Origin of the sequence: Micromonospora sp. DT68 (genome assembly GCF_049847245.1) — a bacterium.
Lineage (GTDB): Bacteria > Actinomycetota > Actinomycetes > Mycobacteriales > Micromonosporaceae > Micromonospora > Micromonospora profundi.
On sequence record NZ_JBNCNZ010000002.1, the window covers coordinates 569,465 to 627,135 of the forward strand.

Consider the following 57,671-nt stretch of genomic DNA (forward strand, 5'->3'; position numbering starts at 1 on the left):
CGGCGGCAGAGGTGGCCTGCGGCGTGTCACCCGCGACCACCACCGCGAGCCGGCCGGTGAAGCCCGGCCCGAAGCCCTCGGTGGTCAGGTCGCTGGCCACCCGTTCGGGCGAACCGACTGCCGCCGTCGACGCGTCCGGCAGGGCCAGCCGCATGTCCGGCGTGGGCAGCGCGAGCAGCCCCAGGCCGAGCAGGCTGAGCAGGATGACGGGTACGCGGAACCGGGTGACGAGCCGCGCCCAGCGGAAGCCGAACGTGGACCGGTCCTCGGTCGTCGCCTCCGGCCGGTCGTCGAGGTCCGCGCCATCGGCCGGCGCAGCCGCCCCGGCGGCACCGGCGCGCAGCCGGCGGGGGAGTACCCGGCGGCCGGCGAAGCCGAGCAGCGCGGGTTGGAGGGTGATCGCGACGAGCACCGCGACGGTGACGGTGCCGGCTGCGGCGAGACCCATCACGGTGAGGAATGGGATGTTCACCACGGCCAGCCCGGCCAGGGCGATGACAACTGTGGCGCCCGCGAAAACCACGGCGGAGCCGGCGGTGCCCACGGCCCGGCCGACCGCCTCCTCCGGGGAGAGGCCGTCGATCAGGTTCTGCCGGTACCGGGAGGTGATGAACAGCGAGTAGTCGATGCCGACCGCGAGGCCGAGCATCAGCGCCAGGATCGGCGCGGTGCTGGTCAGCTCGATGACACCGCTCAGCGCGAACAGGCCGGCCATGCCGACGCCCACGCCGATCAGGGCGTTGAGCAGGGTCATCCCGGCGGCGACGAGCGAGCCGAACGTGACGATCAGAACGATCGCGGCCACCAGTACGCCGAGCGCCTCGGTGGAGCCGACCTCCGGCTCACCACCAAGCACCTCGCCGCCCGGTGCGACCTGCCAACCCTGCGCCTCGGCGGCGGCACCGACCTCCTCGTACGCGGTGCGCTGCTCGTCGGTCACCCCGTCGAAGCCGTCCGCGAACTGGACCTGGACCAACGCGTACCGGCCGTCGGGCGAGACCGCGCCGACCTGGAGCGGGTCGACCGCGCCGACCACGCCGGGCAGCGCGGAGGCCTCCTGAACCAGCTGCTGCAGTACGGCCTGGCCCTCCGGGCGGGCCAGTTGGCCGTCTGCCGGCGCCTTGACGGCGATGGTGCCGGTGACGCCGCTGGCCACCGGGAACTGCTCGGCGAGCAGGTCGAGGGCACGCTGGCTCTCGGTGCTGGGCATTGTGAAGTTGCTCGCCGTCGGGCCGCGCAGGGTCGCCGCGGCCAGACCGGCGACGACGAGTACGACGAGCCAGAGCGCGACGACGAGCCGTCGCCGGCGAAGCGCGCCCCGGCCGAGCCGGTAGAGCAGGGTGGCCATCAGGAGTCCTTGTCCTCGGTCGTTGATAGGTGTTGCAGGGTTGCCTCGACGGGTGTGATGGCCCGCCGTACGAGGGTGAGCAGGGCGACGCGAAGTTCGTCGTCGGGTACGTCGGCGAACTCGGCGCACGCCTCGGGGATGCCGGCCAGCAGCACGAATGCGGTGATCTGGGCGGCTGGCCGGTCGGAGTGCCCGGCCATGGCGTCGCGCAGGCGCTCGGAGATCTGCTGGATGTGGGCGAAGGCCGGCTGGCAGAGCAGTTCGGCGAATTCGCCGCGCAGGAGCGCGATCTCCCGCCGGAACCGGACGGCGAGGTCGACGAAGCCGACGGCGGCGGCCTCCTGGCTGTCCGTTCCGGTGCCGTCGGTGAGCTGGTCGTCAAGGTCTCGCAGCATCGCGATGGCCGGTGCCATCAGCTCGGCGAGGAGAGCTTCCTTGTTCGCGAAGTGGTAGAGCACCGTGGCCTTGGAGCAGCCGACCTCGCGGGCGATGTCCTGCAGGGAGGTGCCGCGGTATCCGGTTACGGCGAACTGCCGTGCCGCCGCGGCGAGGATCTCACCGTGCGTCGCGGAAACTGCTCTGGCCATCGCTGGTCCACCTCCGCGAACCAGCATGCCTGACCGATCGGTCAGACCCTGACCGATCGGTCAGAAATCCCTCGTGGTGTTCCCCACACCCGGCCCTGGTTTAACCGGCGTGCTCCCTGTCGTACCTGGTCCGCGCCTCGGCGATGGCCCGACGGTGCCGCTCGGCCCAGTTGGTCAGGGCGACCAGGGACTCGTACAGCTCCAGCGCCATCGGGGTGGCCGTGTATTCGACCTTGGGCGGCACTGTCGGATAGACCCGGCGGTGCAGCAGGCCGTCGCGTTCCAGGTTACGCAGCGTCAGCGTGAGCATCCGGCGGCTGATGCCCTCGATGTGCCGCTCCAGCTCGGTGAAGCGCACCGGCCCGTTGGAGGCGACAACCAGGATGCTGATGCTCCATTTGCCGCCGACCCGGTCCAGCACCTCGCGGACGGTGCACGCCTTGGCCTGCCCGGCGGTGAACGGCACGTCCCCGGCCGCGCAGGTCAGCTCCGCGTCGACCAGTGCGGACACATCGCTGTTCCTCTGGGACATCACAGTGCCTCCTTCCGCTCCGACTCATGGTCACAGACGATGACGTCGGTAACAAAGCATGCACCAAGGAGGAGTTTCATGGACCGGGTCGTTCCGCCCCGCTGGCCGGCGCTGCTCGTGCTCTGCGCCGGCAGCCTGATGATCATTCTGGACGGAAGCGTGGTGGCGGTCGCGCTGCCCGCCATCCAGCGCGACCTGGGCTTCACCGCCCCCGGCCTGGCCTGGGTGGTGAACGCCTACCTGGTCGCCTTCGGCGGATTGCTGCTGCTCGCCGGCCGCCTAGGCGACCTGCTGGGCCGGCGGCGCGTCTTCCTGGCCGGCGTAGCGCTGTTCACACTGGCCTCGCTGGGCTGTGCCGCGGCCACCGGGCCGGGCCAGCTCGTCGCCGCGCGTTTCGGTCAGGGCGTCGGCGGCGCTCTGGCGATGGCGGTAAGCCTCGGCATGATCGTCCGGCTCTATCCCGAGCCTGCCGAGCGGGCTCGCGCCATCGCGGTCTTCAGCTTCACCGGCGCAGCCGGCGCGTCGATCGGGACGGTGGCCGGCGGGTTGCTCACCGAGCTGGCCGGCTGGCGGTCGATCTTCCTGGTCAACCTGCCGATCGGAGTGCTCATCCTGGTCGCCGCCGTCCGCACCCTCCCCGCCGAACGGGGGATCGGCCTGCGGGCCGGCCTCGACGTACCCGGGGCGCTGCTCGCCACCTCCGGCCTGATGGCCGCCGTGCTGGGCATCGTGGGCACCGCCGAGCACGGCTGGACCAGCAGCCGGACCCTCGGCGCGGCGGCGCTCGCGGCGCTGCTGCTCGGTGGGTTCGCCGTCCGCCAGCGCACGGCGTCGACCCCGCTGCTGCCGGGCCGGGTGCTGCGCGTACCAGGTCTGGTCGCCGCGAACAGCGTGCAGTTCCTCATGGTCGCCGCGTACTTCGGTTTCCAGTTCCTGCTCGCAGTGGAGCTGCAACTGGTCCTCGGGCTGGACGCGGCGGCCACCGGCTGGGCCTTCCTGCCCACCCCTGTGGTGATCGCCGTGATCTCGCTCGGCCTGGCCGGCCGGCTGATCGCCCGCTGGGGCGCCCGGAGCGTGCTGGTGACCGGGCTCGGCCTGGCGGCCGTCGGCTTCCTGCTGCTCGCCAGGCTTCCCGCCGACGGCGGCTACCTCACCGACGTACTCCCCGCGATGGTGATCTTCGGGGTTGCCGGCGGTCTGACCCTGCCGGCCGTCACCACCCTTGCCATGGCCGGGGCGACCGACGCGGACGCCGGGCTCGCGTCGGGGCTGGCAAACACCACCCAGCAGGTCGGCGGCGCGGTCGGCCTGGCCGCGTTGAGCACGCTGGCCGCCGTGCGCGCCGACGGTCTGCGGGCCGCAGGCTGGGACGAGGTGGACGCGCTGGCCGGCGGCTATCGGGCCGCGTTCGCAGTGGCCGCCGCCCTGGTGGTGACCGTGCTGCTGCTCGCGCTTGCCACTCTGCCCCGCGCGGGTCGCCGCAATCTTCCTCCGTCGAAGCGCCGCGTCCGGTTGACCGACAGCTCCCCGGCCGGGAGGGTGATCGGGTGACCGAGGCTGACGAGACCCGCGACGGCGTGGCCCTGACCAACCTGGACCAGCCGCTGTCCGACCGCGCCGACGCGACCAAGCGGGACCTTGTCGACTATCTCGACGCGGTCCGGGAGCGGATCCTGGCACAGCTACGGGACCGGCCGCTGTCGGTGATCAGGGTCCGACCGGGGCAGCCCCCCTTCATGCAGAAGAACCTGCCGAAGTACACCCCGGACTGGGTCCGCCGCGTGCCGGTCTGGGCCGAGGCCTCGCACCGGGAGATCTCGTACGCCCTCTGCGACGACCGGCGGACACTGCTCTGGTTCGCCAACCAACGGGCCGTCGAATACCACCCGACGCTCGCCACCGCGGCCGACCTGCACCGCCCCACGCACCTGGTGCTCGACCTCGACCCACCCGAGGGCGACGGGTTCGCGGCGGCGGTAGGTGCGGCACTGCTGGTCCGTCAGGCGCTCGCCGACGCCGGGATGGCCGGAGCGGTAAAGACCAGCGGCGCCAAGGGTGTGCACGTCTTCGTTCCGGTGGCCGGTGAGCCCACGGCGGAGGAGTTGGCCGCCGCCACGCGTGCGCTCGCCGTCCGCGCCGAACGGCTGGACCCGGCGCTTGCCACCACGGCGTACATCAAGGAGGACCGGGGCGGCAAGGTCTTCGTGGACGCCACCCGGTCCGGCGGTGCGACTGTCGTCGCCGCGTACAGCCCTCGACTGCGTCCCGGGATGCCCGTGTCGTTCCCTGTCGACTGGGCCGACCTGACCGATGTGACCCCGGCGGACTTCACCATCCGGACCGTGCCGCCGCTTGTCGCCGAGACCGACCCCTGGGCCACCCTGATGCCGGCGCCGCAGTCGCTGCCCGCCGACCTGGTGGCCGAGGGACGGACCATCCCGGTGGCCCGGGTGCAGGCCATGCACGAGGGCAAGCGCCGGGCCCGAGCCCGCCGCGAAACCACCTGACGGTACGCCCCGGAGCGGCTCGCACCGGCCCGCTGCCGCCCCGACCGGCGGGAACCCGCCCGTTCGGTGATCCAGATTTGTCGGTGGCGTGTGGCACGATTTTCCAGGTGAGCAGCAGACCTGCCGCCGCGCGCCTCGACGATCTGGCGCGGCTGCGCCGTGTGCGTGACCGGATCGACCGGGAATACGCGCAGCCGCTGGATGTCGAGGCGCTCGCCCGGGGTGTGCACATGTCAGCCGGGCATCTCAGTCGGGAGTTCCGGCTCGCCTACGGCGAATCTCCGTACAGCTATCTCATGACCCGCCGCATCGAGCGCGCGATGGCCCTGCTGCGGCGCGGTGACCTCAGCGTCACCGACGTCTGCTTCGCGGTCGGCTGCTCGTCGCTCGGCACCTTCAGCACCCGCTTCACCGAGCTTGTCGGTGTGCCACCGAGCACCTACCGCCGGCAGGCGGCAGGAGCGACGGAGGGCATGCCGTCCTGCACCGCCAAACAGGTGACCAGACCGGTCAGAAATCGAGAAGCGCAGGTCACGCGACCGGGCCTACCGTGACCGCCACGGGTCGAAGCGGCGTGGGTGGCCCTGGCGTCACTCCGGGCGCGACCCGACAGGCGCCGGCCAGCCGGGGCACGCCCGCCGGACAGATGGAGAGACGATGAGCAAGCACGCCGCCGACAGCCACGACCTGATCCGGGTGCAGGGCGCGCGCGTCAACAACCTCAAGGACGTCACCGTCGAGCTGCCGAAGCGGCGTTTGACGGTGTTCACCGGCGTCTCCGGTTCGGGCAAGAGTTCGCTCGTGTTCGGCACCATCGCCGCCGAGTCGCAGCGCATGATCAACGAGACGTACAGCGCCTTCGTGCAGGGGTTCATGCCGACGCTGGCCCGACCCGAGGTCGACGTGCTGGACGGGCTGACGACGGCGATCATCGTCGACCAGGAGCGGATGGGCGCCAACGCCCGATCGACCGTCGGCACCGCCACGGACGCCAACGCGATGCTGCGCATCCTCTTCAGCAGGCTCGGGCAGCCGCACATCGGTTCGCCGAACGCGTTCTCCTTCAACGTTCCGTCGGTCCGGGCGAGCGGCGCGATCACCGTCGAGCGCGGCGCCGGCAAGTCCAAGACCGAGAAGGCGACATTCAACCGGCTGGGCGGCATGTGCCCGCGTTGCGAGGGCATGGGCTCCGTCACGGACTTCGACCTGTCCGCGCTCTACGACGCCAGCAAGTCGCTTAACGAGGGCGCGATCACCATCCCCGGCTACAGCATGGAGGGCTGGTACGGCCGCATCTACCGTGGTTGTGGCTACTTCGACCCGGACAAGCCGATCGGCAAGTACAACAAGAAGGAGTTGCAGGACCTGCTCCACAAGGAGCCGACCAAGATCAAGATCGAGGGCATCAACCTGACGTACGTCGGTCTGATCCCGCAGATCCAGAAGTCGTTCCTTTCCAAGGACATCGACACGCTGCAACCGCACATCCGTGCCTTCGTCGAGCGGGCGGTGACGTTCACTACCTGCCCCGAGTGCGAGGGCACCCGGCTCAGTGCGGAGGCACGGTCCTCGAAGATCAACGGCAAGAACATCGCCGACGTCTGCGCCATGCAGATCAGCGACCTGGCCGGCTGGGTCCGGGGCATCAGCGACTCCTCGGTTGCCCCGCTGCTCGCCGGGCTGCAACACCTGGTGGACTCGTTCGAGGAGATCGGGCTGGGCTACCTGTCCCTGGACCGGCCGTCGGGCACCCTCTCCGGCGGCGAGGCGCAGCGCACCAAGATGATCCGCCACCTCGGGTCGTCGCTCACCGACGTCACCTACGTCTTCGACGAGCCGACCATCGGGCTGCACCCGCACGACATCGCGCGGATGAACAACCTGCTGCTGCGGCTGCGCGACAAGGGCAACACAGTGCTTGTCGTCGAGCACAAGCCGGAGGCCATCGCCATCGCCGACCACGTGGTCGACCTGGGCCCCGGCGCCGGCACGGCAGGTGGCGAGGTGGTGTTCGAGGGCACCGTGGCCGGGCTGCGGGCCAGCGACACCCTCACGGGCCGGCACCTCGACTACCGGGCCGGCGTGAAGCCGTCCGTACGGACGCCGTCGGGTCTGCTGGAGATCCGGGGCGCGAGCACCCACAACCTGCGCGACGTCGACGTCGACATCCCGTTGGGTGTGCTGGTGGTGGTGACCGGGGTGGCCGGGTCGGGCAAGAGTTCGCTGATCCACGGCTCGGTGTCCAGCCGGGAGGGCGTGGTGTCTGTCGACCAGAGCGCGATCCGTGGGTCGCGGCGGAGCAATCCGGCGACGTACACCGGGTTGCTGGAGCCGATCCGGAAGGCGTTCGCGAAGGCGAACGGTGTGAAGCCGGCGCTGTTCAGTGCCAACTCCGAGGGCGCGTGCCCCGGCTGCAACGGCGCCGGGGTCATCTACACCGACCTGGGAATGATGGCCGGTGTGGCGGCCACCTGCGAGGAGTGCGAGGGCCGGCGGTTCCAGGCTTCGGTCCTGGAATACCGCTTCGGTGGCCGCAACATCAGCGAGGTGCTGGCCATGTCGGTGACCGAGGCGGAGCGGTTCTTCGCCGACGGCGAGGCGCGTACGCCAGCCGCGCACGCCATCCTCGACCGGCTCGCCGACGTCGGCCTCGGTTACCTCAGCCTCGGCCAGCCGCTCACCACCCTGTCCGGCGGCGAGCGGCAGCGGCTCAAGCTGGCCACACGGATGGCCGAGAAGGGCGGCGTCTACGTCCTCGACGAGCCGACCACCGGCCTGCATCTCGCCGACGTCGAGCAGTTGCTCGGCCTGTTGGACCGGCTCGTCGACTCCGGCAAGTCGGTGATCGTCGTCGAGCACCACCAGGCGGTCATGGCGCACGCCGACTGGATCATCGACCTGGGTCCGGGTGCCGGTCACGACGGCGGGCAGGTCGTCTTCGAGGGCACCCCGGCGGATCTCGTCGCCGCCCGCTCTACGCTCACCGGCGAGCACCTCGCGGTGTACGTCGGCGGTTGAGCCGGCGCTGAGGTCAGCTCCCGGCTCTGCCCGGTCGGCTGATGGGGGCGGAGAGCATGCCGGTGATGGCGTCGACGAGGAAGTCACCGACCTGCGGCCACCGGGGGTCTTCGCCGTCGCGTTCGGCGCGTGCCTCGACCTCTGCGGCCGCGGTGCTGACGATGCGGGCGATCAGGCGCGCGCGGCCGGCGACGATGTCCGGGTCGAGGTGTCGCAGCCGCGCGGCCAGTGACGCGCGCAGTTGCATAGCCTGTGGCGTGATGTCCTGGGCTTCCCGCATGATCGGCGCAGTAGCGGGGTTGTGGAGGACGTGGTCGAGGAACCGGGCTCGCCAGCTCGGTCGCGGCAGGTGGTCGAGCACCCGCATGCTCGGCTCCACGAGGCCGCGTATGTCGCCGAGGACGGAGTCCTCGGGTGGGGGCATCTTCTCGCGTTGTTGCGCCACGTCGTGCACGTGGCGGGCCATGAGTGCCTTGAGTAGGCCGTCGCGTCCGCCGAAGTAGTAGCGCACCGCCGAGTGGTTGGTGTTGCCGGCCGCCTCTGCCACTCTCCGGTCGGAGATCTCCGCGACGCCCGACTCGGCGAAGAGCCGTTCGGCCGCGTCGAGCAGGGCGGTGCGTGCCGCCACTGACCGCCTCATGACCGGCTCCCTCGCTGTTCTCACCCCGGATGTGACTCAGGTCAACCTAGCCGGATTCCCGCATCCGACCTGCGCCGCCTACAGTTCGTAAGTCACCTGGCTTATAAACTGATCTGGAGAGTGCATGGACACCGAAGCCGTGATCGAGGCTGCCGACGTGATCGACGGCCGCCCGCCCGGCCCGGACCGCAAGGAACAGATCATCCGAATGGTCGCCCTGTTCGTGATGCCGTTCCTCATGGTCACGATGATGTTCGCGACCTACATGGCGACAATGCACTCGCCGCACCCCCGGGACATGCCGGTGGCGGTCGTCGGCAGCGGCGCCGCCGCGCAGGCGATCGTCGACGGCCTCAACGCCGCGCCCGGAAACACCACCGACGCCACGCTGGTGCCCACCCGGGACGACGCTGTCGACCTGCTGCGCGACCAGGAAGCCGCCGCCGCGCTGGTCCTGCCCGCTCCGGGCGGTGACAGCGCGACAATCCTCACCGCATCGGCGGCCGGGGCATCGCAGGGCGCCACCGTCCAGCAGTTGCTCGCGCCGGTCGCCGTGGCGAACAACTGGCAGGCCACCACCGAGGACGTCGCGCCGCTGCCCGACGGTGACCGGGCCGGCATCGCGGTCCTGTTCGCCGCCATGGGCATGATGCTTGCCGGCTACGTGCCGCTGAGCATCATGGTGATGGGCGTTCCCCACCTGCTGCGGCTGCGACGGTTCCTGCCCGTGCTGGCCGGCTGGTCCGCGCTCACCAGCTCGATAATCTGGCTCATCCTCGGCCCCGTCGTGGGCGCCGTCGAGGGCCACTACCTCACCTTCCTCGGCGTCGGCATGCTCGCCACAGCAGCCGTCGGCATGGCCCAGCTACTGCTCTCCAAGGTGGTCGGCCCTCTCGCGGTGCTGCCCGGCATGCTGCTCTGGGTCGTGTTCGGCATGCCCGCGTCGAACCTGGCGTTGTCGGTGCACAACATGCCCGGGTTCTTCCAGTTCCTGCACGGAGTGCTCCCGCTCCCGGCGGCCGGCGAGGCGCTGCGCTCGGTCCTGTACTTCGACGGCAACGGCCTCGGCACCCACCTGGTCGTCCTGACCGTGTGGATCGTGGCTGCCCTCGCGCTCTGCCTGCTCAAGGAGCGCAGCGCGAGCGGGAACGTCATCCCCGGCGTCCCGCCGATCCCCGACCCCGACGCGAAGGCCCCCGCCCTCGCCGGCGGGCCGCCGCGCTCCAAGCGATTCCGGTACGTCGCCGCGGCCGGCTTCCCACTGGCCATCCTCGTGGTCGTCGTGGGTGCCATGGGCTTCTCCATGCACAAACCGCAGCCGCACGACATCCCGGTCGTCGTGGTCGCCGCCACCCCCGAGCTGGCCCAGCAGACCGCCGACGGCCTGAACACGCAGCTCACCGGCATCCTCGACGTCACAGTTGCCGACAGCGCCGAGCAGGCCACCGAGCAGATCAAGGCCCGTGACGTGGTTGCCGCCTTCGTCCTGCCGTCGGCACCGGACGCTCCGGCGACGCTCTACTCGGCGTCCGCCGCCAACCCCAGCCAGCAGTCCACGATCCGCGCGATCTTCCAGCCGATCGCCGCAGCCCAGGAGCTTCCGCTCACGCTCACCGACGTGCAGCCCCTGAGCGACACCGACACCGGCGGCAGCAACAGCATGTACGTCGGCATGTCGTGGATCATGGCCGGCTTCCTGTTCCTGGCTGTCCTGCGCGGCGGCGCACCGCACGTGCGCCGCCTGCCCCAGTTCCTGCCGTTGCTGGCCGGCTGGGCGGTCGGCATGTCCGTCTGGCTGTGGTTCCTCTTCGACGTCCTCATCGGCGCGATCAGTGGCAACGCCCTCGAGCTCATCGGCTACGGGGCGCTGACCATCTTCTCGGTCTCCCTGGCCACCGGAGTCCTCACGCGCACCGTCGGCCTGGCCGGGATCATCCCGATGATGGTGGTGCTGATGATGGCCGGCCTGCCCGCATCCGGCGGGGGCATGTCGGTGTACCTCGTCCCCGAGGTGTTCCGCCCTCTCCAGGACGTACTGCCGCTGCCGGCGGCTGTCGACATCGCCCGATCACTGCGGTACTTCGACGGTGTCGGCGTCGGGCAGAACCTGCTCGTCATCGCCATCTGGGGTGCGGTCGGGCTGGTCCTGAACCTGCTGATCGACAAGTGGCTCAACCGCCGCTCGGATGTCGACGACCCGGGTGTTGGTTCGGCGCCGGAGGCAACCTCGAAGCTGGTGCCGGCCGAGGCGCACTGAGCGACGGCTGTCCACCGCCGACCCTCCGGGCCGGCGGTGGACATTTCGATCTGGCCAGGCCACGGGAGACGGCGGGCCGCCTAGCATTGTCGGATGGCTATCTTCTCCGGAAAGGACGACTGGCGGCCGCCGAGACAACCCGATTGCGCCTGCCCTGAGCATCTGGAGGACGTGCTCACGCTGGTCGTCCCAAGCCGTGACTGGGAAGAGGCCCCGACCGTCGAGCAACTGCTCGCGACCGGATCGCTCGGTGTGCGGCCGATGGACCCGACAGAGCGGTTCATGGTCCACTTCGACGAGGGGCAGAACGAGTCTCGGCTCGGCCCGCTCCACTGGCTGATGTGGGCCGGCGATGAGATCTACGGCTGCTATGACGATGACGCCGCGCTGCCCCTCGACCGGTCGATCGCCGCTCAGCCCGGTGTCGACCTGGTCGAGTGGTACGACCGGGAAGAGTTCTGGATCGGAGCACCCGGTCTGTGCGGGAGCGGGTTGCTCGCTGCGATCGCGCGGGCACTCCAGGACCCTGAGGTACGCCGTCGGGATCGACCCGTGGATGCGCGAGGCCTCTGACCGGATTCCCTGGTCAGAGGCCTTATCTGCTGTTCGTGAATGGTGCCCCCGGCAGGATTCGAACCTGCGCCCCCGCCTCCGGAGGGCGGTGCTCTATCCCCTGAGCTACGGGGGCTCAGCGACTGGAGAAGACTAGCAAACCTCCTCCGCGTACGCCGAACCGGTATCGGGCGACAGGGTCGTGTCGCCCGATACCTCGTGGCTCAGGCCGCGATGGCCCGCCCACAACTGGGCAGCGGGTGCAGGACGATCCGCCGGGGCAGTCGGCGCGGCCACTCGTTGCGCGGCCAGGACCCGTCGACGATCAGGTGCACTGTGCGCTGCTCCTCGCCGCTGAGCCGCAGCACGAAGTCGCGGGGGAGCGGCGGGTCGACAGTCGGCGTAGTGATCATGAAGCGTACGCGGCCCCGAGACGAGACCGCGGAGATCACGTCGGCCGCCGGCATGGTGCCGCGCAGTCGTACGCGGCCGATCCAGTAGACCTCCGCCAGGTGTTCCTGGGCGGCGCGGGTGATCGCCGGGTACTGGGTGCGTACCCAGCGCTCGACCGCGCTGACGCAGAGCCCGCAGGCCCGCTCGCGCGGTTCCCGCGGACCCAACCCCCAGGCCCGCAGGTACGCCCCGACGGCGCCCGCGTCCAGCGGCAGGTCGAAACGGCGCTGGATGAGCGTGGTGAGGCTCTGCCTCGTCCACAGCTCTTCGTCCAGGCCGAACTCGTCCGGGTGGACGCCCCGCAGCACGTCGATCAGTTCGAGTTCCTGTTCGCGGCTGAGCATTCCCGGCTCGCCCTGCCGCTGTCCGCGACGGACGGCTGCCACCGCCCCGTCACCACCGATGGTGTGGCGTCGGCACCAACTGGTGACCGAACGCCGCGCGTCTCTGAGTGCAACCCCCACGTCTTGGGCAACGAGCCCGAATCGCAACTGGTCACGATATGTGGGGAGAAAACTCTCTAAGCAACGTAATCGCCTGTGCCGCTCAAAGCTCCCATACCGGACGTAAGCGGACAAGGCGCTACGAAGGGGCCCGCGTCCTCGCCGGTGTGCGGCGGTGACGCGGGCCCGATGTGCCCGTGTGGCGGATCAGCCGTTGGCCTGCGCCTGGAGTTGCCGGAGGTTGTTCAGCTCGGTCTGCTGGGTGGACTTCATGGTCCGTGCAACCCGCAGCACCTCGTCGTTGCCGGTCTCGCCGAGCACCGCGTCGATCATGTGGATCCCGCCCAGGTGATGGTTGATCATCAGGGTCAGGAACTGCCTGTCGACCTCGATGCCCTGGGCGTCGCGCAGCGCAGCCATCTGCTGCGGTGTGGCCATTCCTGGCATCAGCCCGTCCTTGACGGTCGCCCCGTCGGACATCCAGGCCATCGGCCGCTCCGTCCCGGTCGGGCTCAGGCCCCACTCCCGCAGCCAGGTCTGCATGGCGCCGATCTCGCCCTGTTGCCCGGTGGCGATGTCCACTGCCATCTGGCGGACGGCGGGCATCGTCGCCGACCGGTACGCGGTGAGGCTCATCTCCACCGCCTGGGTGTGGTGCGTCGTCATGTCCCGTGCGAAGCCCGCCTCGACCGAGGCGTCGCCGGGCCGGGTGAGCTGCGGGGTCAGCAGGCCACCGGCGTACCCGAGCAGCAGGCCCGCCACCAGCATGATAGCGAGCACTCCGACGCCGTAGCGGCGGGCCGACGCCCGGCCGGCGTCATCCGGAGACGCCGGTGCCTCGTCGTGCCCGCTGTCGGTGGTGGTGGGCGCAGTCATTCGCCGTCCTTACTGGGTGGGCATCTGGGCCTGGAGGTCACGCGGCGTGGTGCCGGTGGCCGTCACACCCTGGTTGCACAGTGCGGTCGGACCCTCGATGGAGGCGTTCACCCGCAGGGTCTTGATGAACTCGTCGATCCGCCCGTCGTCGGCGTTGTCGACCTTGAGCTGGTAGCCCCACGCCTGAAGGGAGATCGGCTTGTCCAGACCCTCGAACGGGCTCATCATCATCTTCTCGACGCCGCGAACCTTGCCGGCGAGCTTGTCGACCTGGTCCTGCGACAGGCCCGGCTGGTAGGTGATCCAGACAGCGCCGTGCTCCAGGCTGTGCACCGCGTGCTCGCTGGCGATCGGGGCGTCGTAGACGTCACCCATGCAGTTCTGCCAGGCGGCGTTGTGCACGCCACCGGTGGGCGGCAGGTACTTGTAGGTCAGCGGGCCGGACTTGTGGGCCTCGTACTTCAGGCTTTCCGGGTCCGACTTGCGGTAGTTGACGATGCCGTCGATGGCGTTCGCCCGCTTGTCCCACGGCTTGGCGCCCTGGAAGGTGGCCCAGGAGGCGACGCCGATGATGGCGACCGCGAGCACGCCCACGGCGACGAAGAGCGCGATCGGGCCCCAGGCCCGGCCCTGGCTCACCTTGACCGGCGTGATCGGCTTGCGGGGGCCCTTGCCGCCTGCCCGTGGGCTGCCGACCGGCTTACCCGCCGGCTTGCCGGAGCCGGCCTTGGAACCGGACGTCGGCCGGCCTGCGGCCGGCTTCTTGCCGGTGCTGACCACGGTCGGGCGGCGCTCAGGGCCACCCGGGGTGCTGATGCTCATCGTGCCTCGTCAGGTCGGTCGGTCAGGGGAGATGGCGGGCCAGATGACGCGCAGGGTTGCCGCCGAGTGCCCGAGTCTACCCCCGATAACATGGGCGGGTGACTCCTGCAGAACTCGCCTCGGTCGTCCTCGCCGCCGCCCACACCGTCTTCGCCGAGCGTGGCCTCGACCACGCCGCGCTGCCGGAGCGCACGGTGGTGGAGCGACCGCGCAACCCCGAGCACGGCGACTACGCCTCGACGCTCGCTCTGCAGCTGAGCAAGAAGGTGGGCGTTCCGCCGCGCGAGCTGGCCGCCGCCCTGGCCGACCAGCTGGGTCGGGCATCCGGCATCAAATCGGTGGAGATCGCCGGGCCGGGCTTTCTGAACATCCGGCTGGACGCCGCCGCCGCCGGCCAGCTCGCCCGGCTGATCGTCGAGGCCGGCGAGGAGTACGGCCGCAGCGACCGGCTCGCCGGCGAGAAGATCAATCTGGAGTTCGTGTCGGCCAACCCGACCGGCCCGGTGCACATCGGCGGCGTCCGCTGGGCGGCCGTCGGTGACGCGCTGAGCCGGCTGCTGCGCGCCACGGGCGCCGAGGTGGGCACTGAGTACTACTTCAACGACGCCGGCTCCCAGATCGACAGGTTCGCCCGTTCGCTGCTCGCCGCCGCCAAGGGCGAGCCGGCGCCGGAGGACGGCTACGGCGGGGCGTACATCGCCGAGATCGCGACCGAGGTGCAGGCCCGGCGGCCCGACCTGCTGACACTCGACGAACCCGCCGCCCAGGAGGTGTTCCGGGTCGAGGGCGTCGCGCTGATGTTCGACGAGATCCGCTCCTCGCTGCGCGACTTCGGGGTGGAGTTCGACACCTACTTCAACGAGAAGGACCTGCACGACCGGGGTGAGCTGGATCTCGCCCTGGTGCGGCTGCGCGAGCAGGGCCGGGTCTACGAGTCCGAGGGCGCCACCTGGCTGCGGACCACCGACTTCGGTGACGACAAGGACCGGGTGCTGCGCAAGTCCAACGGCGAGTGGACGTACTTCGCCGCGGACTGCGCCTACTACCTGGACAAGCGGGAGCGCGGCTTCGAGCGGGTCGTGATCATGTTGGGCGCCGACCACCACGGCTACGTGGGGCGGATGAAGGCGATGGCCGCCTGCTTCGGCGACGACCCCGAGCGCAACCTGGAAATCCTCATCGGGCAGCTTGTCAACCTGCTGCGCGACGGCGCCCCGCTGCGGATGAGCAAGCGGGCCGGCACCGTGATCACCCTGGAGGACCTGGTCGACGCCATCGGCGTGGACGCCTCCCGGTACGCCCTGGCCCGCTACTCCAGCGACTCGCCGATCGACATCGACATCGAGCTGTGGACGCGGGCGAGCCGCGACAACCCGGTCTACTACGTGCAGTACGTGGCGGCCCGGACGGCGAGCGTGGCCCGGCACGCCGCCGAGGTCGGCCTCACCCGTGGCGACGGCGCGGAGTTCCGCCCCGACCTGCTCGGCCACGAGAAGGAAAACGAGCTGCTCAAGGCGCTCGCCGAGTTTCCCGCAGTGATCGCCTCCGCCGCCGAGCTGCGCGAGCCGCACCGGGTCGCCCGCTACCTGGAGGAGCGCGTCGCGCAGGCGTACCACAGGTTCTACGACGAGCCGGCCTGCCGGATCCTGCCGCGCGGCGACGAACTCGTCACCGACGCCCAGCGGGCCCGGCTCTGGCTCAACGACGCCACCCGCACCGTGATCGCCAACGGGCTGCGCCTGCTCGGCGTCTCCGCACCCGAGAGGATGTGACATGAGGGCTCACGAGGCCGGTGCGCTGCACGGCGACATCGGCAGCCGGGGACCGGCTTGGCTGCGTACCCCGGAGGACGTCAACGCCCTGGTCCCGGCGCTGTGGCCGCGCAGCGTGACGCGCGCCGCCGACGGCGCGGTCGCCGTCGGCGGCCTGAGCGTCCGCGACATCGCGGCCGAGTTCGGCACCCCGGTGTACGTCCTGGACGAGGCCGACCTGCGCTCGCGCTGCCGGGACTTCCGGGCCGCCTTTCCGGACGAGGACATCTACTACGCAGGCAAGGCGTTCCTCTGCCGCGCGGTGGTGCGGATGATCGCCGAGGAAGGGCTGTTCCTCGACGTCTGCACCGGCGGTGAGCTGGCCACTGCCCTGTCGGCGGGGATGCCGCCGGAGCGGATCGGCTTCCACGGCAACAACAAGTCGGTGGCCGAGCTGAGCCGGGCGCTGGACGCCGGGGTGGGACGGATCATCCTCGACTCGTTCACCGAGATCGACAGGCTCACCGCGCTGGCCCGCGAGCGGGGCGTCCGGCCCGGGGTGTTGATCCGGGTCACGGTGGGTGTCGAGGCGCACACCCACGAGTTCATCGCCACCGCACACGAGGACCAGAAGTTCGGCTTCTCCCTCGCCGGTGGCACCGCCGCCGCTGCCGCGTTCAAGGTCCTCGACGAGGGCGTGCTGGAGCTGCGCGGTCTGCACTCGCACATCGGGTCGCAGATCTTCGACGCGAGCGGCTTCGAGGTGTCCGCCCGCCGGGTCCTCGCCCTTCAGGCGCAGATCCGGGACGCGCGTGGGGTGGAGCTGCCCGAGCTGGACCTGGGCGGTGGTTTCGGCATCGCGTACACCACCCAGGACGACCCGGCCACTCCACAGGACCTGGCCAAGCGGCTGCGCAAGATCGTCGACTCGGAGTGCGCCGCGGAGAACCTGGCTGCGCCCCGGCTGTCGATCGAGCCCGGCCGGGCCATCGTCGGGCCGGCAATGTTCACCCTCTACGAGGTCGGCACGGTCAAGGACCTCGACGGCATCCGGACGTACGTGAGCGTCGACGGCGGGATGAGCGACAACATCCGCACGGCGCTCTACGACGCGTCCTACTCGGCGACGCTGGCCTCCCGGGCATCGACGGCGCAGCCTCTGCTCGCCCGCGTGGTGGGAAAGCATTGTGAGTCCGGGGACATCGTGGTGAAGGATGAATTCCTGCCCGCCGACGTGCAGCCCGGAGATCTTGTCGCAGTGCCCGGCACCGGCGCCTACTGCCGGAGCATGGCCAGCAACTACAACCATGTCCCCAGGCCAGCGGTCGTCGCGGTGCGGGACGGCCAGGCACGCCTGATCGTCCGGCGGGAAACGGAAGAGGACCTGCTCGCATTGGATGTTGGATGACGTCACCTGTGCGTTTGGCGCTGCTCGGCTGCGGAACTGTCGGCCAGGAGGTGGTCCGGCTGCTGCACGAGCAGTCGGCCGACCTGACCGCCCGGATCGGCGCTCCACTGGAGATCGCCGGCATCGCCGTGCGCCGACTCGGTCGTGACCGCGGTGACCTTCCGGTCGACGACTCCCTCTTCACCACCGACGCGCTCGGCCTGGTCAAGCGCGACGACGTGGACGTGGTGGTCGAGGTGGTCGGCGGCATCGAGCCGGCCCGGACCTGGCTGGTCGAGGCGCTGCGCGCGGGCAAGAGCGTGGTCACCGCCAACAAGGCACTGCTCGCCGAGGACGGCGTGGCCCTGCACGACGCGGCCGCCGAGGGCGGCGGCGACCTCTACTACGAGGCGTCAGTGGCCGGGGCCATCCCGTTGCTGCGCCCGCTGCGGGAGTCGCTGCACGGCGACCGGATCAACCGGGTCACCGGCATCGTCAACGGCACCACGAACTTCATCCTCTCCGCGATGGACGCCACCGGCGCCGGCTTCGCCGAGGCGCTCGACGAGGCCACCGAGCTGGGATACGCGGAGGCCGACCCGACCGCCGACGTGGAGGGCTTCGACGCTGCGGCCAAGGCGGCGATCCTGGCCTCGCTGGCGTTCCACACGCGGGTCAGCGCCGCCGACGTGCACCGCGAGGGCATCACCGAGGTGACAGCCGCCGACATGGCCAGCGCCAAGGCGATGGGCTGCACCATCAAGCTGCTCTGCATCGCGGCCCGGGGCGTCGACACGGCCGGCCGTGAGACGGTGAGCGTCCGGGTGCACCCGGCGATGATCCCGCGCACCCACCCGCTGGCAAGCGTCGGTGACGCCTTCAACGCGGTCTTCGTCGAGGCCGACGCGGCCGGGCAGTTGATGTTCTACGGCCGGGGCGCGGGTGGCGCGCCGACCGCCAGCGCCGTGCTCGGCGACGTGGTGGCGGTGTCCCGCAACCGGCTCGCCGGGGTCCGCGCGGCAAGCGAGAGCTCGTACGCCGCCCTGCCCGTCCGGCCGATGGGCGAGGCGTTGACCCGCTACCACGTCAGCCTGGACGTGTCCGACCGCCCGGGTGTGCTGGCCGCGGTGGCCGGTGTGTTCGCCCGCCACGACGTGTCGATCGCGACGGTCCGGCAGGGTTCCGCTGGCGGGGCGCCCGGTCGGGACGGCGATGCCGAGTTGGTGATCGTCACGCACGTCGCGCCGGACGCCGCGCTCGCCGCGACAGTGGGTGAGCTGCGTGGCCTGGACATCGTCCGATCCGTAACCAGCGTGTTGCGGGTCGAGGGCGGGGCGTGAATCGTTGAATCGGCGGCGGGCCGACCGGCTCGTCCCGCCAGGTGGGTTACCCGGGGTGTGCCACCGGGCGCGCAGAGCCGCTGGTCCAGGGTGACCTGGTGCGCGGTGGCGCGAGGGTAGAGGCGAGGAGAGCGACATGTGGCGGGGTCTGATCGAGGCGTACCGGGATCGGCTGCCGGTCACCGCGGCCACGCCCGTCGTCACGTTGCACGAGGGGAACACCCCGCTGCTTCCGGCGCCGGTGCTCTCAGCCCGCCTCGGCTGTGACGTCTACCTCAAGGTGGAGGGCGCCAACCCGACCGGCTCCTTCAAGGACCGGGGGATGACCGTCGCGGTGTCCAAGGCGGTCGAGGCCGGCAACAAGGCGATCATCTGCGCCTCCACCGGCAACACCAGCGCGTCGGCCGCCGCGTACGCGGCACGGGCCGGTCTGACCTGCGCGGTGCTGGTGCCGCAGGGCAAGATCGCGCTGGGCAAGCTGGCCCAGGCGCTCGTGCACGGGGCGAAGCTGCTCCAGGTGAGCGGCAACTTCGACGACTGCCTGGCGCTCGCCGCCAAGCTGGCCCAGGACCACCCGGTCGCGCTCGTCAACTCGGTCAACATCGACCGGTTGCAGGGCCAGAAGACCGCCGCCTTCGAGATCGTCGAGGCGCTCGGCGACGCGCCCGACATCCACTGCCTGCCGGTCGGCAACGCCGGCAACATCTCCGCCTACTGGATGGGTTACTCCGAGGATTACGCCGCAGGCACCACGACCCGCGCACCCAAGATGTACGGGTTCCAGGCCTCCGGGGCGGCGCCGATCGTGACCGGCCAGGTCGTGCCGGAGCCGTCGACGATCGCCACCGCGATCCGGATCGGCAACCCGGCGAGCTGGACCAAGGCCCTCGACGCGCGGGACGCCTCCGGTGGTCTGATCGCGGCGGTGACCGACCGGGAGATCCTCTCCGCGTACCGGCTGCTGGCCCGCGAGGTCGGGGTCTTCGTCGAGTTGGGCAGCGCGGCAAGCGTGGCGGGTCTGCTCCAGCAGGCCGCTGCGGGCGCGGTGCCGGCGGGTTCGACGGTCGTCTGCACGGTGACCGGACACGGCCTGAAGGACCCGGAGTGGGCGATCTCCACCGCTCCGGCGCCGCTCACCATCGCCAACGATCCGCTGGCTGCGGCCCGCGCTCTCGACCTGGCCTGAGGCGGTCGCCGCCGGGCCGGGCGGAGGGCGGTGGGCTACTGCCGTACGGCCGCGCTGAGAGCGTGGGGGCGGCGGGGGCCGGACTGATCGGGTCCGGCACACTTCCGGGTATCCCCGCCCGCAATCTCGTTCAGGAGTGAGCCAGGCCGATGTCGCTGCTCGCCAGATTCAGCCTCGCCAACCGTGGGCTCGTCGCCCTCATCGCGGTGGTGATCACGGCGTTCGGAGCGTTCGCCGTGCCGTCGTTGAAGCAGCAACTGCTGCCATCACTGGAGTTTCCCGGCGCGTTCATCGTGGCCGCCTACCCCGGCGCCGGTCCCGAGATCGTCGAGTCCCAGGTGACCGAGCCGATCGAGAGGGCGCTCCAGGGCATCCCCGGCCTCGACAAGATCAGCTCCACCTCCCGGGAGGGGTCGGCGACCGTCCAGGTCCAGTACGTGTTCGGCACCGACCTGGACGACGCGGTAAACAAGATGCAGGCCGCGCTGAGCCGGATCGACGCCCAGCTGCCGGAGAACGTCGACCCGCAGGTCATCGCGGGCGGCACCGACGACCTGCCGGCGGTGGTGCTGGCCGCGTCCGGAACCGGCGACGAGCGGGCCCTCGCCGAGAAGTTGCGCGCGACCGTGGTGCCGGAGCTGGAGAGCATCGAGGGGGTGCGTGCGGTCGAGGTGACCGGGGCCCGCGACGACGTCGTGGTGATCACCCCGGACCAGGCCAAGCTGGCCGCGGCGAAGCTCCCGCCGACCGCGATCGGGTCCGCGCTCAAGACCAACGGTGTGTCGGTGCCCGCCGGTGCGGTCGCCGCGGACGGCCTGACCCTGCCGGTGCAGGTCGGTACGCCGGTCGCCACCCTTGACGACCTGCGCGGCATCGTTGTCGCGCCCGGCGCGACCCCGGTCCGTCTCGGTGACGTGGCGACCGTCGAGCAGACGCTCGCTCCGGCCACGGCGCTCACCCGGACCAACGGCAAGGAAAGCCTCGGCATCATGGTCACCGCCGCGCCAGACGGCAACGCGGTGGAGATCTCGCACGAGATCCGGGACCGGCTGGCCGACCTCAAGGCCGCCTCCGGCGCGGAGTTGACGGTTGTCTTCGACCAGGCGCCGTTCGTCGAGAAGTCGATCGAGTCGTTGACCACCGAAGGTCTGCTGGGCCTGGTGATGGCGGTCATCGTCATCCTGGTCTTCCTGCTGTCGGTGCGTTCCACAGTGGTCACAGCGGTCTCCATTCCGCTGTCCGTGCTTGTGGCGCTGCTCGCCCTGTGGATCGGCGACTACTCGCTCAACCTGCTCACCCTCGGCGCGTTGACAATCGCGGTCGGCCGGGTGGTGGACGACTCGATCGTGGTGCTGGAGAACATCAAACGGCACCTGGAGTACGGCGAGGAGAAGCAGGCCGCGATCATCACCGGTGTCCGTGAGGTGGCCGGCGCGGTGACCGCGTCCACCCTCACGACGGTGGCGGTGTTCGCGCCGATCGCGCTTGTCGGCGGGTTCGTCGGGCAGCTCTTCGCCCCGTTCGCGATCACCGTGACCGTGGCGCTGCTCGCCTCGCTGCTGGTCTCGCTGACAGTGATCCCGGTGCTTGCGTACTGGTTCCTCAAGCCGTCCGGCGGCACCGTCGACGACGAGGCGGTGCGACGCGAGGCGGAGGAGAAGGAGCTTCGCAACCCGTTGCAGCGGGCGTACCTGCCGGTCATCGGGTTCGCGACCCGCAAGCGGTCGACCCGTTGGATCACCGTCGGGCTCGGCCTGCTGGTGCTCTTCGGCACGTTCGGGCTGGCGCAGAAGCTGGAAACCAACTTCCTGGACGACTCGGGGCAGGACACGCTGAGCTTCCGCCAGGAGTTGCCCGCCGGCAGTGGGCTGGCGGCCACCGACGAGGCGGCCAAGCGGGTCGAGGCGGTGCTCGGGCGGCTCGACGGGGTCGAGACGTACCAGGTGACGGCGGGTGGCGGCGACAACCCGTTCGCGGGCGGCGGCGGCAACAACGTCGCGACGTGGTCGCTGACGCTCGACGGCGACATCGACGCCAAGGAGATGCGCGGGCGGCTGCGCGCGGAGTTCGACAAGCTCGGCATCGACAAGGAGGAGATCACCTTCGCCGGCGGGCAGGACGCCTCGACCAGCCAACTGGAGGTGGTCGTCCAGGGCAGCGACAGGGAGGTGCTGGCCCGCGCCGCCGAGGCCGCCCGGACGGCGATGGCCGGGGTGCCGGACGTCGAGGACGTGTCCACAAGCCTCGCCGAGCAGGTGCCGCGCGTCAACGTGACCGTCGACCGGGTCGCCGCCGGCCGGGTCGGGCTCACCGAGGCCGCTGTGGGTCAGCTCGTGGCGCAGGCGTTCCGTGGCGCCCCGCTGGGTCAAGTGGCGCTCGACGGCCGCCAGCAGGACGTCGTGCTGCGGTTGAGCGCGACGGCGCCGGTGTCGGTGGAGGAGCTGCGTGCCCTTCCGGTCGGGCCGGTGAAGCTCGACGACATCGCTGACATCACGCAGGCCGAGGGCCCGCAGCAGGTCACCCGGATCGACGGTGAGCGCAGCGTCTCGGTGACCGGCACGGCGACCGGCTCGAACCTGGGCGCGACCAGCCAGGAGTTGCAGAAGCGGCTGGACGCCATCGACGTACCGGGGGCGACCTTCACCATCGGCGGGGTCAGCGCCGACCAGGCGGACGCCTTCGGCGACCTGGGCCTGGCGGTGCTGGCCGCCATCGCGATCGTGTTCCTGATCATGGTGGCCACTTTCCGTAGCCTCACCCAGGCGCTGATCCTGCTGATCTCGATCCCGTTCGCGGCGACCGGCGCGATCGGCCTGCTGCTCATCACCGGGACGCCGATGGGAGTGCCGGCGTTGATCGGCGTGCTGATGCTCGTCGGCATCGTGGTGACGAACGCGATCGTGCTGCTCGACCTCATCAACCAGTACCGGGCGCAGGGCATGGGCGTCCAGGAGGCGGTGGTCGAGGGCGGCCGGCGCCGACTGCGCCCGATCCTGATGACCGCCATCGCGACGATCTTCGCGCTGTTGCCGATGGCGCTCGGGTTGACCGGCGAGGGCGGCTTCATCTCCCAGCCGCTCGCGGTGGTGGTGATCGGCGGCCTGCTCAGCTCGACGTTGTTGACGCTGATCCTGGTGCCGACGCTGTACACGATGGTGGAGCACACGAAGGGCGCGTTGCGGGACCGGCGTCGCCGTGGGCGTTCCGCTGACGAGGCGGTGGACCGGCCTTCGGATCCGGAGACCGCCGAACAGGACAGCCCGAACCAGGTGGCGGTGCCGGCCGGCGCAGCGGCGTCCAGGTCTGCCTCGGGCACCGGGTCGACGGCCCCCGGGGAGGGCTCGCAACCGCCTGCTGGGCGGCCCTCGGGCGCGCTTGTGGACGGCACCGACCAGTTCGAGGTGCTACGGCTGCCCCGTAGTCGCACCTCGCCGCTGCCCCCGTCGGAGCCGACGGAGTAATCGAACCGGCAGCTTCGGCGCGCCCCCGGCAGGTCTCCACCTGCCGGGGGCGCGCGCTTTCGTGGACACCCCGATGGTGCGACCAAACCGGCACTTTGCGTCACATAATGCATACTCCTGGTAAGGCGCGGAGGTGTGCACGGAGCGGGGCGGCGGATGAGCGAGGGCGCGCGGGGATGGTCCCGACGCGAGCTGCTGCGCCGGGGCACGCTCCTGGCCGGCGGGGCAGTCGCCGGAGCGGGAGCGACCGAGGCGTGGCGGCGCACCCAACGGCTGCCGCTCGGTGGTGGCCCGGCCAGCGCCACGGTCGGCAACAGGAACCAGGACGTCGGCAGCGGAGCGCTGACGGCCGTCTGGTCGGTGACGACCGACAGGCAACTGGTGGCGCTCACCTTCGACGACGGGCCCGCCCCACAGTGGACGCCGATGGTGCTGGACACCCTGGCCCGGCGCCAGGTTCCCGCCACGTTCTTCCTGGTCGGCGCGAATGTCAGGAAACACGCCGGGGTCGTACGCGACCGGCTCGCCGAACACGAGGTGGGTAACCACAGTTGGGCGCACCACGACCTCGCCCAGCGGGACGCCGCCGAGGCGTACGACGACCTGAGCCGTAGCCATGACGCCATCGCGGACGTGACCGGAAAGCCGCCCCGACTGATCCGCCCGCCGTACGGGCACCTGGGCGGGGCGGTGCTGCACGCGGCGGCCCGACTGAACTGTCGGCTCGTGCTCTGGTCACTGCAGATGGTGGAGGGGCAGTATCCCAACGACCCGGTCGGACACGCCCGACGGATCACGCGTGACGTCCGGCCGGGAACGATCCTGCTCGGGCACGACGTGGGGCGGCGGAGCCGCCTGGTCGCGCTGAACGGTCTACCGGACATGATCAGCGGATTGCGGGATCGGGGCTACACCTTCGTGACAGTCTCGACGCTCCTGCGAGCCGGAGTAAGCCCCGCATCGACCGGGTAGGGTCCCGCTCCGTGGCGTCCACCTTCTCGGTCATCACCGGCAATCGCAGCTTCCGCAACCTCTTCCTCGCCGAACTCGTGGTCTTCGGCGCCGACTGGTTCGTCATGGTCCCGCTGCTTGTGCTGCTGCCCCACCTGACCGGAAGCGGAGTCTGGGGCGCCCTGGTTCTGGCGGTGGACACCGGCATCGTGGCGTTGCTGCTGCCGTACACCGGCACGGTGGCCGACCGGTTCGACAGGCGGAAGGTCATGATCGCGGCAAACGTGGCCGCGCTGGTGGGCGTACTGCTGCTGCTCGGCGTGCGAAGCGCAGGCACGGCGTGGCTGGCGCTGGTGGCCATCGGCGTGGTCGCGGTCGCCAAGGCCTTCTACTCGCCGGCCGCCCAGGCCGCGCTGCCCAACGTGCTCCGGCCGCACGAACTGGCCGCGGGCAACGCGGTGGCGGGCTCGGCCTGGGGCACCATGACTGTGGTCGGCGCCTCGCTTGGTGGCGTGCTCAGCTCGGCCGCCGGCCCGTACGTCTGCTTCTGGGTGGCCGGGGTGGGCCTGGCGATCGCCGCGGGCCTGGCCACCCGGATCCGCCGTCCGTTGCAGGCGGAGCGCGATCCGGAGCTGCCGGTCCAGCGGACCTGGCCGGCGGTCCGCGAGGCGCTCGGCTACATCGGGCACCGGCCCCGCGTGCTGGCGCTTGTCACGGTCAAGTCGGCGGTCGGCCTGGGCAACGGGGTGCTTACCGTGTTTCCGCTGCTCGCCGGCGTGTACGGCGTCGGTCCGCTCGGCGCCGGCCTGCTCTTCGCGGTACGCGGTGCCGGTGCGCTGGTGGGGCCGATCCTGATGCGTCGGGTGCTTACCAACAGGTCCTGGCTGCTGCCCGGGCTCGCAGTGTCCATGTCGCTGTACGGCCTGTCCTACCTGGGTACGTCGGTGGTCCGCTGGTTTCCCCTGGTGCTGCTGCTCGTCTTCCTGGCGCACTTCGCGGGCGGCAGCAACTGGGTGATGTCCAACTTCGCCCTTCAGGGCGAGGTGCCGGACCGGTTGCGCGGGCGTGTCTTCGCCACCGACATGATGCTCGCGACGCTCGCCATCTCGGTGAGCCAACTGGCGGTGGCCCTCGTGGTGGACGTCGTGGACGAACGGGTCGTGCTGGCCGGCTGTGGTCTTGTCACAGTCGTCTACGCGATCGGCTGGCGGATAGCCACCCGCAGGCTCTCGCTGACCGACCCGGTCGCCGCGCCGGTTCCGAACCCGACAGGCTGACCCGCGGTCCCATGCTGCGGGCACCGCGTCGGATCGTCGGTGCCGACCCCTAGCATGGGCGCGTGCCGACGAACTTCACCGCTGGGCCGGTCCGGGTCCGGGTCCCCGCCACCAGTGCCAACCTGGGCCCCGGCTTCGACGCGCTGGGTCTCGCCCTCGGGCTCTACGACGACCTGGCTGCCGAGGTCGCGCCCGCTGGCGTGCGGGTGACGGTGACCGGTCAGGGCGCTGGCGAGTTGCCCACCGACGACCGGCACCTGGTGGTGCGGGCCATGCGCGCGACCTTCGACGTGCTCGGCGGGCAACCCGACGGGCTGACTGTGGAGTGCGTCAACCGGATCCCGCAGGCGCGCGGGCTGGGCTCGTCGTCCGCCGCGATCGTCGCCGGGGTGCTCCTGGCCCGTGCTCTGGTCACCGACGGGGAGGACCGGCTGGACGAGCCTGGTGTGCTCAGGCTGGCCGCCGAGATCGAGGGCCATCCCGACAACGTCGCGCCGTGCCTGCTCGGCGGATTCACGCTCGCCTGGTCCGAGCCGACCGGTGCCCGATCGGTGTCGCTGGCGGTCGCCGACGAGGTGCGGCCAACCGTTTTTGTGCCGTCCGAGCGTGGCCTCACAGCGGCCGCGCGGGCCGCCCTGCCGGCCACCGTGCCGCACGCCGACGCCGCGTTCACCGCGGGGAGGGCGGCGCTTCTGGTCCACGCGCTGACCGCAGATCCGTCGCTGCTGCTGCCGGCCACCGCCGACCGACTGCACCAGGATTACCGCGCGGCCGGGATGCCTGCGACATCTGCGCTGGTCAACGAGTTGCGCGCGGCGGGTGTGGCGGCTGTGGTCAGTGGGGCGGGGCCGACCGTGCTGGCGCTGAGCGAGCCGCCAGCGGATTTCCCGCTGGGAACAGACTGGGAGTTCTGGAAGTTACCGATAGACGTCAGCGGTGCCCGGGTCGCCCGGGGTAGACTTGGACACGCCGAGCGGGACCCTGTTGCCGCAGGTCGGAAGAGTTGATTACGCTCTAGACCTAGCACAGCCGCGAAGCACGCGATCTCCTGCGGGTCGGCGCACCCCGAAGCTTTCGGCGGTCAGCCCGTCACCCCTGCTCAAGGCCCACGCCGCACCGCAGTTTCCACAGGTCGCCGCAGACGGCGAGACCTGCTCACCGATGTTGGTGAGTCGGGAAACCACCGGCTGCTGTGTCACAGACTCCCGCGACGCGTCCTTGCGAGGCGGGTGCACCGAGGCCGCCCGGCCACCTGAGTTTCGACTCCGGGCAGTCCCGGCCTATCGAGGGAAGGAATCCATTGAGCGACACCACCGACGTGACGTCGGATGTTTCCAACGTCGCTGGCGATGCCACCGCCGCCGCCCCCGCCCGTCGTCGGCGTAGCGGCACCGGTCTGTCGGCGATGCTGCTGCCAGAGCTGCAGAGCTTGGCTGCGTCGCTCGGCATTTCCGGCACGGCTCGCATGCGTAAAGGTGAGCTGATCGCCGCGATCTCCGAGCGGCAGGGCGGCAATGCTGCCGGGACCCCTCGACCGCGGGCTGAGGTCGCGGCTGCGGCCGCTCCGGCCCGTGAGGAGGTGCGCGAGACCGTGGATCGCCCGGCGGCCGAGGGTCGCAGCACCGACCAGGCGCCGGCCGAGCCGGCCACCGAGACCGCGAGCCGGGGTCGTACCCGGCGGAGCCGTACCGCCCCGGCTGAGGGCCGCACCACGGGGGCGCGCAGCACCGAGCCGCGCGCCGCTGAGCCCAGCGCCGAGGCGCAGGCCGCAGAACCTCGTGCCACCGAGGTACGCAGCACCGAGGGGCGTGCCGCTGAGGCGCGTACCGATGAGGTGGAGACCGGCGAGCGGGCCGATCGCGGCGAGAACCGGCGGGACCGCACCGAGCGCCCGGAGCGTGCCGAGCGGGGCGACCGCAACGAGCGGAGCGAGCGTTCCGACCGGGGCGAGCGTGCTGACCGGGGCGAGCGTGCCGAGCGGGGCGACCGCAACGATCGAGGCGAGCGTTCCGACCGGGGCGAGCGTGCCGAGCGCAACGACCGGCCGGAGCGTGCCGACCGCGGCGACCGCAACGACCGTGGTCAGCGGGTCGAGCGGGACAACGACGATGACGACGGTGAGGGCGGCGGCCGGCGTGGCCGGCGCAGCCGTTTCCGGGACCGCCGTCGCGGTCGCGGCGACCGCGCCGAGACCGGTGGCGACACCGGCGGCCGCGAGCCGCAGGTCGGCGAGGACGACGTCCTCGTCCCCGTGGCCGGCATCATCGACGTGCTCGACAACTACGCCTTCGTGCGGACGACCGGCTACCTCGCCGGCCCGAACGACGTGTACGTCTCGATGTCCCAGATCAAGAAGTACGGCCTGCGCCGCGGTGACGCGATCACCGGCGCGGTGCGTGCCAACCGCGAGGGTGGCAACAGCGGTGACCAGCGGCGGGACAAGTACAACCCGCTGATGCGGCTGGACACGATCAACGGGATGGAGCCGGAGGAGGCGCGGCGCCGGCCGGAGTTCTACAAGCTCACGCCGCTCTACCCGCAGGAGCGCCTGCGGCTGGAGACCGAGCCGCACATCCTCACCACCCGTGTCATCGACCTGGTCATGCCGATCGGCAAGGGCCAGCGGGCGCTCATCCAGTCGCCGCCGAAGGCGGGTAAGACGATGGTGCTCCAGGCGATCGCCAACGCGATCACCCGGAACAACCCGGAGTGCCACCTGATGGTGGTGCTTGTGGACGAGCGGCCCGAAGAGGTCACCGACATGCAGCGGTCGATCAAGGGCGAGGTCATCGCGGCCACGTTCGACCGTCCGCCGCAGGACCACACCACTGTCGCCGAGCTGGCGATCGAGCGGGCGAAGCGCCTTGTCGAGCTGGGGCACGACGTCGTCGTGCTGCTCGACTCGGTGACCCGGCTCGGCCGGTCGTACAACCTGGCGGCGCCGGCCAGCGGTCGGATCATGTCGGGTGGTATCGACTCCACAGCTCTCTACCCGCCGAAGCGGTTCCTCGGTGCGGCTCGCAACATCGAGAACGGTGGCTCGCTGACCATCATCGCCACGGCCCTGGTGGAGACCGGTTCCATGGCGGACACGGTCATCTTCGAGGAGTTCAAGGGCACCGGTAACGCGGAGCTGAAGCTGGACCGGAAGATCGCTGACAAGCGGACCTTCCCGGCCATCGACATCAACCCGTCCGGTACCCGTAAGGAAGAGGTCCTGCTGGCGCCGGAGGAGTTGGTCATCCTCCACAAGCTCCGCAAGGTCCTGCACTCGCTGGACTCGCAGGCGGCGATGGACCTGCTGCTCGACAAGCTCAAGCACACCCGCACCAACATCGAGTTCCTGATGCAGATCGCGAAGTCGACGCCGGGGGAGTGACCCTCCCCGGGTGAGGCACGACGAAGGGGCACGGCCACACGGCCGTGCCCCTTCGTCGTGTCCGCCCGCTGCCGCTGCTCTGCTTCAGGCGGTGCTCCGGCCCAGCGCTGCCTGCCCGGTTGCCCCTGCTGCGCCTCGCCGCCCCCTCCCTGGTGGTCTCCCTTTGCTCTGCTTCAACCAACGCAACACTCTGGGGCGATTTCTGTTGCGTCAGTTGAAGCAGAGCAAAGGGGGGCAGGGGAGGGGTGGTCGTCCCCGTGCCCACGCCGCCGGACGGCGTCAGCGGGGGCAGCCAGGAGGCGGAATTTTCCTTCGGTTCAGCCAGCAGGTCTTGAAACTTCTATTCATTGGCGGGTTGACTGTCGTCCATGCGTACCCGCAGACGATCCGCCCGCCGCACCGGCGTCCTGCTGCTGACGCCGCTGCTCGTCCTGGCCGCGCCGCTGCCGGCCGCCGCCGCACCCGTAGCGCCACCTGCCGCGCCCGCGACCCGGTCCGTCGCAGCCGCGTCCACCGGGCTGGCCGCGCCCACTGTCGCGGAAGACGCCCCGGCGGCGTCGTCCCGGCCGGCCGGCTCGGTCAGCCTGGCCGCCGACCCGGAGGGCGCGACCGCGGCGACCTCTCCCAGGGCCGCTGGCGGCGTGGAGCCGGCCGGTGGCCTGGAGACCACGAAGGCCACCCGGCCGGTCGCGCCGGGCGTGCAACTGACGTCCTTCGACAGGTACGACGCCGACGGCTGGCTGCGCGCCGACGCGCTCACCACCGACCTCTCCGGCGGCGCCACCGTCGACTACGTCAACTCCGGGGCGGTCAGCCGGGCCGAGCCGCTGCGCAAGGCGGTTGACGATTCCCGTGCGGTCGCTGCGGTCAACGGCGACTTCTTCGACATCAACAACTCCGGTGCCGCCCAGGGCGTCGGTGTCCGCGACGGTGAGCTGATCCAGTCGGCGGTCAGCGGTCACGGCAACGCGGTGGCGGTCACCACGAGCGGGCTCGGCTGGGTGATCGAGGTGAACTTCGACGGCAGCGCCACGCTGCCCAGCGGGCCGGTGCCGCTCACCCAGTTCAACAACCTGATCCAGACCGGCGGCATCGGGGCGTTCACCGAGTTGTGGGGGACGTACTCCCGGCAGCGTGCCGTGGAGGGCGCGGCCCGCGTGGTCGAGGTCACCGTGGCCGGCGGTCGGGTGGCCACAGTGGCCGGCGTCGCCGGCAGCGGCCCGATCGCCGCAGGCAGCGTCGTGCTGCTCGGCCGCGACGCGGGCGCGGACGCCCTCGCGGCGCTCCGACCCGGCGACCCGGTGACGGTGGCCTGGCGGCCGAAGCCGTCCGACGGCAGTACCCTGCACGCGGCTGTCGGTGGCGGCAACGTCCTGGTCCGCGACGGTGTCGTGCAGAGCATCGCCGACCCGACGCTCGCTCCGCGCACCGCAGTCGGGTTCAGCGCCGACGGTCGGAAAATGATCATGATGACGGTGGACGGGCGCCAGGTCGACAGCCGCGGCGTGACGCAGACCGAGATGGGCCGGATGATGGCGGAGCTGGGCGCCCACCATGCGCTCAACCTCGACGGCGGCGGGTCCTCGACGCTGCTGGCCCGCGAGCCGGGCGCGTCGACAGTCCAGGTGGAGAACGGCCCCTCCGACGGCAGCGAACGGGCCGTGCCCAACGGCCTGGCCATCTACGCCCCGAAGGGCAGCGGCCGGCTCACCGGCTTCTGGGTCGAGACGGCAAGCGACCCCACCGTCGCCCCAGGCGTCTCGCCGGTGCGCGGTGGCCGACCCGACCGGGTCTTCCCCGGGCTGACCCGCACCCTCACCGCGGCCGGCTACGACGAGACGTACGGTCCGGCGGCCGGTGCGCCGGCATGGCGGGTGACGCCTGCGGTACGCGGCCGGGTCGACCGCCACGGCGTGTTCCACGCGGGCGCACCGGGGGCCGGCACGGTCACCGCCGCACGTGGCCGGGCCACCGGCACGCTGGACCTCACAGTGCTCGGCCCGCTGGCCCGGATCGGCGCCACAGTGCCGAGGGTGGGTCTGACCGGGCAGGACGGCAATGCCCTGGTCGGAGTGGTCGGGTACGACGCCGAAGGCAACACCGCGCCGATCGAGCCGGCCGATGTGACGCTCGACTACGACCGGAACCTGCTGCGGATCACCCCGACCGGCGACGGCAACCTGAGCGTCAGCGCGCTGCGGGACACCGGGTCCGCCCTGGTGACCGTCCACGTCGGACGCAAGAGCACGGTCCTGCCGGTCACTGTCGGGCTGACCGACGTACCGGTCGCCGGCTTCGACAACGCGGCGTCCTGGCGGTTCAGCCAGGCCCGGGCCAGCGGGGCGGTCGCACCCGCGCCGGGGCACACCGGCACCGGCCTGCGCATGTCGTACGACTTCAGCCAGTCGACGGGCACGCGCGCCGCGTACGCCGACCCGCCCGCCTGGATCGATGTGCCCGGCCAGCCGCAGGCGTTCGGCATGTGGATCCACGGCAACGGCACCGGGGAGTGGCCCAGCCTGCACCTGCACGACGCCCAGGACACCCAGCACGTGCTGCGCGGTCCGCTGATCACCTGGACCGGCTGGCGGTACGTGGAGTTCGCGGTGCCGGCCGGCGTGCAGTACCCGGTGCGGGTGCGCCGCTTCTACGTGGCCGAGACGAACGCCGCCGCGCAGTACACCAGCGAGGTGATCATCGACGACCTGGTGGCGAAGGTGCCGCCGACTGTCGACGTGCCGGAGGCATCCCCGCGTACCGATCGGGTGGTGGTGCGCGACGGCACGGTGGACGACGCGCCGTGGCGGTTCGCGGTGCTCTCCGACGCCCAGTTCGTCGCCGCAGCCCCGGACAGCAACCTTGTCGCCCAGGCCCGGCGGACGCTGCGCGAGGTGCGCGCGGCCCGGCCGGACTTCCTCCTGATCAACGGCGATTTCGTGGACACCGCCTACCCGGCGGACTTCGCGCTGGCGCGACGGATCCTCGACGAGGAGTTGGGCGACGCGCTGCCCTGGTACTACGTGCCCGGCAACCACGAGATCATGGGTGCCCCGATCAGCAACTTCGAGGCGGCGTTCGGCGCCACGTCACGGGTGTTCGACCACAACGGCACCCGGTTCGTCACGTTGAACTCGTCCACCGGGACGCTGCGCGGCGGCGGCTTCGACCAGGTGCGGATGCTGCGCGAGGCTCTCGACGCGGCGGCCACCGACCGGCGGGTCGGCTCGGTCGTCGTGCTGCACCACCACCCGGCACGCGATCCCAGCCCCGCCCAGGCCAGCCAACTCGGTGACCGCAAGGAGGCGGCGCTGCTGGAGCAGTGGCTCGCCGACTTCCAGCACCGCACCGGCAAGGGCGCGTTGTTCGTCGGCGGGCACGTCGGCACGTTCCATGCCGACCGGGTCGACGGCGTACCGTTTGTGATCAACGGCAACGCGGGCAAGACGCCGTCCACCCCCGCTGACCAGGGAGGCTTCACCGGCTGGACGGAGTTCGGCGTTGACCCGGTCACCCCGGCCGAGGCCGACCGGGCACGCCGCAACCCGCTCGCCGAGGGGCCACGCTGGGTGGACGCGGAGTTCCACGCACACCTGGACCGGCTCACCGTTGCCGCGCCGGCCAGCGTGGCGGTCGGCAGCCCCGCGACGGTCACCGCCACGCTCACCCAGCCGGACGGTCGTACGGTGCCGGTTGCCGCTCCGGTCAGCGCCGACTGGTCGGCCTCGCCGGGCGTGCACGTCGGCTCCGCGGCCGGGGTGCGTCCGTGGCACACGGCCCGCTTCGACCCGGCCACCGGCACGCTCACGGCGCTGCGTCCCGGGTCGGTGGTTCTGGCGGTCACCGTCAACGGCGTCCGCACCGAAACCGCGATCACCCTCACCGCTCGGGCCGCCGCGCCCGCAGCGTGAACCCGCCGCCGCCCCGCCCCGTCGAGTCGCACGGGCCGGGGCGGCGGGCCGGGTCAGAAGTCGCCTTCGGCCACCTGGAAGACGGTGAGGCCGAGGTCACGCCACATCCGCACCACCTGAACACGGTCGTCGAACACGCCGGCCACCCGGTAACGGTCCCGGATCTCCCGGTCGTAGATCTCCCGCTTGACGATCGAGTCCTTGCGGGAGTCGCCGACCGCACGTAGGTGCAGACCGAGGTAGGGGACCCGGACGTGCCGGGCCAGCCACGCCTCGGTCGCCGCTCGGGCGGAGGCGTCCCGCCCGGAGCAGAAGACCACCCCGTACCCGGCCGCGTGCATGGCCCGGACCGCCGCGATCACCGCCGGATTCGGATGGTCCTGGCCCACCCGGGTCATGTCGTACGGGCTGCGGGACACGGCCAGCGCGACGGTGCCGTCGATGTCCACCAGCACGATCTCCGGCGGTTCGGCCGACGGCGGGTGCACGGCGGCGGGCCGGCCGGTGCGCGCCTGCGGGACCGGCAGCGGCAGGCTGCGCCCCTCCAGGTACCGCTCGTGCAGCCGGCGGATCGCGTCCGCGCCGACCTGGTCGGCCGCCGGGCGGGCGGCGTCGCGGCGCAGGCACTCGTCAAGCGGTACGTCGGTGAAGTCGTGCACCTCGAAATCCGCCCCGTGCCGGGCGGCCAGCTCGGCCCAGCCACGCAGCGTGCGGGCGCGCAGGTTGGTGTCGTCCACGCACACGTTCGCCCGCGCCCGCAGCAGCGCCTCGACCTGAGCCTGCTGTGCGGCGGTCACCTGCGCCTCGGCCCACTGCGTGAAGAGCCGCTCGCCGTGCAGCATCCGGCGCAGGTCGTCCCGGTTGACCCGAAGCACGGACGGCTGGAGCGTCCGGGCGAAGGTGGTCTTGCCCGAGGCGGGCAGACCTCGGGTGGCGATCAGGCGGGCCATCGGGGCACCTCCGACTCGACCTGCGTACCCCCGGTGGGGTACGCCGTGACGGTTTCCCGGGTGGACGAATGCCCCGGCGGGCGGCGGGAATGCGGACGAGGAGGCACGTGTTGACGATGCCGGACGAGGTGTGTGGCCCGATTATCGGGTCGGCTCAGGCCCATGGCACACTGGTCAATCGGCCACCGGTTCCGGTTCACGCCCGAGCCCGTCGCGTACGGCGCGACGAGCGATGACGGCGACCCGGCGACCACCAACGAGAGGACCGAGGCGAGATGAAGGCAAACATCCACCCGGAGTACGTGACCACCGAGGTCAGCTGCTCCTGTGGCAACACGTTCACGACCCGCAGCACCGCCAAGGGCGGGGCGATCCACGTCGAGACCTGCAGCGCCTGCCACCCGTTCTACACCGGTAAGCAGCGCGTTCTCGACACCGCCGGCCGGGTCGCGAAGTTCCAGCAGAAGTACGCCAAGGTTCAGGCCAAGAAGGCCAAGTAGCTCCACGTTCGGCGCCCGCGTCCGGTTTCGCACCGGACGCGGGCGCCGTCCGCGTTCCACCCCGTTTTCGCCCGGCTGTCGGCAGGTCCGTCCGGCCCGGCAGCCGTACCGTCGAAGGAGCATCCGCAGCATGAGCAGCGAGCGTCTGGCCGGCCTCCTCGACGAGTACGCGGAGCTGGAGAAGCGGTTGGCCGATCCGGCCATCCACGCCGACCAGGCCACCGCGCGTCGGGTCGGCCGTCGGTACGCCGAACTGGTGCCGCTGAACAAGGCCGCCGGCGAGCTGGAGCAGGCGCGCGCCGACCTGACCGCGGCCCGCGAGTTGGCCGCCGAGGATCCGTCCTTCGCCGGTGAGGTGGAGTCGATCGCGGCGTCCCTGCCGGTGCTTGAGGAGCGCCTCGCGGAGCTGCTCATTCCGCGTGACCCGCACGACGCCAAGGACGTGATCGTCGAGATCAAGGCCGGCGAGGGCGGCGAGGAGTCGGCCCTGTTCGCCGGTGACCTGCTGCGGATGTACACCAGGTACGCCGAGCGGCACGGGTGGATCACCGAGGTGATCGACGCGCAGGACTCCGACCTGGGCGGCGTCAAGGACGTCTCACTGTCGATCAAGACCAAGGGCGTGCCGGACGGCGGTAACGGCGTCTGGTCGAGGCTCAAGTGGGAGGGCGGCGTGCACCGGGTGCAGCGTGTCCCGGTCACCGAGTCGCAGGGCCGGATCCACACGAGCGCGGCCGGGGTGCTGGTGCTGCCGGAGGCCGAGGACGTCGACGTCACAATCGACCAGAACGACCTGCGGATCGACGTGTTCCGGTCGTCCGGGCCGGGCGGTCAGTCGGTGAACACCACCGACTCGGCGGTGCGGATCACCCACCTGCCGACCGGCATCGTCGTCTCCTGCCAGAACGAGAAGTCCCAGTTGCAGAACCGGGAGCAGGCGATGCGGATCCTGCGTGCCCGGCTGCTCGCCGCCGCCCAGGAGCAGGCCGACGCCGCCGCCTCGGACGCCCGCAAGGCGCAGGTCCGTACGGTGGACCGCTCGGAGCGGATCCGCACCTACAACTTCCCGCAGAACCGGATCACCGATCACCGGATCGGCTACACGGCGTACAACCTTGACCTGGCGCTCGCCGGTGACCTGGACGGGGTGCTGGACGCGTTGGCCGAGGCCGACCGCGCGGCCCGCCTGGCCGGCGACACCGAGCTGACCCGCCGCTGACCAACCCTGCCCGGTCCCCGTCCCCGTCCCCGTCCCCGTCGATCATGGGGTTGTGGTGGGCGGTTTGTCGCGTCCTGGGCCTTTGATGAGGCACCACAACTCCTTGATCGACGCGAGGTCTCGCGGTCAGCTCGCGCGGGGGCGTGACTTGGCGCGCAGCATCTCCCGATCGGCCTGCTCGAAGGCGATGCTGAGCGCGTCGCGCAGCCCGCCGCCGCCGGAGACCTCGGCGAAGCCGATGCTCACCCCGACCGGCGTGCCCGGCACCAGCGACTCCCAGTCCTCGGCGTGCACCGCCGCCTCGATCCGGCGTGCCACCTCGGCGGCCTCGACCATGCCGGTGTCCGGCAGCACCACGACGAACTCGTCGCCGCCGTAGCGGGCCACGAAGTCGCCCCGGCGCATCACCCGGTTGATCACCCCGGCGATGCGTTGCAGGACCAGGTCGCCGGAGTGGTGCCCGTGCCGGGTGTTCACCGCCTTGAAGCCGTCCAGGTCGCAGACGCCGATCACCACCCGGTCGCCCCGGGTGACCACTGCGGTGATGTACCGCTCCAGCCGGCGCCGGTTGGGCAGCCCGGTGAGCGGGTCGGTGAGCGCCTCACCCTCGTACCGTGCGGCCTCCCGGCGCATCTCCTCGTGGTCGATCCGGGCGGCGATGCCGTCGATGTAGACGTCGCGGAGCCGGTCGTTGCGCTGGGCGGCGAGCCGGAACGCCAGCCGGTCGGCCCGGTGCGCCGCCGAGTGGTCGCCGGCCCGGGACAGGGCGATGCTGCGCAGCCGTGCGGGTTCGGCAGCGCCGAGCGTCTCGGTGGCAACCTGGATGGTGTCCAGTCGGGTGACCGCCTCGATGGGCCGCCCGTCGGCCACTGCCAGGCAGACCATCCCGAGTTGCCGCAGGTCGCGGGCACGCGCGCTGTCCCCGCCGTGGCTGATCAGGCGGGCCGGCGCGGTGTCGCCGGACAATCCCACCGGGTCGCCGAGTGCCGCCTGCCGTGCCGCCGAGTAGCCGTACGCGGCGAGGCTGCTGGGGCGCAGCTTGCCGGCCCGCCCGGTGCGGACGAAGCGGGCCAGATCGGCGGCGACGTCCCGGAGCACCCGCAGACACCCGTCGCTGTCCCCGTTGTGGTCCAGTGCCACCGCGTTGCGCAGTCGGATGCCCGGCGCGGCGAACGTCTCCTCGGGGATGCCGGCGGTCAGCCCGAGCTGCCGGGCGCGTTCGATCGCGCCCAGGGCGTACCCGTGGAAGCTGAGGTAGCTGTAGGCCATCGCGAGGTCGTGCCAGCCCCAGGCGGTGTCCCGGTCCGGATCCTCCACGGCGCCGAGCATCCGGGCGGCCTTGACCAGGTGGGTGACGCAGCGGTCCAGGGCGCCCTGGTGGTGCGCGGCGAGGGCGGCAAGCGCGTTGAGGTGCCCGCGCAGGTAGGGCTCGTTGAGGTCGCGGACGGCCGCCGACGCCTCCTCGATGGCCCGGGTGAACTCCGCCGTCCGGCCGAGATTGATCAGCGCGGAGAGGCGCTGCACCATGGCGTCCGCGCGTGCCGCCGGGTCGTTGGTGGTGCGGATCACCCGGTCCAGCAGGGTGTACGCCTCGGCGGAGCGGCTGGCCTCCTGCAATGCCCGGGCACGCGTGAGGGCGTCAACCTGGTCATCGACCCGGTCGAGCCAGCCCACTCACAACCTCCTGTCGTGTGCGCCTCGACAACGTCCGTTCGTGGCGTCGCCGGTGACGCTTCATGATTATGTCGTGAGCACTTTGCCGCAACACCCCTCCGAAGGGACAGGGCCCCTCCGTCCGTCCGCCGCCGTGGGTCGGGCCGCCCGGGCGCTCGCCGCTGCGGGCGTGGGTCCGGCGCGGGTGGAGGCCGAGCTGTTGACCGCGTACGTGCTGGGGGTGCCCCGGGGCCGGCTGGCGCTCGCCGACGACCTCAGCGATGACCAGCTCGCCCGGCTCGATGGGTTGGTCGAGCGCCGCGTCAGCCGGGAGCCGTTGCAGCACCTGACCGGTCGGGCGGGTTTCCGGCACCTGGAGCTGGCGGTCGGACCGGGTGTCTTCGTGCCCCGCCCGGAGACGGAGCTGCTGGCCGGCTGGGGCATCGAGCAGAGCCGAGGGCTGCCCGACCCGCTGGTGGTGGACCTGTGCAGTGGTTCCGGCGCTATCGCCTTGGCGGTGGCCCAGGAGGTGCCCGGCGCGCGGGTGGTCGCCGTGGAGCGGTCCCCGGCAGCGCTGGCATGGCTGCGCCGCAACGCCGCCGAGCGGGCCACGAAAGGTGACCGCCCCATCGAGGTGGTCGAGGCCGACGTGACAGCACCGGACCTGCTTGCCGATCTGGTCGGTCGGGTGGACGTGCTGCTCTGCAACCCGCCGTACGTACCCGTTGAGGTGGTGGTGCCGCCGGAGGTTGCCGGGCACGATCCGACGGAGGCGGTGTTCGGCGGCGCGGACGGCCTCGACGTGATCCGACCGGTGCTCGCCCGGGCTGCGGCGCTGCTGCGGCCGGGCGGCGTCATCGGGGTCGAGCACGACGACACGCACGACGTGGCGGTGCCCGCGCTGCTCGCCGGGAGCGGCTGGTTCACCGCCGTCGACGAGCATCGGGACCTCACGGGCCGCCCCCGGTACGCCACCGCGTCCCGACGGGCGGACGGCCAGCACGCCGCGTCCGGCCGGGCGTGGCAGACTGACTCCTCGTGATGCTCTACGACTGCCGGTCGCCCGCCGATCGTGACCGCGGCATCGCTGCGGCCATCGAGGCGGTCAAGAACGGCGAGCTTGTCGTCCTCCCGACGGACACTGTCTACGGAATCGGCGCGGATGCGTTCACGCCGTACGCGGTGAAGGCTCTGTTGGACGCGAAGGGCCGGGGCCGGCAGATGCCGCCGCCGGTGCTCATCGGGTCCCGCCACACCCTCGACGGCCTGGTGTTCTCGCTGCCCACTGCCGCTCGGGACCTGGTGGAGGCGTTCTGGCCGGGCGCGCTGACGATCGTCGTCGAGCACTCGCCGAGCCTCCAGTGGGACCTGGGCGACAAGTCGGGGACGGTCGCGGTGCGGATGCCGCTGCACCCGGTGGCGCTTGAGGTGCTGCGGGAGACCGGCCCGATGGCGGTCTCGTCGGCGAACAAGACGGGCCAGCCGGCGGCGGTGACCGCCGAGGAGGCCCGCGACCAGCTCAGCTACTCGGTGCGGGCGTACCTGGAGGCCGGGCCCTGCCCGGACCCGGTGCCGAGCACGATCGTGGACCTCACCGGCGACGTGCCGCAGCTACTGCGGGCCGGTGCGATCCCGTTGGAGAAGCTGCGCGAGGTGGTTCCGGATCTCGTCGACACCCAGGGGGTCTGAGTGCCCCCGTTCACCGTCCTGCACGTCTGCATGGGCAACATCTGCCGCTCGCCGATGGCCGAGCGGCTGCTCGCCCTCGCGGTGCGGGAACGGTTGGCGCGGCGTGGGGAGGACCCGGCGCGGGCTGAGGAGTTGCTGCACAGCCACAGCGCGGGGACGGGCGGCTGGCACGCGGGCGAGGAGATGAACCCGCCGGCGGCCCGGCAGGTCATCGGCCGTGGCGGGGCCGTCGAGGGGTTCGCGGCGCGCAAGCTGCGCTCGGACCACATCGACGCCGCCGACCTGGTCCTGACGGCCACCGCCGACCAGCAGGAGTACGTGGTGGCGCTGCGCCCAGACGCGGCAGCCCGCACGTTCGTGCTCGGTGAGTTCGGCCGGCTGCTGGCCGCTGTGGACGTCGCCGCGCTGCCGGTGGCGCAGGCCACCCCGGAGGGGGTGTACGCCCGGGGCGTGGCCCTGGTAGCGGCGGCCAACGACAACCGGTTGGGCGCCTCGGTGCTGCCCACCGACGATCTTGACGACCCGTGGGGCCGTGGTGACCAGTGCTTCAGCCGGGTCGCCGACGAGATCGAGGAGACGGTCCACCCGCTGGCCGCCGCGCTGCTGCCCTGAGCGACGTGCGAGTTTTCTGCGGGTTTGGGGAAAACCAGGGGCGAAAGGGGCGTTCCGGGTCATTCTGAACGGGTCCTAGTGTGACCGGCTCCTGCGGGGAGAGCTGATGATCCGGGCCCGACTCGACAAACTACTGACCGTGGTGATCGCCGGCGTGCTTGCCGGACTGGTGCTGGCCGGAGCCGCCCTGCCTGCGGCCCTTGTCTTCGGGATCGGCTTCAGCGCCCTGTCCACGCCGTACTCGGAGCTGCCGAACACGCTCCGCACGCCACCCACAGCCCAGCGGTCCAACCTCTACGCCAGCGACGGCACCACACTGATCACGTCCTTCTACCAGGAGGACCGGGTGGACGTGCCGCTGCACGAGGTCGCCCCGGTGATGCGCCAGGCCATCGTCGCCGCCGAGGACGCCCGCTTCTACAAGCACAGCGGGGTCGACCTGCGCGGCGTCGTACGCGCGTTCACAGTCAACAAGCGCGACGGCCGCACCCGGCAGGGCGCCTCCACGCTGACCATGCAGTACGTCCGCAACGTGCTCGCCAGCGACCCCCGGCTGACCGAGGGGCAGCGCCGGGCCGCCACCGAGGTCACCACAGCCCGCAAGCTCCAGGAGATGCGGTACGCTCTCGCGCTGGAGCGGGAGCTGAGCAAGGAGGACATCCTCACCCGCTATCTGAACATCGCCTACTTCGGCGCCGGGGCGTACGGGATCGCCGCCGCCAGCAAGCGCTACTTCTCCCGGTCGCCGGCCGAGCTGACCCTGGCCCAGGCAGCGCTGCTGGCCGGTCTGGTGCAGTCGCCGGACAGCGACGACCCGATCAACGGCGACGCCGACAGTGCGCTGGAGCGCCGGGCGTACGTGCTGGAGCGGCTTGTGGAGTCCGGCCAGGTGGCGGCCGACGCGGCCGAGGCGGCGCGGGCCGAGCCGATGGAACTGCGACCGAGCGAGACCCCCAACGACTGCACCGGGGTGCCCGACGGGCACAACGACTGGGGCTTCTTCTGCGACTGGTTCACCCGCTGGTGGAGCAGCCAGCCGGCGTTCGGGTCGACGGCCGACGAGCGGCAGCGCACCCTGCGCCGGGGCGGCTTCTCCATCGTCTCCTCGCTGGACCCGGCGGTGCAGCGGGCCACCACCGAGCAGGTGTTGAAGATCTACAAGCCGACCAACGCGCGGGCGGTGCCGACCGCTGTGGTGCAGCCCGGCACCGGGCGGGTGCTGGCGATGTCGGTGAACCGCGCCTACAGCGTGGACGACAACCCGCTCGGGCAGAAGAACCACCCGAACACCGTCAACCAGCTCGTCGCCGGCGGCGGGGCGATCGACGGCTACCAGGGCGGCTCGACGTTCAAGCTCTTCGCCCTGCTGGCCGCGCTGGAGTCCGGCCTGCCGCTGTCGACCGAGTTCACCGCACCGAGCCAGATCATCACCCGGTTCCCGGTGACCGGGCAGGCAAGCTGCGACGGCCGCTGGTGCCCGTCGAACGCCAACCCGTCGTCGATGGACGGCCCCCGCACCATGTGGAGCGCCTTCGGCCGCTCGGTGAACACCTACTTCGCGTGGCTCACCGAGAAGGTCGGCGCCGACCGGGTTGTGGAGATGGCCGAGCGGCTCGGCATCGTGCTGCGCGCCGACCCCGACGAGCAGCTGGCCCGGTACGGCGCGAAGAACTGGGGCCCGTTCACACTGGGCGTGGCCGCTACGACCCCGCTCGACCTGGCCAACGCGTACGCCACGGTGGCGGCCGAGGGAACCTGGTGCGCGCCGCTGCCGGTGGTCTCGATCAGCGACTCGACCGGGCGGCCGGTGGATGCCGCCAAGCCGGACTGCCGGCAGGTCCTGGACACCGACGTGGCCCGGGCTGCCATCGACGCGTCCCGCTGCCCGGTGGGCGACCAGTCGATGTACGGGCGGTGCGACGGCGCCACCGCACCCGACCTGCGCGCCCGGCTCGGCCGCCCGGTGGCCGGCAAGACCGGCAGCTCCGAGCGGTACGAGACGGAGACGGTGGTGGCCTTCACGCCGCAGTTGGCTGTCGCCTCGATGGCGGCAAACCCCGACGATCCCCGCGATGCTGTCGGTCAGGCGGTGCAGGCCCGGATGGTGACCGCTGTTGGCGAGGTGCTAACCGCCGCCCTACGGGGCGAGCCGGTAAGAGATTTCGTCCCGCCAAGCGAACGAGCCGCCTTCCAGGTGACAGGCCCCCGCAACGGCAACTGACCCCGCCCCGCCCGCCCTCCCGCCCGCCCCGCCCGCCCATCCCTCGCGATCTTGCAGTTTCTGCCTCGGCAAAAGGGGTGGAAGCGCATAATCTGGCGACCGAAAGTGCAAGATCGCGGGGGTTGGGGACAGGTCAGGGGAGTTCTTCTGCGCCTCGGGCTATGTTGCGGGCCATTCCTCCGAAGACCAGCGCGTGGAACGGTGCCACCGATCCCCAGTAGGCGTGCCCGGCCAGCCCTCGGGGCAGGAAGACCGCGCGCTGCTGATAGCGGCTGCGCCCGTCGTCGGCGGGCAGCACCCGCATCTCCAGCCAGGCCCGGCCGGGCAGGCGCATCTCGGCGCGCAGCCGCAGCAACTCGCCCGGGATGATCTCCTCAACCCGCCAGAAGTCCAGTGCCTCGCCGACCTGTAGCCGGTGCGGGTCGCGCCGGCCGCGGCGCAGCCCCACTCCGCCGACGAGCCGGTCCAGCCAGCCACGGATCGACCAGGCGAGCGGGAACGAGTACCAGCCGTGCTCGCCGCCGACGCCCTCGACGACCCGCCAGAGGGCGGCCGGTGACGCGTCCACGGTCCGCTCCCGAAAGTCGGTGTACGTGGTGCCACCGGACCAGTCCGGGTCGCTGGGCAGCGGCTCGGCGGGGGCGTCCGGGCCGCTCGCGTTCGACCAGCGGGTCTCCACCTGGGCGTCGCGAACCTTGGCCAGCGCCAGGGACACCGCCTTGTCGAAGCCGGTCAGCCCGCCGGGCGGATCGGGTACGTACCGCGCGATGTCGTGTTCGTGCGTGACCGCCTCGTGGATCAGGCTCTCCACGAGCGGGCGGGCGATGGCGTTCGGTACCGGTGTGATCAGGCCGACCCAGTGCGACGAGAGCGACGGGGTGAGCGGACGGACCGGCACGATGATCCGTCGGCGCAGCCCGGCCACCCGGGCGTAGCGCTGCATCATGTCGCGGAAGGTCAGCACGTCCGGTCCGCCGATGTCGAAGCCCCTGTTGACCTCCGGCGGCAGCGTGGCGCAGCCGGCCAGGTAGCGCAGCACGTCGCGGACGGCGATCGGCTGGATCCGGTTGCCCACCCACCGTGGGGTGACCATGGCGGGCAGCCGCTCGGTCAGGTAGCGCAGCATCTCGAACGACGCCGAGCCGGAGCCGATGATCACCGCGGCACGGAGCACGGCCGTGGGCACCCCGCTGGCCAGCAGGATCCGACCCACCTCGGCCCGGGACCGCAGGTGCGGGGAGGGGACCTCCGCGTCGGACGCCGGCTCTGGACCCCCCAGGTAGACGATCCGGCGTACGCCCGCCGCGCGGGCCGCTTCCGCGAAGTTCGTCGCTGCCTCGCGGTCGGCCGCCTCGAAGTCGGGGCGGCCGAGCGAGTGCACGAGGAAGTAGGCGACGTCCACGTCGGCGAATGCGGCGGGCAGCGTCTCCGGTCGGCTGAGGTCCCCCTCGACGATCTCGGCCGCCGAGGCCCACGGCACGTCACGCAGCCGCACGGCCTTACGGGCCAGGCAGCGTACGGAGTGACCGTCGGCGAGCAGAAGCGGCGTCAGTCGCCCGCCGATGTATCCCGTGGCACCGGTGACGAGGCATCTCACGGGTCCCAGTGTGCTGCCCTCTAGACTCGTTCGCTGTGGAGACCGAGACGAGCACCTTCTGGGGGCCGGATTTTGCGCAGCTCAGAGCCACCGATCCGGAGATCGCCGATGTGGTTCTCGGCGAGCTGGACCGGTTGCGGGGTGGTCTGCAGCTGATCGCCAGCGAGAATCTGACCTCGCCGGCGGTGCTTGCCGCGCTCGGTTCCACGCTCACGAACAAGTACGCCGAGGGTTACCCGGGCCGCCGCTACTACGGCGGTTGCGCGGAGGTGGATCGGGCCGAGGAGATCGGCATCGCCCGCGCCAAGGAGCTCTTCGGAGCCGAGCACGCCAACCTCCAGCCGCATTCGGGGGCGAGCGCCAACCTGGCCGCGTACGCCGCGCTGGTGCAACCGGGGGACACGGTCCTGGCGATGGACCTACCGCACGGCGGGCACCTCACCCACGGCAGCCGGGTGAACTTCTCCGGCAAGTGGTTCCACCCGGTCGGCTACCCCGTCCGGCCGGACACCGAGCTGATCGACTACGACGAGGTACGCGACCTTGCGCGCGCGCACCGACCCAAACTCATCATCTGCGGCGCGACGGCGTACCCCCGGTTGATCGACTTCGCGCGGTTCCGGGAGATCGCCGACGAGGTCGGCGCGTACCTGATGGTGGACGCCGCGCACTTCATCGGCCTGGTCGCCGGCCGGGCGATCCCGTCCCCGGTGCCATACGCCGACGTGGTCTGCGCCACCACCCACAAGGTGCTGCGCGGCCCGCGCGGCGGCATGATCCTGTGCCGTGAGTCGCTGGCCCAGCGGATCGACAAGGCGGTCTTCCCGTTCACCCAGGGCGGCCCGCTGATGCACGCGGTCGCGGCCAAGGCGGTCGCGCTGCGCGAGGCCGCCCAGCCCGAGTTCCAGACGTACGCCCGGCAGGTGGTCAGCAACGCCCAGGCGCTCGCTGCCGGGCTTGCCGACGAGGGGATGCGCCCGGTCTCCGGTGGCACCGACACCCACCTCGCTCTGATCGACCTGCGTGAGGTGGGGGTGACCGGCGCGGAGGCCGAGCGACGCTGCGACGCCGCGTCGATCACCCTGAACAAGAACGCCATCCCGTACGACCCACAGCCGCCGATGGTGGCCTCCGGCATCCGGGTGGGCACCCCGAGCGTCACCACCCAGGGCATGCGGGAGGGTGAGCTGCGGCAGGTGGCAGCCCTCGTCGCCCGTGTGGTGCGTACCGATCCCGGTGCACCGGGCGGTGCCGACGCGCTGTCCCGGATCGGCGCCGAGGTGGCCGAGCTTGTCGCGACGTTCCCGGCGTACCCCCGATGAGCGAGCCACGGGCGGGTGAGCCGGGCGCGATCCGGGTCCGACTGCCGTACCTTCGCTTTACGCTGCTGAGTTGTGCGGTGCTGGCGGTGCTCGCGGTCCCGCTCGCGGCGATCCTGTGGGGCGCCGAGGGCGCCGCCGGAGCGGCTGCCGGGATCGCGTTGGTGGTGGTGAGCTATCTCATCTCCGGCTTCTCGGTCGCCTGGGCGGATGCCATCAACCCACGCATGATCATGTCCGTTGGGCTTGTCACCTACGGCGTGAAGATCGTGATCCTCGGTCTGGCCATGTCAGCCATCGCGGCCACCGGTTGGGGTGGTTTACGGGTCATGGGCGGCGCCGTCATCCTGGCCGTGGTGGTCTGGACCGGAGCCCACCTGACCTGGGCGCTGCGGTCTCCGCTGCCGACATTCCGGTCGCGGCGCGACTAATCACGTCCGATTGCGGGCTCCTCAGCGGACGATTGTCGGCAATTTGCCGGTCCCGTCGGGCTGCCTCGGCGGACTTGACGGGAGTAGCCTTGGCGACGGTTGACGCGCCCGTAGTGCGACCCGCACGCTGCCCGCAGTGTGGGGGGTGCCGCACACCCTGGCGCAGGCAGGCTGATATCGTTCGCGGCGTCATGGCCGACGACCTTCACCCCAAGAAGTCCGATGAGCACTCATCGGAGGGCGTTGCCGGCACCGTTCTTGGCTATCTCATCGCCGGAATTGTGGTGTGGGGTTTCCTCGGATGGCTAGCGGGACGCCTTATCGGATTTCCCACGGGCATCGGGATCGCCACGGGCATGATGTTCGGCGCAGCCGGAGCGATCTACCTGATCATGAAGAGGCTCGGTGCTTGAGTTCCAGCACACGCGGGTCTGTCGAGTGCGGAGGATGACACGGTGAGTGGACAGCTCGTCGCCGCCGAGGGGCTTCCTTGGCCCCCCAGCGTCGGAGATTTCTACCCGCCGAACGTGGCCGGCCCCTGGGTCACCAAGTTCGGGATCATGATCTGGCTCGCGGTCGCGTTGCTGATCATCTTCTTCATGGTCGCCTACCGGAAGCCAAAGCTGGTTCCCGGTAAGGCCCAGTGGTATGCGGAGTCGGTCTACGGCCTGGTTCGGGACAACATCGCCCGCGAGCAGATGGGCAATGCGGGCATCCGCTTCGCGCCCTATTTCACGGTGCTCTTCAGCTTCATCCTGCTGACAAACATCTTCAGCATCGTGCCCGGGTTGCAGATCTCGCCCAACTCGCACATCGCCTTTCCGATCGTGCTCTCCGCCATCTCCTACGTGATGTACCTCTACATCGGCGTCCGGAAACACGGCTTCGGCAAGTACCTGAAGATGATGCTGATCCTGCCCGGCGTTCCGTGGCCGATGCACTTCCTGCTGATCCCGATCGAGTTCCTGCAGAACTTCATCGTCCGGCCGGTCACCCTCGCCCTGCGGCTCTTCGCCAACATGTTCGCCGGCCACCTGCTGCTGCTGGTCTTCACCGTCGGCGGGTTCGTGATGCTCGCCTCGGACAGCATCTTCGTCCAGGTGACCTCGGTCTTCTCCTTCGCCATGGCGATCGTGATGGCCTTCTTCGAGGTCCTGGTCGCGGTGCTGCAGGCATATGTCTTCGTCACACTGAGCGCCAACTACGTCGGGTCGTCGCTGGCCGACGAGCACTGAGACCCGCTCGGCGGGTCACCCGGCCCACCAAGCTTCTGGATACGACCGCGTACGCGTGAGAGTTCACGCGTTAACTAGGAGGAATACCCGCAATGGACGTTCTCGCCGCCATCAACGGTAACGTCAACACCATCGGCTACGGCCTCGCCGCCATCGGCCCCGGTATCGGCGTCGCCCTGGTCTTCGCGGCCTACATCCAGTCGAGCGCCCGTCAGCCCGAGTCCGCCGGCTTCAACCGGACCTGGCTCGTCCTGGGCTTCGCCCTGGTCGAGGCGCTCGCCCTGTTCGGCCTGGTGCTCGCCTTCGCCGTCAACTGACCGTCCGTACTTCGACCCGGAGGTCTGACATGTATCTCGCTGCGGAAGGCGCGCACAACCCGATCCTGCCGATCTGGCAGGAGATCGTCGTTGGTTCGATCTCCTTCGCCCTGCTCGTCTTCGTCCTGCTGAAGTTCGTCATGCCGCGCATGGAGGCGATGTACCAGGCACGGGTCGATGCGATCGAGGGTGGCCTCAAGCGTGCGGAGGCGGCCCAGGCCGAGGCGAACCAGCTGCTCGAGCAGTACCGCGCGCAGCTGGCCGAGGTGCGTACCGAGGCCGCCAAGATCCGTGACGACGCCCGCTCCGACGCCGAGGGGATCCGACAGGACATCCTCGCCAAGGCGCGGGAGGAGTCCGAGCGGGTTGTCGCCGCCGGCAAGGAGCAGCTCCTGGCCGAGCGCGCCACCATCGTGCGCGACCTGCGCGCGGAGGTCGGCGGTCTCGCTGTCGACCTGGCCAGCCGGATCGTCGGGGAGTCGCTCGCTGACGAGGCCCGTCGCAAGGGCACCGTCGAGCGCTTCCTCACCGATCTTGAGAGCGCGGGGGCCCGCTGATGCAGGCCGCCAGCCGGGAGTCGTACAAGGCAGCCGTCGAGCGGCTGGAGGCGTACACCCGCGGTGCTCAGCCGCAGGCGATCGCCGCCACCGCCGACGGCGTCCTCTCCGTCGCGGATCTGCTGCGGCGGGAGGTACGGCTGCGCCGGGCGCTCTCCGACCCTGCACGTTCCGGTACGGATCGCGCCGGCCTGCTCGGCACCATGCTGAGCGGCAAGGTCGACGAGCAGGCACTCGACCTGACCAGCTCGTTGGTCGCCAACCGCTGGTCGGCACCGTCGGAGTTGCTCGACGGCACCGAGCGGCTCGGTGTGGAGGCGCTGCTCGCCAGCGCCGACGCCACCGGTGACCTCGGTGAGGTGGAGGACGAGCTGTTCCGGTTCGGCCAGTTGGTCGCCGGGCAGCCGCAGCTCGCCACCGTGCTGACCGACCCGATCGCGCCGTTGGCTCAGCGCGCCGGGTTGGTTCGGGAACTGCTGGAGGGCAAGGCCCACCCGGTGACGGTCCGCCTCATCGAGGTGGCTCTCTCCGGGTTCGGTGGGCGCTCCTTCAGCGGTGCGCTCACCCGACTGGTCGAGCTCACCGCCGACCGGCGGGACCGGCAGGTCGCGTACGTGACAGTGGCCGCCCCGCTGGATGACGCGGAGGAGCAACGGCTGGGCGCTCGTCTCGCTGAGCTATACGGTCGGCAGGTCGACGTCAAGCAGACTGTCGACCCCGACATCCTGGGCGGCATGAGCGTCCGGGTCGGTTCCGATCTCTACGACGGGACGATCCTGCGCCGGCTCAAGGAGACTCGTAACGCGTTCGCCAAGCGCTGACGGCTTCCGCGAAGCACCTGAATGACAGACGCCATTCGGACCGGTCGGTACTAGGTATCCCCGGGCCCCTGAAATTTAAGGAAGCAGAGGATGGCCGAGCTGACCATCTCGACGGAGGAGATCCGCGGCGCCCTGGAGCGCTACGTCTCCTCCTATTCGCCCGACGTCTCCCGCGAGGAGGTCGGCACCGTCGCCGACACCGGTGACGGTATCGCCCACGTCGAGGGCCTGCCCTCGACCATGACCAACGAGCTCCTGGAGTTCGAGGACGGCACGCTCGGCGTGGCGTTGAACCTCGACGTCCGCGAGATCGGTGTCGTTGTTCTCGGTGACTCCGCCAAGCTGGAGGAGGGGCAGCGCGTCAAGCGCACCGAGCGGGTTCTCTCCGTTCCGGTCGGCGACGCCTTCCTCGGCCGCGTGGTCAACGCGCTCGGCGAGCCGATCGACGCGCTCGGCGACATCGCCAACGAGGGCTTCCGCGAGCTGGAGCTGCAGGCTCCGAACGTGATGTCCCGGCAGTCCGTCGACGAGCCGCTGCAGACCGGCATCAAGGCCATCGACGCGATGACCCCGATCGGTCGGGGCCAGCGGCAGCTGATCATCGGTGACCGGAAGACCGGCAAGACCACCGTCGCGCTGGACGCCATCCTCAACCAGCGGGACAACTGGCGCACCGGCGACCCGAAGAAGCAGGTCCGCTGCATCTACGTCGCCATCGGCCAGAAGGCCTCCACCATCGCCTCGATCAAGGGGCAGTTGGAGGAGGCGGGCGCGATGGAGTACACCACCATCGTGGCCTCCCCGGCCTCCGACCCGGCCGGCTTCAAGTACCTCGCCCCGTACACCGGCTCGTCCATCGGGCAGCACTGGATGTACGGCGGCAAGCACGTTCTGATCGTCTTCGACGACCTGAGCAAGCAGGCCGAGGCGTACCGTGCCGTGTCGCTGCTGCTGCGCCGCCCGCCGGGCCGTGAGGCGTACCCGGGTGACGTCTTCTACCTGCACTCCCGCCTGCTGGAGCGCTGCGCGAAGCTCTCCGACGAGCTTGGTGGCGGCTCGATGACCGGTCTGCCGATCATCGAGACGAAGGCCAACGACATCTCGGCCTTCATCCCGACCAACGTCATCTCGATCACCGACGGCCAGATCTTCCTGGAGACCGACCTGTTCAACCAGGGCGTCCGTCCGGCGATCAACGTCGGTACCTCGGTCTCCCGGGTCGGTGGCGCCGCGCAGGTGAAGCCGATGAAGAAGGTCGCCGGTTCGCTGCGGCTCAACCTGGCCCAGTACCGCGAGCTGGAGGCGTTCGCCGCCTTCGCCTCCGACCTGGACAAGACCTCCCGAGCCCAGCTGGACCGCGGTTCGCGCCTGGTTGAGCTGCTCAAGCAGCCGAACTACTCGCCGTACCCGGTGCAGGAGCAGGTCGTTACGGTCTGGGCCGGCACCGAGGGCAAGCTGGACGACGTCCCGGTGGGCGAGGTCCGCCGCTTCGAGTCGGAGTTCCTCCAGTACCTGCGGCACAAGCACGCGGGTGTGCTGGCCGGGATCGCCGACAACCAGTGGAACGACGACATCATCGGCTCCCTGGACAACGCGATCAGCGAGTTCAAGAAGGTCTTCCTCGGCAAGGAGGACGAGCCTCGGATCAACGACGCGCCGGCCAAGCCGCTCGAGGGTGACGAGAACCGCGAGACGGTGACCCGCTACCGCGACAGCGCGCCCGCCGGCCCGGCCGAGAGCTGATCTGATGGCGGCCCAGGTACGCGTTCTTCGTCAACGAATCCGCTCGGCGAAGTCGATGAAGAAGATCACCAAGGCGATGGAGCTCGTGGCGACGAGCCGGATCGCCAAGGCCCAGGCCCGGGTGCAGGCGTCCCTGCCGTACGCCCAGGCCATCACCGGCGTGCTCACGGCGCTGGCGTCAAACGCGCGGATCGACCACCCGCTGCTCACCCCGCGCGAGCGGGTGCGGCGGGCGGGCGTTCTGCTGGTCACCAGCGACCGTGGCCTGGCCGGCGGCTACAGCTCCAACGCGATCAGGACGGCCGAGTCGCTGATCGCGCGGCTGCGGGCGGACGGCAAGGAGCCGGTGCTCTACGTCATCGGGCGTAAGGGCGTCGGGTTCTACCGGTTCCGTGACCGGCCGATCGAGGCGAACTGGACCGGGTTCAGCGAGCAGCCGTCGTTCGAGGACGCCCGCACCGTCGGTGAGACGCTGATCAAGGCGTTCACTGCCGGCGCGGACGACGTCGACGGCGACGCCGGGGCGGACGGGGTGCTCGGCGTCGACGAGTTGCACATCGTCTACACCGAGTTCCACTCGCTGATGACGCAGACCCCGGTCACCAAGGTGATCGGTCCGATGCAGGTGGAGGACCGGCCGCGCGCCGAGGGGCGCTCCGAAGGGCTGCTGCCGGCGTACGAGTTCGAGCCGGATGCGGAGGCGCTGCTCGACGCGCTCCTGCCGAGGTACATCAACACGCGGATCTACGCGGCGTTGATCGAGTCGGCGGCGAGTGAGTCGGCGGCACGGCGGCGGGCGATGAAGAGCGCCACCGACAACGCCGAAGAGATGATCGACAAGTACACGCGCGAGATGAACTCGGCCCGACAGGCCGGGATCACCCAGGAGATCAGCGAGATCGTCGGCGGCGCCAACGCGCTGGCCGCGTCGGGAAGTGAAGTGTGATGACTGCACCAGTAGAGACCAAGACGGCCACGGGTCGCGTGGTCCGGGTCATCGGCCCGGTCGTCGACGCCGAATTCCCGCGTGACGCCATGCCGGCCCTGTTCAACGCTCTGAACGTCGACGTGAACCTGTCCGGCGGTGAGAAGACGCTGACCCTGGAGGTTGCCCAGCACCTGGGTGACAACCTGGTCCGTGCCATCTCGATGCAGCCGACGGACGGTCTGGTTCGCGGCGCGGAGGTGCGTGACCGTGGCGAGCCGATCACCGTTCCGGTGGGCGACGCGGTCAAGGGCCACGTGTTCAACGCGATCGGCGAGTGCCTCAACCTCACCGAGGGCGAGACCATTCAGGCCGACGACCGGTGGGGCATCCACCGCAAGGCTCCGGCCTTCGCGGATCTGGAGCCGAAGACCGAGATGCTGGAGACCGGCATCAAGGTCATCGACCTGCTGGCCCCGTACGTCAAGGGCGGCAAGATCGGCCTGTTCGGCGGCGCGGGTGTGGGCAAGACGGTGCTCATCCAGGAGATGATCACCCGTGTTGCCCGCAACTTCGGTGGTACCTCGGTGTTCGCCGGCGTGGGTGAGCGCACCCGTGAGGGCAACGACCTCATCGCCGAAATGACCGAGTCCGGCGTCATCGACAAGACCGCGCTCGTCTACGGCCAGATGGACGAGCCGCCGGGCACCCGGCTGCGGGTGGCGCTGTCGGCGCTGACCATGGCCGAGTACTTCCGGGACGTGAAGAAGCAGGAGGTGCTGCTCTTCATCGACAACATCTTCCGCTTCACCCAGGCGGGTTCGGAGGTCTCCACCCTGCTCGGCCGTATGCCGAGCGCCGTGGGTTACCAGCCGACCCTGGCCGACGAGATGGGCGAGCTCCAGGAGCGGATCACCTCCGTCCGGGGCCAGGCCATCACCTCCATGCAGGCGATCTACGTGCCGGCGGACGACTACACCGACCCCGCCCCGGCCACCACGTTCGCCCACCTGGACGCGACCACCAACCTGGAGCGGTCGATCTCCGACAAGGGCATCTACCCGGCCGTGGACCCGCTGGCGTCCTCGTCCCGGATCCTCGCCCCGGAGTTCGTCGGCGCCGAGCACTTCCAGGTGGCCACCGAGGTGAAGCGGATCCTGCAGCGCTACCGCGACCTGCAGGACATCATCGCCATCCTCGGTATCGAGGAGCTCTCCGAGGAAGACAAGATCACCGTGGCGCGTGCCCGGCGGATCGAGCGCTTCCTGTCGCAGAACACCTACGCTGCGGAGCAGTTCACCGGCGTGCCGGGCTCGACGGTCCCGATCAAGGAGACCATCGAGGCGTTCCGCAAGATCAGCGAGGGGGAGTACGACCACTTCCCTGAGCAGGCGTTCTTCATGTGCGGCGGTCTGGAGGACCTGGAGCGCAAGGCTGAGGAGCTGATGAAGGGCTGACAGCCCGACCAGATCCGTGACACAAAAGACTGCCCCGGCAATGCCGGGGCAGTCTTTTGTTCATCTTCGCGCCTTATCATCTTCGCGGTCCGTTGCTCGTTGTCGGCGCTTGCGCAGCTGGCGAGATACGGTCGTTGCGCACGTTCCCCTGGACGAGCGTTGATCTTTGCAACCTTTCGGCGACGCGCGCCCGTCTTCTACCCGTGGGCGTGACGAACGGAGATGCACGTGGCTAAGGCCGGCAAGAGTGGCCGCAAGTCGATCTGGCGAGGCGTGCCTCGCTGGGCCAGGATCTGCACGGTGTTCGGCGCGGTGCTGACGATGCTCAGCGGAGCGGTGCTTGTCGGCACCGAGGTGCTGATGGCCCGCTACGAGGGCGCTGTCGGCAAGGCCGACCTCTTCGGTGACCAAGCCGCCGGCGCCAAGGAGAAGAAGAGCGACATCAAGGGTCCGCTCAACATCCTGCTCGTCGGCATTGACCCGCGGAACCCGACGGCGGCGCCACTTGCCGACTCGATCATGGTGCTGCACGTGCCCGCCTCGATGGATCGTGCCTACCTGTTCTCCGTGCCCCGTGATCTCTACGTGGACATCCCGCCGTTCAAGAAGGCCAACTTCCGCGGCGAGAAGACCAAGATCAACGCGGCGATGTCGCACGGCAGTCATGTGCCGGGCGGAAACCCCGACGCCGCGCGCGGCTTCGAGCTGTTGGCCACGACTGTGCAGAACGTCACGGGCATCAAGCGCTTCGACGCCGGTGCGATCATCAACTTCACCGGCTTCCAGAAGATCGTCGACGCGATGGGTGGCGTCACCATGTACGTCGAGCGCGAGGTGAGGTCCGAGCACAAGCAGCCGGACGGCAAGGCCCGGCCGGGCAACCCGCGCGGCGAGGGCTACATCGGGCCGCAGGCGGTCTACCCGAAGGGCACCCACCACCTCAGCGGGTGGCAGGCGCTGGACTACGTCCGGCAGCGCTACGAGAAGAACGGCGTCATCGACGGCGACTACGGGCGGCAGCGCCACCAGCAGCAGTTCGTCAAGGCGATGGTCGGCCAGGCGTTCAGTGCCGACGTGGTCGCCAACCCGATCAAGGCGGACAAGGTGCTCCGTGCCGCCGGGCAGTCGCTGATCTTCAACGGCCGTGGCAACAGTGTTGTCGACTTCGGGATCGCACTGAAGGACATCCGCCCCAACACCATCCAGATGATCAAGCTCCCCGGTGGTGGCGTCTACGAAGGCAAGAAGTACAAGGGTGAACAGTTCCAGGCAGGCGTCGCGGACTTCTTCACCGCCCTGCACAATGAACAACTGGACCCGTTCCTGTTGGAGCACCCGGAATTCCACAACAAGACGAAGTAGTCGTGGCGCAGCTCTCCCCACCCGCGTTGGGGGCAGGCAGCCGTCAGGACTAGACTTTCGGCATTCCGCCCGCCGCAGCAAGGAGACAGCGTGGCACAGCAGCTTCACGTCGAGCTCGTCGCCGTCGAGGAAAAGGTCTGGTCAGGTGAGGCCGAGATGCTCGTCGCCCGGACCACCGAAGGCGAGCTCGGTGTCCTGCCGGGGCACGCGCCGCTGCTCGGTCAGCTCGCAGAGCCGGGCCAGGTCCGCATCAAGCTGGCCGGTGGTGAGCAGATCTCGTACGACGTGGCCGGCGGCTTCCTCTCGGTGAGCCCCGACAAGGTAACCGTGCTGGCCGAGAGCGCTACCCCGGTTTCCGCGCAGAGCAGCTGAGCCACACCGGGGATGGAGATCGTCGAAGGAATCGGGATCGGCGTCGCCGTCGTCCTCGTCGCGCTTCTCTTCCTCTTCGTCCGCCGCGCGCTCGTCACCCGTACCGGTGGCATCATCCGGCTCAGCGTCCGGACCACCACAATGCTCGACGGCCGCGGCTGGTCACCGGGCTTCGGCCGGTTCGCCGGTGAGGAACTGCGCTGGTACCGGATGTTCAGCTTCGCGCTGCGACCCAAGCGGGTGCTCTCCCGCAAAGGGCTGGCAGTGGAGCGCCGCCGCTTGCCCGAGGGGCAGGAGCGGCTCTCCATGCCGGCCGACTGGGTGATCCTCCGCTGTGCCAGTCACCATGCACCGGTGGAGATCGCCATGGCGCGGTCGACAGTTACCGGTTTCCTGTCCTGGCTCGAGGCCGCCCCTCCGGGGGCGGTCTCGCCGCGTATGGCCTCCCAGGACTGGCCGGCTGCCTGAGCCGCCCATCCTGCGTGGCGCACAACGCGGCGCGTTCGACGAGGCTGGGTAAGAACGAGAAAGTGGGCCACGGGTTCCGTGGCCCACTTCGTTGTTGTGCGACTAGCAGCTGGCGGTACGCCAGCGGTGCGACCGCAGGTTCTCGTAGATGTCATTCATGAACTGGTCGTTCTGTCCGAGGCATCCGTACGTGCCGGTGTAGTTCGCGCCCGAGTAGAAGTGGACGGACCGGTAACTCGTGCTGCGGCCCCGGTTCATCGCGGACCGGACGACCTGGTTGTCGGCCCAGGAACACACCACAGGCGTGTTGTACCAGTCGTTGTCGGCGTTGCTCCAACTGCAGCGCGAGCCTGTCGCGTTGTTGCCGCTCCAGACGCAGAAGCTCCCCACTGGGCAATCCCCGGGAGCTGCCTGGGCCGGCACGGCCATTCCGATGGTGAGCAGCGACATCATTCCGAGCATGGCGACGATCCTGCGAACAATCCTCACGACATCTCCCCGCTGTTGCTGACGGCTCCGATGGCAGCCGTGAACGCTGCCATCGGCACCCTACGTCGTGGACAGTTCGGGGATCTATCGATATAGGACGATGTCGACGTGAGCCCTTGAGCCTCTCGCACCCAACGCCCGTTCGACAGCCGGCGTACGTTCCCGAGCCGCTGGCGTGCGGGTGCCGGCCGGGACGGAACAGTGTCCAGCCGCAAGAGGGCGCGGCCGTGGCCAGCTCAGAGTCGAGGAAACAGCGCTGGCTACGCGTGAGGGCGGCCAGATCGGGAACCCACACCTCCACGTGCTGGCGGGGCGCCTACGCTCAGCGCTTGCCGCCCGGCACCCATAGCACATCGCCCGCCGGATTTGCCGTTCTTGACAGGATGAAGAGCAGATCGGAGAGCCGGTTGAGATACTTTGCCGGGAGCGGGCTGGTTCGCTCCGGATCGTGGCTGACCAGCGCCCATGCCGATCGCTCGGCACGCCGGGCAACGGTCCGCGCCACGTGCAGGAGTGCCGCACCGGGGGTGCCGCCGGGGAGGATGAAGGAGTCGAGCTTGCTCAGGCGTGCGTTGTACTCGTCGCACCAACCTTCGAGGCGCTCGACGTACTCCTCGGTGACCCGCAGCGGCGGATACTTCGGCTCCGGCTCGACCGGGGTGGCCAGGTCGGCGCCCACGTCGAACAGGTCGTTCTGCACCGACTCCAGCACGCCCCGCAGCTCATCGTCGAGCTGTCCCAGGGCGAGTGCCACGCCGATCGCCGCGTTGCACTCGTCGACATCCGCGTACCCGGCGATCCGTGGATCGGTCTTCGGCACCTGCTCGTTGTTGCTCAGCCTGGTCATGCCGGCGTCGCCGGCCTTGGTGTAGATGCGCGTGAGGTGGACGGCCATGACGCACAGCCTACGGATACCGGATCTGACGATCCCTACGCGGCCGGACACCACTGCCGGCTGGCCGGCGGTGGTGGGCCCCGGCGACGCCGGCGATCCGGCAATCAATGACGTCGATGTCATCCGGGTACGTGGTGATGCGCGGCTCGCCGGCACCGTCCACGTGGTCGGCGCCAAGAACTCGGCGCTGAAGCTGATGGCGGCCGCGCTGCTCGCACCGGGGCGGAGCGTGATCACCAACGTCCCGCGGATCACCGACATCGCGATCATGGGAGAGGTGCTGCGCCGGCTGGGGTGCGACGTCCGGTTCGACGCCGACGACCCGGTCGACCCGATGGTCGCCCGAGGGGGCGTCGCCCGGTCCCGCTCGGTGACGATCGACGTACCCGAGCAGCCCGGCGCGGACGCGGACTACGACCTGGTCCGGCGGCTCCGCGCGTCGATCTGCGTGCTGGGTCCGCTGCTTGCCCGTCGGGGCTTCGTGCGGGTGGCCCACCCCGGCGGTGACGCCATCGGCTCCCGTGGGCTGGACATGCACATCTCCGGGCTGACGCGGATGGGCGCGGAGATCTCCGGCGAGCACGGTTTCGTCATCGCCTCCGCCCCACACGGCCTGCGCGGCGCGGACATCGTGCTCGATTTTCCAAGCGTCGGCGCGACCGAGAACCTGGTCATGGCGGCGGTGCTGGCCCAGGGCACCACGATGATCGACAACGCGGCACGGGAACCCGAGATCGTCGACATCTGCACGATGCTCAACCAGATGGGCGCGCAGATCTCCGGCGCCGGCACGTCCACACTGCGGATCACCGGCGTACCCGGGCTGCGCCCGGTGCGGCATGCCACGGTGGGGGACCGGATCGTCGCCGGCACGTGGGCGTTCGGCGCGGCGATGACCCGGGGCGACGTGACGGTGACCGGGCTCGACCCGGCCTATCTGGAGATCGCGCTCGACAAGGTGGTCGCGGCCGGCGGCCTTGTCGAGACCCGGGGAGACGGCTTCCGCGTACGCATGGACGACCGACCCCGGGCGGTGGACGTGGTGACGCTGCCGTACCCCGGCTTCGCCACCGACCTGCTGCCGATGGCGATCGGGCTGGCCGCGGTCAGCGACGGGGCGTCCCTGATCACGGAGAACATCTTCGACGGTCGGTTCATGTTCGCGAACGAGATGATGCGGCTCGGCGCGGACATCAAGACCGACGGGCACCACGCGGTGGTCCGAGGGCGCGAGCGGTTGTCCGGCGCTCCGGTGCGGGCCACCGACATCCGCGCCGGGGCGGGGCTGATCATCGCGGGGCTCTGCTCGGATGGTGCCACCGAGGTTTCCCACGTGCACCACGTCGACCGGGGCTACCCGGATTTCGTGGCCGACCTGCGGGCGCTCGGAGTGGCGGTCGAGCGGGGCACCGCGCCGGAGGAGCCTTCGCTGGAGATCTGAGCCCCAGGGGCCCCCGGTCAGCCCCTTAGCCGTCGTTCAGGCTCGCCGACTAGGGTGCAGACAGGCACTCAATCGTGGCGAGGGAGAAGTAGATGGCGGGTCGACTCGCGGTCGTCGGGGCCGGACTGATGGGTTCCGGCATCGCCCAGGTGGCGGCGCAGGCGGGCTGGCAGGTGACGTTGCGGGACCTGGACGACGCGGCCACCGCCCGAGGGCTCGGCGGCATCCGTAAGTCGCTGGAGAAGTTCGCCGAGAAGGGCAAGATCGAGGCGTCCGAGGTCGAGGCGACGCTGGCCCGGATCACGCCGACCACCGACCTTGAGGCGGCGGCGGACGCGGACATCGTGGTCGAGGCGGTCTTCGAACGGCTGGAGATCAAGCACGAGGTGTTCCGCGCCCTGGACAAGATCTGCAAGGCCGACGCGGTGCTCGCCACCAACACGTCGGCCATCCCGGTCACCCAGATCGCCGCGGTCACCGAGCGGCCCGAGGCGGTCGTCGGCACCCACTTCTTCTCGCCGGTGCCGATGATGCAGCTCTGCGAGTTGGTGCGTGGCTACAAGACCACTGACGCCACGCTGGCCACCGTGCGGGCCTTCGCCGAGGAGATCGGCAAGACGGTCGTGGTGGTCAACCGCGACATCGCCGGCTTCGTCACCACGCGACTGATCTCCGCTCTCGTGGTGGAGGCGGTCAAGCTCGTCGAGTCGGGAGTGGTGTCGG

At 70.5% G+C, this 57,671-nt stretch carries 49 protein-coding genes and 1 tRNA gene (2 of these 50 running past the window's edge); 37 read left to right on the forward strand and 13 right to left on the reverse strand.

What is annotated here, in order from left to right:
• From ACPXB1_RS05850 to ACPXB1_RS05860, 3 genes are all read right to left on the reverse strand, one after another.
• On the reverse strand, positions 1-1,348 hold the 5' portion of the coding sequence (locus ACPXB1_RS05850; RefSeq protein WP_355632123.1) for an MMPL family transporter. Its footprint begins 866 nt before the window's first position; 1,348 of the gene's 2,214 nt are visible here — the first part of the coding sequence; it begins with the start codon at positions 1,346-1,348; the stop codon falls past the left edge of the window.
• Positions 1,348-1,935, reverse strand: a complete 588-nt coding sequence (locus ACPXB1_RS05855) for a TetR/AcrR family transcriptional regulator (protein ID WP_355591224.1) — start codon at positions 1,933-1,935, stop codon at positions 1,348-1,350. Before ACPXB1_RS05855 ends, ACPXB1_RS05850 begins: the two co-directional genes overlap by 1 nt.
• A 100-nt stretch (positions 1,936-2,035) precedes the next feature.
• Positions 2,036-2,470 carry a winged helix-turn-helix transcriptional regulator gene (locus ACPXB1_RS05860; protein ID WP_355591227.1) on the reverse strand — a complete coding sequence of 145 codons (435 nt, stop codon included), beginning with the start codon at positions 2,468-2,470 and terminating at the stop codon, positions 2,036-2,038.
• A gap of 75 nt (positions 2,471-2,545) precedes the next feature.
• On the opposite strand from ACPXB1_RS05860, the gene ACPXB1_RS05865 reads away from it, so the two are divergent.
• The 4 genes from ACPXB1_RS05865 (at position 2,546) to ACPXB1_RS05880 (ending at position 7,992) form a co-directional block, all read left to right on the forward strand.
• The gene (locus ACPXB1_RS05865) at positions 2,546-4,018 is read left to right on the forward strand and encodes an MFS transporter (RefSeq protein ID WP_425734883.1); all 1,473 of its coding nucleotides are present in this window, start codon (positions 2,546-2,548) and stop codon (positions 4,016-4,018) included.
• The gene (locus ACPXB1_RS05870; RefSeq protein ID WP_355591233.1) at positions 4,015-4,974 is read left to right on the forward strand and encodes a DNA polymerase domain-containing protein; all 960 of its coding nucleotides are present in this window, start codon (positions 4,015-4,017) and stop codon (positions 4,972-4,974) included. The genes ACPXB1_RS05865 and ACPXB1_RS05870 overlap by 4 nt, the downstream gene beginning before the upstream one ends.
• Positions 4,975-5,081: 107 nt before the next feature.
• Positions 5,082-5,528: a helix-turn-helix transcriptional regulator gene (locus ACPXB1_RS05875; RefSeq protein ID WP_425734884.1), complete on the forward strand. Its 447-nt coding sequence runs from the start codon at positions 5,082-5,084 to the stop codon at positions 5,526-5,528.
• Positions 5,529-5,631: 103 nt separating this feature from the next.
• Positions 5,632-7,992, forward strand: a complete 2,361-nt coding sequence (locus tag ACPXB1_RS05880; protein WP_425734885.1) for an ATP-binding cassette domain-containing protein — start codon at positions 5,632-5,634, stop codon at positions 7,990-7,992.
• A 13-nt stretch (positions 7,993-8,005) separates the two neighbouring features.
• Here the strand turns inward: ACPXB1_RS05880 and ACPXB1_RS05885 are convergent, their stop codons facing one another.
• Positions 8,006-8,632: a TetR/AcrR family transcriptional regulator gene (locus tag ACPXB1_RS05885; RefSeq protein ID WP_355591242.1), complete on the reverse strand. Its 627-nt coding sequence runs from the start codon at positions 8,630-8,632 to the stop codon at positions 8,006-8,008.
• A gap of 124 nt (positions 8,633-8,756) precedes the next feature.
• Here ACPXB1_RS05885 and ACPXB1_RS05890 point away from each other — a divergent pair, with 124 nt between their 5' ends.
• Positions 8,757-10,889: an ABC transporter permease gene (locus tag ACPXB1_RS05890; RefSeq protein ID WP_425734886.1), complete on the forward strand. Its 2,133-nt coding sequence runs from the start codon at positions 8,757-8,759 to the stop codon at positions 10,887-10,889.
• A 93-nt stretch (positions 10,890-10,982) separates the two neighbouring features.
• Complete coding sequence (locus ACPXB1_RS05895; RefSeq protein WP_355591248.1) at positions 10,983-11,462, forward strand: hypothetical protein; 480 nt, start codon at positions 10,983-10,985, stop codon at positions 11,460-11,462.
• Between the two features lie 40 nt (positions 11,463-11,502).
• Here the strand turns inward: ACPXB1_RS05895 and ACPXB1_RS05900 are convergent.
• From ACPXB1_RS05900 to ACPXB1_RS05915, 4 genes are all read right to left on the reverse strand, one after another.
• Positions 11,503-11,577, reverse strand: a tRNA-Arg gene (locus tag ACPXB1_RS05900).
• An 88-nt stretch (positions 11,578-11,665) separates the two neighbouring features.
• Entirely contained in the window at positions 11,666-12,358 is a 693-nt protein-coding gene (locus ACPXB1_RS05905) for a winged helix-turn-helix domain-containing protein (RefSeq protein ID WP_355591438.1), read from the reverse strand.
• Positions 12,359-12,544: 186 nt separating this feature from the next.
• The gene (locus ACPXB1_RS05910) at positions 12,545-13,213 is read right to left on the reverse strand and encodes a DUF305 domain-containing protein (protein ID WP_355591251.1); all 669 of its coding nucleotides are present in this window, start codon (positions 13,211-13,213) and stop codon (positions 12,545-12,547) included.
• A 9-nt stretch (positions 13,214-13,222) separates the two neighbouring features.
• Positions 13,223-14,035 carry a DUF3105 domain-containing protein gene (locus tag ACPXB1_RS05915; RefSeq protein ID WP_355591254.1) on the reverse strand — a complete coding sequence of 271 codons (813 nt, stop codon included), beginning with the start codon at positions 14,033-14,035 and terminating at the stop codon, positions 13,223-13,225.
• Positions 14,036-14,133: 98 nt separating this feature from the next.
• Here ACPXB1_RS05915 and argS point away from each other — a divergent pair, with 98 nt between their 5' ends.
• From argS to ACPXB1_RS05965, 10 genes are all read left to right on the forward strand, one after another.
• The gene (argS, locus tag ACPXB1_RS05920; RefSeq protein WP_355591257.1) at positions 14,134-15,807 is read left to right on the forward strand and encodes an arginine--tRNA ligase; all 1,674 of its coding nucleotides are present in this window, start codon (positions 14,134-14,136) and stop codon (positions 15,805-15,807) included.
• Position 15,808: 1 nt separating this feature from the next.
• Positions 15,809-17,194, forward strand: a complete 1,386-nt coding sequence (gene lysA, locus ACPXB1_RS05925; protein ID WP_425734887.1) for a diaminopimelate decarboxylase — start codon at positions 15,809-15,811, stop codon at positions 17,192-17,194.
• 8 nt (positions 17,195-17,202) lie between these two features.
• The gene (locus tag ACPXB1_RS05930; protein ID WP_425734901.1) at positions 17,203-18,513 is read left to right on the forward strand and encodes a homoserine dehydrogenase; all 1,311 of its coding nucleotides are present in this window, start codon (positions 17,203-17,205) and stop codon (positions 18,511-18,513) included.
• Between the two features lie 136 nt (positions 18,514-18,649).
• Positions 18,650-19,699, forward strand: a complete 1,050-nt coding sequence (thrC, locus tag ACPXB1_RS05935) for a threonine synthase (protein WP_053655632.1) — start codon at positions 18,650-18,652, stop codon at positions 19,697-19,699.
• Positions 19,700-19,848: 149 nt separating this feature from the next.
• Positions 19,849-23,160: an efflux RND transporter permease subunit gene (locus ACPXB1_RS05940; protein ID WP_425734888.1), complete on the forward strand. Its 3,312-nt coding sequence runs from the start codon at positions 19,849-19,851 to the stop codon at positions 23,158-23,160.
• 156 nt (positions 23,161-23,316) lie between these two features.
• The gene (locus ACPXB1_RS05945) at positions 23,317-24,132 is read left to right on the forward strand and encodes a polysaccharide deacetylase family protein (protein ID WP_355591266.1); all 816 of its coding nucleotides are present in this window, start codon (positions 23,317-23,319) and stop codon (positions 24,130-24,132) included.
• A gap of 11 nt (positions 24,133-24,143) precedes the next feature.
• Complete coding sequence (locus ACPXB1_RS05950) at positions 24,144-25,388, forward strand: MFS transporter (protein WP_355591269.1); 1,245 nt, start codon at positions 24,144-24,146, stop codon at positions 25,386-25,388.
• 62 nt (positions 25,389-25,450) lie between these two features.
• On the forward strand, positions 25,451-26,395 hold the full coding sequence (gene thrB / locus ACPXB1_RS05955; RefSeq protein WP_425734889.1) for a homoserine kinase: 945 nt from the start codon (positions 25,451-25,453) through the stop codon (positions 26,393-26,395).
• Between the two features lie 293 nt (positions 26,396-26,688).
• A complete protein-coding gene (rho, locus tag ACPXB1_RS05960; protein ID WP_425734890.1) occupies positions 26,689-28,767 on the forward strand; it encodes a transcription termination factor Rho in 2,079 nt (692 codons plus the stop codon).
• A 368-nt stretch (positions 28,768-29,135) separates the two neighbouring features.
• Complete coding sequence (locus ACPXB1_RS05965) at positions 29,136-32,675, forward strand: phosphodiester glycosidase family protein (protein ID WP_425734891.1); 3,540 nt, start codon at positions 29,136-29,138, stop codon at positions 32,673-32,675.
• A gap of 53 nt (positions 32,676-32,728) precedes the next feature.
• Here the strand turns inward: ACPXB1_RS05965 and ACPXB1_RS05970 are convergent, their stop codons facing one another.
• A complete protein-coding gene (locus ACPXB1_RS05970) occupies positions 32,729-33,625 on the reverse strand; it encodes an AAA family ATPase (protein ID WP_355591281.1) in 897 nt (298 codons plus the stop codon).
• A 275-nt stretch (positions 33,626-33,900) separates the two neighbouring features.
• Between ACPXB1_RS05970 and rpmE the strand changes: the two genes are divergently transcribed.
• Together rpmE and prfA are read left to right on the forward strand one after the other, a co-directional pair.
• Positions 33,901-34,125: a 50S ribosomal protein L31 gene (rpmE, locus tag ACPXB1_RS05975; RefSeq protein ID WP_007464546.1), complete on the forward strand. Its 225-nt coding sequence runs from the start codon at positions 33,901-33,903 to the stop codon at positions 34,123-34,125.
• A gap of 130 nt (positions 34,126-34,255) precedes the next feature.
• On the forward strand, positions 34,256-35,344 hold the full coding sequence (prfA, locus tag ACPXB1_RS05980; protein ID WP_355591284.1) for a peptide chain release factor 1: 1,089 nt from the start codon (positions 34,256-34,258) through the stop codon (positions 35,342-35,344).
• Positions 35,345-35,470: 126 nt separating this feature from the next.
• Here prfA and ACPXB1_RS05985 read toward each other — a convergent pair whose 3' ends face one another.
• Complete coding sequence (locus tag ACPXB1_RS05985; protein WP_355591287.1) at positions 35,471-37,018, reverse strand: GGDEF domain-containing protein; 1,548 nt, start codon at positions 37,016-37,018, stop codon at positions 35,471-35,473.
• A 73-nt stretch (positions 37,019-37,091) separates the two neighbouring features.
• Here ACPXB1_RS05985 and prmC point away from each other — a divergent pair, with 73 nt between their 5' ends.
• The 4 genes from prmC to ACPXB1_RS06005 all read left to right on the forward strand — a co-directional run bounded on the left by prmC (position 37,092) and on the right by ACPXB1_RS06005 (position 41,519).
• Positions 37,092-38,039, forward strand: a complete 948-nt coding sequence (gene prmC / locus ACPXB1_RS05990; protein WP_355631803.1) for a peptide chain release factor N(5)-glutamine methyltransferase — start codon at positions 37,092-37,094, stop codon at positions 38,037-38,039.
• The gene (locus ACPXB1_RS05995) at positions 38,039-38,686 is read left to right on the forward strand and encodes an L-threonylcarbamoyladenylate synthase (RefSeq protein WP_053655680.1); all 648 of its coding nucleotides are present in this window, start codon (positions 38,039-38,041) and stop codon (positions 38,684-38,686) included. The genes prmC and ACPXB1_RS05995 overlap by 1 nt, the downstream gene beginning before the upstream one ends.
• Positions 38,687-39,298: a phosphotyrosine protein phosphatase gene (locus ACPXB1_RS06000; protein ID WP_355591293.1), complete on the forward strand. Its 612-nt coding sequence runs from the start codon at positions 38,687-38,689 to the stop codon at positions 39,296-39,298.
• 106 nt (positions 39,299-39,404) lie between these two features.
• Positions 39,405-41,519, forward strand: a complete 2,115-nt coding sequence (locus tag ACPXB1_RS06005) for a transglycosylase domain-containing protein (protein ID WP_355631800.1) — start codon at positions 39,405-39,407, stop codon at positions 41,517-41,519.
• A 133-nt stretch (positions 41,520-41,652) separates the two neighbouring features.
• On the opposite strand, the gene ACPXB1_RS06010 is transcribed toward ACPXB1_RS06005, so the two are convergent.
• On the reverse strand, positions 41,653-43,116 hold the full coding sequence (locus ACPXB1_RS06010) for an SDR family oxidoreductase (protein WP_355591299.1): 1,464 nt from the start codon (positions 43,114-43,116) through the stop codon (positions 41,653-41,655).
• A gap of 35 nt (positions 43,117-43,151) precedes the next feature.
• Between ACPXB1_RS06010 and glyA the strand changes: the two genes are divergently transcribed.
• The 13 genes from glyA to ACPXB1_RS06075 all read left to right on the forward strand — a co-directional run bounded on the left by glyA (position 43,152) and on the right by ACPXB1_RS06075 (position 54,123).
• Positions 43,152-44,438 carry a serine hydroxymethyltransferase gene (gene glyA / locus ACPXB1_RS06015; protein ID WP_355591302.1) on the forward strand — a complete coding sequence of 429 codons (1,287 nt, stop codon included), beginning with the start codon at positions 43,152-43,154 and terminating at the stop codon, positions 44,436-44,438.
• Complete coding sequence (locus tag ACPXB1_RS06020; RefSeq protein ID WP_355631798.1) at positions 44,435-44,866, forward strand: hypothetical protein; 432 nt, start codon at positions 44,435-44,437, stop codon at positions 44,864-44,866. Before glyA ends, ACPXB1_RS06020 begins: the two co-directional genes overlap by 4 nt.
• Positions 44,867-45,057: 191 nt before the next feature.
• Complete coding sequence (locus tag ACPXB1_RS06025; RefSeq protein ID WP_355591308.1) at positions 45,058-45,279, forward strand: hypothetical protein; 222 nt, start codon at positions 45,058-45,060, stop codon at positions 45,277-45,279.
• Positions 45,280-45,321: 42 nt separating this feature from the next.
• Complete coding sequence (gene atpB, locus ACPXB1_RS06030) at positions 45,322-46,101, forward strand: F0F1 ATP synthase subunit A (RefSeq protein ID WP_355591311.1); 780 nt, start codon at positions 45,322-45,324, stop codon at positions 46,099-46,101.
• Between the two features lie 92 nt (positions 46,102-46,193).
• Entirely contained in the window at positions 46,194-46,418 is a 225-nt protein-coding gene (gene atpE, locus ACPXB1_RS06035; RefSeq protein WP_355591314.1) for an ATP synthase F0 subunit C, read from the forward strand.
• Between the two features lie 29 nt (positions 46,419-46,447).
• Positions 46,448-46,975, forward strand: a complete 528-nt coding sequence (locus ACPXB1_RS06040; protein WP_355591317.1) for a F0F1 ATP synthase subunit B — start codon at positions 46,448-46,450, stop codon at positions 46,973-46,975.
• Positions 46,975-47,796: a F0F1 ATP synthase subunit delta gene (locus ACPXB1_RS06045; RefSeq protein WP_355591320.1), complete on the forward strand. Its 822-nt coding sequence runs from the start codon at positions 46,975-46,977 to the stop codon at positions 47,794-47,796. Before ACPXB1_RS06040 ends, ACPXB1_RS06045 begins: the two co-directional genes overlap by 1 nt.
• Before the next feature lie 90 nt (positions 47,797-47,886).
• Positions 47,887-49,539: a F0F1 ATP synthase subunit alpha gene (atpA, locus tag ACPXB1_RS06050; RefSeq protein ID WP_355591323.1), complete on the forward strand. Its 1,653-nt coding sequence runs from the start codon at positions 47,887-47,889 to the stop codon at positions 49,537-49,539.
• 4 nt (positions 49,540-49,543) lie between these two features.
• Positions 49,544-50,485 (forward strand): F0F1 ATP synthase subunit gamma, encoded by a 942-nt coding sequence (locus tag ACPXB1_RS06055; protein ID WP_355591326.1) that lies wholly within the window; start codon positions 49,544-49,546, stop codon positions 50,483-50,485.
• Positions 50,485-51,921: a F0F1 ATP synthase subunit beta gene (gene atpD, locus ACPXB1_RS06060; RefSeq protein WP_355591329.1), complete on the forward strand. Its 1,437-nt coding sequence runs from the start codon at positions 50,485-50,487 to the stop codon at positions 51,919-51,921. Before ACPXB1_RS06055 ends, atpD begins: the two co-directional genes overlap by 1 nt.
• A gap of 222 nt (positions 51,922-52,143) precedes the next feature.
• Positions 52,144-53,283, forward strand: coding sequence for an LCP family protein (locus ACPXB1_RS06065; protein ID WP_355591332.1), 1,140 nt, complete (start codon positions 52,144-52,146; stop codon positions 53,281-53,283).
• 90 nt (positions 53,284-53,373) lie between these two features.
• Positions 53,374-53,655: a F0F1 ATP synthase subunit epsilon gene (locus ACPXB1_RS06070; RefSeq protein ID WP_355591335.1), complete on the forward strand. Its 282-nt coding sequence runs from the start codon at positions 53,374-53,376 to the stop codon at positions 53,653-53,655.
• A gap of 12 nt (positions 53,656-53,667) precedes the next feature.
• Positions 53,668-54,123, forward strand: a complete 456-nt coding sequence (locus ACPXB1_RS06075) for a DUF2550 domain-containing protein (RefSeq protein WP_355591337.1) — start codon at positions 53,668-53,670, stop codon at positions 54,121-54,123.
• 102 nt (positions 54,124-54,225) lie between these two features.
• Here ACPXB1_RS06075 and ACPXB1_RS06080 read toward each other — a convergent pair whose 3' ends face one another.
• On the reverse strand, positions 54,226-54,612 hold the full coding sequence (locus ACPXB1_RS06080; protein WP_355591340.1) for a peptidase inhibitor family I36 protein: 387 nt from the start codon (positions 54,610-54,612) through the stop codon (positions 54,226-54,228).
• A gap of 322 nt (positions 54,613-54,934) precedes the next feature.
• Positions 54,935-55,507: a cob(I)yrinic acid a,c-diamide adenosyltransferase gene (locus tag ACPXB1_RS06085; RefSeq protein ID WP_355591343.1), complete on the reverse strand. Its 573-nt coding sequence runs from the start codon at positions 55,505-55,507 to the stop codon at positions 54,935-54,937.
• On the opposite strand from ACPXB1_RS06085, the gene murA reads away from it, so the two are divergent.
• Positions 55,506-56,948 (forward strand): UDP-N-acetylglucosamine 1-carboxyvinyltransferase, encoded by a 1,443-nt coding sequence (gene murA / locus ACPXB1_RS06090; protein WP_355591345.1) that lies wholly within the window; start codon positions 55,506-55,508, stop codon positions 56,946-56,948. The two genes, ACPXB1_RS06085 and murA, sit on opposite strands and share 2 nt — an antisense overlap.
• A gap of 92 nt (positions 56,949-57,040) precedes the next feature.
• A protein-coding gene (locus ACPXB1_RS06095; protein WP_355591348.1) for a 3-hydroxyacyl-CoA dehydrogenase family protein crosses the window boundary here: on the forward strand, positions 57,041-57,671 show its 5' portion. 218 nt of this gene lie beyond the right edge of the window; 631 of the gene's 849 nt are visible here — the first part of the coding sequence; it begins with the start codon at positions 57,041-57,043; the stop codon falls past the right edge of the window.

Excerpts from the sequence above, each read along its gene's own strand:
- ACPXB1_RS05855 (WP_355591224.1), bottom strand. The coding sequence starts at position 1,935 with ATGGCCAGAGCAGTTTCCGCGACGCACGGTGAGATCCTCGCCGCGGCG.
- ACPXB1_RS05865 (WP_425734883.1), top strand. The coding sequence starts at position 2,546 with ATGGACCGGGTCGTTCCGCCCCGCTGGCCGGCGCTGCTCGTGCTCTGC.
- ACPXB1_RS05880 (WP_425734885.1), top strand. The coding sequence starts at position 5,632 with ATGAGCAAGCACGCCGCCGACAGCCACGACCTGATCCGGGTGCAGGGC.
- ACPXB1_RS05885 (WP_355591242.1), bottom strand. The coding sequence starts at position 8,632 with ATGAGGCGGTCAGTGGCGGCACGCACCGCCCTGCTCGACGCGGCCGAA.
- ACPXB1_RS05890 (WP_425734886.1), top strand. The coding sequence starts at position 8,757 with ATGGACACCGAAGCCGTGATCGAGGCTGCCGACGTGATCGACGGCCGC.
- ACPXB1_RS05895 (WP_355591248.1), top strand. The coding sequence starts at position 10,983 with ATGGCTATCTTCTCCGGAAAGGACGACTGGCGGCCGCCGAGACAACCC.
- ACPXB1_RS05910 (WP_355591251.1), bottom strand. The coding sequence starts at position 13,213 with ATGACTGCGCCCACCACCACCGACAGCGGGCACGACGAGGCACCGGCG.
- ACPXB1_RS05915 (WP_355591254.1), bottom strand. The coding sequence starts at position 14,035 with ATGAGCATCAGCACCCCGGGTGGCCCTGAGCGCCGCCCGACCGTGGTC.
- lysA (WP_425734887.1), top strand. The coding sequence starts at position 15,809 with ATGAGGGCTCACGAGGCCGGTGCGCTGCACGGCGACATCGGCAGCCGG.
- thrC (WP_053655632.1), top strand. The coding sequence starts at position 18,650 with ATGTGGCGGGGTCTGATCGAGGCGTACCGGGATCGGCTGCCGGTCACC.
- ACPXB1_RS05940 (WP_425734888.1), top strand. The coding sequence starts at position 19,849 with ATGTCGCTGCTCGCCAGATTCAGCCTCGCCAACCGTGGGCTCGTCGCC.
- ACPXB1_RS05945 (WP_355591266.1), top strand. The coding sequence starts at position 23,317 with ATGAGCGAGGGCGCGCGGGGATGGTCCCGACGCGAGCTGCTGCGCCGG.
- ACPXB1_RS05965 (WP_425734891.1), top strand. The coding sequence starts at position 29,136 with ATGCGTACCCGCAGACGATCCGCCCGCCGCACCGGCGTCCTGCTGCTG.
- ACPXB1_RS05970 (WP_355591281.1), bottom strand. The coding sequence starts at position 33,625 with ATGGCCCGCCTGATCGCCACCCGAGGTCTGCCCGCCTCGGGCAAGACC.
- rpmE (WP_007464546.1), top strand. The coding sequence starts at position 33,901 with ATGAAGGCAAACATCCACCCGGAGTACGTGACCACCGAGGTCAGCTGC.
- prfA (WP_355591284.1), top strand. The coding sequence starts at position 34,256 with ATGAGCAGCGAGCGTCTGGCCGGCCTCCTCGACGAGTACGCGGAGCTG.
- ACPXB1_RS05995 (WP_053655680.1), top strand. The coding sequence starts at position 38,039 with ATGCTCTACGACTGCCGGTCGCCCGCCGATCGTGACCGCGGCATCGCT.
- ACPXB1_RS06005 (WP_355631800.1), top strand. The coding sequence starts at position 39,405 with ATGATCCGGGCCCGACTCGACAAACTACTGACCGTGGTGATCGCCGGC.
- ACPXB1_RS06020 (WP_355631798.1), top strand. The coding sequence starts at position 44,435 with ATGAGCGAGCCACGGGCGGGTGAGCCGGGCGCGATCCGGGTCCGACTG.
- ACPXB1_RS06025 (WP_355591308.1), top strand. The coding sequence starts at position 45,058 with ATGGCCGACGACCTTCACCCCAAGAAGTCCGATGAGCACTCATCGGAG.
- atpE (WP_355591314.1), top strand. The coding sequence starts at position 46,194 with ATGGACGTTCTCGCCGCCATCAACGGTAACGTCAACACCATCGGCTAC.
- ACPXB1_RS06040 (WP_355591317.1), top strand. The coding sequence starts at position 46,448 with ATGTATCTCGCTGCGGAAGGCGCGCACAACCCGATCCTGCCGATCTGG.
- ACPXB1_RS06045 (WP_355591320.1), top strand. The coding sequence starts at position 46,975 with ATGCAGGCCGCCAGCCGGGAGTCGTACAAGGCAGCCGTCGAGCGGCTG.
- atpA (WP_355591323.1), top strand. The coding sequence starts at position 47,887 with ATGGCCGAGCTGACCATCTCGACGGAGGAGATCCGCGGCGCCCTGGAG.
- ACPXB1_RS06055 (WP_355591326.1), top strand. The coding sequence starts at position 49,544 with ATGGCGGCCCAGGTACGCGTTCTTCGTCAACGAATCCGCTCGGCGAAG.
- atpD (WP_355591329.1), top strand. The coding sequence starts at position 50,485 with ATGACTGCACCAGTAGAGACCAAGACGGCCACGGGTCGCGTGGTCCGG.
- ACPXB1_RS06065 (WP_355591332.1), top strand. The coding sequence starts at position 52,144 with ATGCACGTGGCTAAGGCCGGCAAGAGTGGCCGCAAGTCGATCTGGCGA.
- ACPXB1_RS06075 (WP_355591337.1), top strand. The coding sequence starts at position 53,668 with ATGGAGATCGTCGAAGGAATCGGGATCGGCGTCGCCGTCGTCCTCGTC.
- murA (WP_355591345.1), top strand. The coding sequence starts at position 55,506 with ATGACGCACAGCCTACGGATACCGGATCTGACGATCCCTACGCGGCCG.
- ACPXB1_RS06085 (WP_355591343.1), bottom strand. The coding sequence starts at position 55,507 with ATGGCCGTCCACCTCACGCGCATCTACACCAAGGCCGGCGACGCCGGC.